Source organism: Photorhabdus machadonis (assembly GCF_052657765.1).
In genome coordinates, this window is sequence record NZ_CP199761.1 from 3,114,264 (window position 1) to 3,171,934 (window position 57,671).

Annotated in this window: 48 protein-coding genes, 1 tRNA gene and 3 pseudogenes (1 of these 52 only partly in view); 26 read left to right on the plus strand and 26 right to left on the minus strand. The window is 42.1% G+C overall.

Features of this window, described 5'->3' with window-relative positions:
- Positions 1 to 159: 159 nt before the first annotated feature.
- Positions 160 to 1,740: a phage tail protein gene (locus tag ACUN2T_RS14710; protein ID WP_445493737.1), complete on the minus strand. Its 1,581-nt coding sequence runs from the start codon at positions 1,738 to 1,740 to the stop codon at positions 160 to 162.
- A 1,218-nt stretch (positions 1,741 to 2,958) separates the two neighbouring features.
- Here ACUN2T_RS14710 and ACUN2T_RS14715 point away from each other — a divergent pair.
- From ACUN2T_RS14715 to ACUN2T_RS14730, 4 genes are all read left to right on the plus strand, one after another.
- Complete coding sequence (locus ACUN2T_RS14715; protein WP_445493738.1) at positions 2,959 to 3,657, plus strand: PAS domain-containing protein; 699 nt, start codon at positions 2,959 to 2,961, stop codon at positions 3,655 to 3,657.
- A 49-nt stretch (positions 3,658 to 3,706) separates the two neighbouring features.
- Entirely contained in the window at positions 3,707 to 4,387 is a 681-nt protein-coding gene (locus ACUN2T_RS14720; protein ID WP_445493739.1) for a helix-turn-helix transcriptional regulator, read from the plus strand.
- 30 nt (positions 4,388 to 4,417) lie between these two features.
- Positions 4,418 to 5,089: a LuxR C-terminal-related transcriptional regulator gene (locus ACUN2T_RS14725; RefSeq protein WP_445493740.1), complete on the plus strand. Its 672-nt coding sequence runs from the start codon at positions 4,418 to 4,420 to the stop codon at positions 5,087 to 5,089.
- Positions 5,090 to 5,236: 147 nt separating this feature from the next.
- The gene (locus ACUN2T_RS14730) at positions 5,237 to 5,932 is read left to right on the plus strand and encodes a helix-turn-helix transcriptional regulator (RefSeq protein WP_445493741.1); all 696 of its coding nucleotides are present in this window, start codon (positions 5,237 to 5,239) and stop codon (positions 5,930 to 5,932) included.
- Positions 5,933 to 6,158: 226 nt separating this feature from the next.
- Here the strand turns inward: ACUN2T_RS14730 and ACUN2T_RS14735 are convergent, their stop codons facing one another.
- From ACUN2T_RS14735 to fruB, 9 genes are all read right to left on the minus strand, one after another.
- Positions 6,159 to 7,268 carry an aminotransferase class V-fold PLP-dependent enzyme gene (locus ACUN2T_RS14735; protein WP_445493742.1) on the minus strand — a complete coding sequence of 370 codons (1,110 nt, stop codon included), beginning with the start codon at positions 7,266 to 7,268 and terminating at the stop codon, positions 6,159 to 6,161.
- Positions 7,269 to 7,332: 64 nt separating this feature from the next.
- On the minus strand, positions 7,333 to 8,688 hold the full coding sequence (locus ACUN2T_RS14740; protein ID WP_445493743.1) for a YhfT family protein: 1,356 nt from the start codon (positions 8,686 to 8,688) through the stop codon (positions 7,333 to 7,335).
- 10 nt (positions 8,689 to 8,698) lie between these two features.
- Positions 8,699 to 9,058: a DUF2620 domain-containing protein gene (locus ACUN2T_RS14745; protein WP_445493744.1), complete on the minus strand. Its 360-nt coding sequence runs from the start codon at positions 9,056 to 9,058 to the stop codon at positions 8,699 to 8,701.
- An 11-nt stretch (positions 9,059 to 9,069) separates the two neighbouring features.
- On the minus strand, positions 9,070 to 9,960 hold the full coding sequence (locus ACUN2T_RS14750) for a phosphotriesterase-related protein (RefSeq protein WP_445493745.1): 891 nt from the start codon (positions 9,958 to 9,960) through the stop codon (positions 9,070 to 9,072).
- A 29-nt stretch (positions 9,961 to 9,989) separates the two neighbouring features.
- Positions 9,990 to 11,171, minus strand: coding sequence for a YhfX family PLP-dependent enzyme (locus tag ACUN2T_RS14755; RefSeq protein ID WP_445493746.1), 1,182 nt, complete (start codon positions 11,169 to 11,171; stop codon positions 9,990 to 9,992).
- A gap of 120 nt (positions 11,172 to 11,291) precedes the next feature.
- Entirely contained in the window at positions 11,292 to 11,651 is a 360-nt protein-coding gene (locus ACUN2T_RS14760) for a PRD domain-containing protein (protein WP_445493747.1), read from the minus strand.
- A 24-nt stretch (positions 11,652 to 11,675) separates the two neighbouring features.
- On the minus strand, positions 11,676 to 12,581 hold the full coding sequence (gene yhfZ / locus ACUN2T_RS14765; protein ID WP_445493748.1) for a GntR family transcriptional regulator YhfZ: 906 nt from the start codon (positions 12,579 to 12,581) through the stop codon (positions 11,676 to 11,678).
- 147 nt (positions 12,582 to 12,728) lie between these two features.
- A complete protein-coding gene (fruA, locus tag ACUN2T_RS14770; protein WP_445493749.1) occupies positions 12,729 to 14,396 on the minus strand; it encodes a PTS fructose transporter subunit IIBC in 1,668 nt (555 codons plus the stop codon).
- The gene (gene fruB, locus ACUN2T_RS14775; protein ID WP_445493750.1) at positions 14,396 to 15,523 is read right to left on the minus strand and encodes a fused PTS fructose transporter subunit IIA/HPr protein; all 1,128 of its coding nucleotides are present in this window, start codon (positions 15,521 to 15,523) and stop codon (positions 14,396 to 14,398) included. Before fruB ends, fruA begins: the two co-directional genes overlap by 1 nt.
- Positions 15,524 to 16,667: 1,144 nt before the next feature.
- Between fruB and ACUN2T_RS14780 the strand changes: the two genes are divergently transcribed.
- The 12 genes and pseudogenes from ACUN2T_RS14780 (at position 16,668) to ACUN2T_RS14835 (ending at position 29,731) form a co-directional block, all read left to right on the plus strand.
- Positions 16,668 to 16,817, plus strand: a complete 150-nt coding sequence (locus ACUN2T_RS14780) for a hypothetical protein (RefSeq protein ID WP_445493751.1) — start codon at positions 16,668 to 16,670, stop codon at positions 16,815 to 16,817.
- Positions 16,818 to 16,841: 24 nt separating this feature from the next.
- Positions 16,842 to 18,722 (plus strand): lipase family protein, encoded by a 1,881-nt coding sequence (locus ACUN2T_RS14785; RefSeq protein WP_445493752.1) that lies wholly within the window; start codon positions 16,842 to 16,844, stop codon positions 18,720 to 18,722.
- Between the two features lie 2 nt (positions 18,723 to 18,724).
- Positions 18,725 to 19,468, plus strand: a complete 744-nt coding sequence (locus ACUN2T_RS14790; protein WP_445493753.1) for a hypothetical protein — start codon at positions 18,725 to 18,727, stop codon at positions 19,466 to 19,468.
- 40 nt (positions 19,469 to 19,508) lie between these two features.
- A pseudogene (locus tag ACUN2T_RS14795) lies at positions 19,509 to 19,865 on the plus strand (hypothetical protein); the annotation flags it as partial.
- Between the two features lie 107 nt (positions 19,866 to 19,972).
- Complete coding sequence (locus ACUN2T_RS14800; protein ID WP_445497818.1) at positions 19,973 to 21,238, plus strand: IS4 family transposase; 1,266 nt, start codon at positions 19,973 to 19,975, stop codon at positions 21,236 to 21,238.
- A 14-nt stretch (positions 21,239 to 21,252) separates the two neighbouring features.
- Positions 21,253 to 21,639 (plus strand): annotated as a pseudogene (locus tag ACUN2T_RS14805) (hypothetical protein); the annotation flags it as partial.
- A gap of 1,042 nt (positions 21,640 to 22,681) precedes the next feature.
- Positions 22,682 to 24,433 carry a type VI secretion system baseplate subunit TssF gene (locus ACUN2T_RS14810; protein WP_445493754.1) on the plus strand — a complete coding sequence of 584 codons (1,752 nt, stop codon included), beginning with the start codon at positions 22,682 to 22,684 and terminating at the stop codon, positions 24,431 to 24,433.
- A gap of 24 nt (positions 24,434 to 24,457) precedes the next feature.
- Positions 24,458 to 26,374: a lipase family protein gene (locus tag ACUN2T_RS14815; protein WP_445493755.1), complete on the plus strand. Its 1,917-nt coding sequence runs from the start codon at positions 24,458 to 24,460 to the stop codon at positions 26,372 to 26,374.
- Positions 26,371 to 27,129: a hypothetical protein gene (locus ACUN2T_RS14820; protein ID WP_445493756.1), complete on the plus strand. Its 759-nt coding sequence runs from the start codon at positions 26,371 to 26,373 to the stop codon at positions 27,127 to 27,129. Before ACUN2T_RS14815 ends, ACUN2T_RS14820 begins: the two co-directional genes overlap by 4 nt.
- Positions 27,130 to 27,190: 61 nt before the next feature.
- Positions 27,191 to 29,170 (plus strand): type VI secretion system Vgr family protein, encoded by a 1,980-nt coding sequence (locus ACUN2T_RS14825; RefSeq protein ID WP_445493757.1) that lies wholly within the window; start codon positions 27,191 to 27,193, stop codon positions 29,168 to 29,170.
- Positions 29,167 to 29,409, plus strand: a complete 243-nt coding sequence (locus ACUN2T_RS14830) for a hypothetical protein (RefSeq protein ID WP_445493758.1) — start codon at positions 29,167 to 29,169, stop codon at positions 29,407 to 29,409. The genes ACUN2T_RS14825 and ACUN2T_RS14830 overlap by 4 nt, the downstream gene beginning before the upstream one ends.
- Before the next feature lie 100 nt (positions 29,410 to 29,509).
- Complete coding sequence (locus ACUN2T_RS14835; protein ID WP_445493759.1) at positions 29,510 to 29,731, plus strand: hypothetical protein; 222 nt, start codon at positions 29,510 to 29,512, stop codon at positions 29,729 to 29,731.
- A gap of 99 nt (positions 29,732 to 29,830) precedes the next feature.
- Here the strand turns inward: ACUN2T_RS14835 and ACUN2T_RS14840 are convergent, their stop codons facing one another.
- Together ACUN2T_RS14840 and ACUN2T_RS14845 are read right to left on the minus strand one after the other, a co-directional pair.
- Positions 29,831 to 30,451, minus strand: a complete 621-nt coding sequence (locus ACUN2T_RS14840; protein WP_445493760.1) for a tyrosine-type DNA invertase — start codon at positions 30,449 to 30,451, stop codon at positions 29,831 to 29,833.
- Positions 30,451 to 30,645 (minus strand): hypothetical protein, encoded by a 195-nt coding sequence (locus ACUN2T_RS14845; RefSeq protein WP_445493761.1) that lies wholly within the window; start codon positions 30,643 to 30,645, stop codon positions 30,451 to 30,453. The genes ACUN2T_RS14840 and ACUN2T_RS14845 overlap by 1 nt, the downstream gene beginning before the upstream one ends.
- Before the next feature lie 1,072 nt (positions 30,646 to 31,717).
- Here ACUN2T_RS14845 and ACUN2T_RS14850 point away from each other — a divergent pair.
- From ACUN2T_RS14850 to ACUN2T_RS14870, 5 genes are all read left to right on the plus strand, one after another.
- Entirely contained in the window at positions 31,718 to 32,179 is a 462-nt protein-coding gene (locus ACUN2T_RS14850) for a PAS domain-containing protein (protein WP_445493762.1), read from the plus strand.
- A 20-nt stretch (positions 32,180 to 32,199) separates the two neighbouring features.
- Positions 32,200 to 32,871: a helix-turn-helix transcriptional regulator gene (locus tag ACUN2T_RS14855; RefSeq protein ID WP_445493763.1), complete on the plus strand. Its 672-nt coding sequence runs from the start codon at positions 32,200 to 32,202 to the stop codon at positions 32,869 to 32,871.
- Positions 32,872 to 33,080: 209 nt separating this feature from the next.
- Positions 33,081 to 33,251: a deaminase gene (locus tag ACUN2T_RS14860; protein WP_445493764.1), complete on the plus strand. Its 171-nt coding sequence runs from the start codon at positions 33,081 to 33,083 to the stop codon at positions 33,249 to 33,251.
- A 165-nt stretch (positions 33,252 to 33,416) separates the two neighbouring features.
- Positions 33,417 to 34,457 (plus strand): IS630-like element ISPlu16 family transposase, encoded by a 1,041-nt coding sequence (locus ACUN2T_RS14865; protein WP_445493697.1) that lies wholly within the window; start codon positions 33,417 to 33,419, stop codon positions 34,455 to 34,457.
- Entirely contained in the window at positions 34,454 to 35,116 is a 663-nt protein-coding gene (locus ACUN2T_RS14870) for a helix-turn-helix transcriptional regulator (RefSeq protein WP_445493765.1), read from the plus strand. Before ACUN2T_RS14865 ends, ACUN2T_RS14870 begins: the two co-directional genes overlap by 4 nt.
- 328 nt (positions 35,117 to 35,444) lie before the next feature.
- Here ACUN2T_RS14870 and ACUN2T_RS14875 read toward each other — a convergent pair whose 3' ends face one another.
- From ACUN2T_RS14875 to ACUN2T_RS14885, 3 genes are read right to left on the minus strand one after another with little or no spacing between them, the layout of a single operon-like run.
- Positions 35,445 to 36,701 carry a PTS ascorbate transporter subunit IIC gene (locus ACUN2T_RS14875; protein ID WP_445493766.1) on the minus strand — a complete coding sequence of 419 codons (1,257 nt, stop codon included), beginning with the start codon at positions 36,699 to 36,701 and terminating at the stop codon, positions 35,445 to 35,447.
- A gap of 12 nt (positions 36,702 to 36,713) precedes the next feature.
- Positions 36,714 to 37,001, minus strand: a complete 288-nt coding sequence (locus ACUN2T_RS14880; RefSeq protein ID WP_445493767.1) for a PTS sugar transporter subunit IIB — start codon at positions 36,999 to 37,001, stop codon at positions 36,714 to 36,716.
- A gap of 29 nt (positions 37,002 to 37,030) precedes the next feature.
- Positions 37,031 to 37,474 (minus strand): PTS sugar transporter subunit IIA, encoded by a 444-nt coding sequence (locus tag ACUN2T_RS14885; RefSeq protein WP_445493768.1) that lies wholly within the window; start codon positions 37,472 to 37,474, stop codon positions 37,031 to 37,033.
- Between the two features lie 247 nt (positions 37,475 to 37,721).
- Here ACUN2T_RS14885 and ACUN2T_RS14890 point away from each other — a divergent pair, with 247 nt between their 5' ends.
- A complete protein-coding gene (locus ACUN2T_RS14890; RefSeq protein ID WP_445493770.1) occupies positions 37,722 to 38,762 on the plus strand; it encodes a LacI family DNA-binding transcriptional regulator in 1,041 nt (346 codons plus the stop codon).
- Between the two features lie 50 nt (positions 38,763 to 38,812).
- On the opposite strand, the gene ACUN2T_RS14895 is transcribed toward ACUN2T_RS14890, so the two are convergent.
- The 5 genes and pseudogenes from ACUN2T_RS14895 to ACUN2T_RS14915 form a co-directional block, all read right to left on the minus strand.
- Complete coding sequence (locus tag ACUN2T_RS14895; RefSeq protein WP_445493772.1) at positions 38,813 to 39,280, minus strand: Rrf2 family transcriptional regulator; 468 nt, start codon at positions 39,278 to 39,280, stop codon at positions 38,813 to 38,815.
- 203 nt (positions 39,281 to 39,483) lie between these two features.
- Positions 39,484 to 39,879, minus strand: a complete 396-nt coding sequence (locus ACUN2T_RS14900; RefSeq protein WP_445493774.1) for a nuclear transport factor 2 family protein — start codon at positions 39,877 to 39,879, stop codon at positions 39,484 to 39,486.
- A gap of 179 nt (positions 39,880 to 40,058) precedes the next feature.
- Complete coding sequence (locus tag ACUN2T_RS14905; protein ID WP_445493776.1) at positions 40,059 to 41,114, minus strand: alkene reductase; 1,056 nt, start codon at positions 41,112 to 41,114, stop codon at positions 40,059 to 40,061.
- Between the two features lie 546 nt (positions 41,115 to 41,660).
- Positions 41,661 to 42,992 (minus strand): D-serine ammonia-lyase, encoded by a 1,332-nt coding sequence (locus ACUN2T_RS14910; protein ID WP_445493778.1) that lies wholly within the window; start codon positions 42,990 to 42,992, stop codon positions 41,661 to 41,663.
- 367 nt (positions 42,993 to 43,359) lie between these two features.
- A pseudogene (locus ACUN2T_RS14915) lies at positions 43,360 to 44,227 on the minus strand (GntT/GntP/DsdX family permease); the annotation flags it as partial.
- 249 nt (positions 44,228 to 44,476) lie between these two features.
- Between ACUN2T_RS14915 and dsdC the strand changes: the two are divergent.
- A complete protein-coding gene (dsdC, locus tag ACUN2T_RS14920; protein ID WP_445493779.1) occupies positions 44,477 to 45,415 on the plus strand; it encodes a DNA-binding transcriptional regulator DsdC in 939 nt (312 codons plus the stop codon).
- An 825-nt stretch (positions 45,416 to 46,240) separates the two neighbouring features.
- Complete coding sequence (locus tag ACUN2T_RS14925; RefSeq protein WP_445493781.1) at positions 46,241 to 46,780, plus strand: Ail/Lom family outer membrane beta-barrel protein; 540 nt, start codon at positions 46,241 to 46,243, stop codon at positions 46,778 to 46,780.
- Between the two features lie 215 nt (positions 46,781 to 46,995).
- On the opposite strand, the gene ACUN2T_RS14930 is transcribed toward ACUN2T_RS14925, so the two are convergent.
- From ACUN2T_RS14930 to ACUN2T_RS14940, 3 genes are all read right to left on the minus strand, one after another.
- Positions 46,996 to 47,403, minus strand: coding sequence for a hypothetical protein (locus tag ACUN2T_RS14930; protein ID WP_445493783.1), 408 nt, complete (start codon positions 47,401 to 47,403; stop codon positions 46,996 to 46,998).
- The gene (locus ACUN2T_RS14935; protein ID WP_445493785.1) at positions 47,396 to 48,082 is read right to left on the minus strand and encodes a hypothetical protein; all 687 of its coding nucleotides are present in this window, start codon (positions 48,080 to 48,082) and stop codon (positions 47,396 to 47,398) included. The genes ACUN2T_RS14930 and ACUN2T_RS14935 overlap by 8 nt, the downstream gene beginning before the upstream one ends.
- Before the next feature lie 517 nt (positions 48,083 to 48,599).
- A tRNA-Lys gene (locus ACUN2T_RS14940) sits at positions 48,600 to 48,675 on the minus strand.
- A gap of 249 nt (positions 48,676 to 48,924) precedes the next feature.
- Between ACUN2T_RS14940 and cycA the strand changes: the two genes are divergently transcribed.
- Positions 48,925 to 50,331, plus strand: a complete 1,407-nt coding sequence (gene cycA / locus ACUN2T_RS14945; protein ID WP_445493787.1) for a D-serine/D-alanine/glycine transporter — start codon at positions 48,925 to 48,927, stop codon at positions 50,329 to 50,331.
- Between the two features lie 238 nt (positions 50,332 to 50,569).
- On the opposite strand, the gene putP is transcribed toward cycA, so the two are convergent.
- Positions 50,570 to 52,054 (minus strand): sodium/proline symporter PutP, encoded by a 1,485-nt coding sequence (gene putP, locus ACUN2T_RS14950; RefSeq protein WP_445493789.1) that lies wholly within the window; start codon positions 52,052 to 52,054, stop codon positions 50,570 to 50,572.
- A gap of 486 nt (positions 52,055 to 52,540) precedes the next feature.
- Between putP and putA the strand changes: the two genes are divergently transcribed.
- The gene (putA, locus tag ACUN2T_RS14955; RefSeq protein WP_445493791.1) at positions 52,541 to 56,521 is read left to right on the plus strand and encodes a trifunctional transcriptional regulator/proline dehydrogenase/L-glutamate gamma-semialdehyde dehydrogenase; all 3,981 of its coding nucleotides are present in this window, start codon (positions 52,541 to 52,543) and stop codon (positions 56,519 to 56,521) included.
- 80 nt (positions 56,522 to 56,601) lie between these two features.
- Here the strand turns inward: putA and fliZ are convergent, their stop codons facing one another.
- Together fliZ and ACUN2T_RS14965 are read right to left on the minus strand one after the other, a co-directional pair.
- Complete coding sequence (gene fliZ, locus ACUN2T_RS14960; protein WP_445493793.1) at positions 56,602 to 57,114, minus strand: flagella biosynthesis regulatory protein FliZ; 513 nt, start codon at positions 57,112 to 57,114, stop codon at positions 56,602 to 56,604.
- Positions 57,115 to 57,166: 52 nt separating this feature from the next.
- On the minus strand, positions 57,167 to 57,671 hold the 3' portion of the coding sequence (locus ACUN2T_RS14965) for an RNA polymerase sigma factor FliA (RefSeq protein WP_445493795.1). Its footprint extends 218 nt past the window's final position; the window shows 505 of its 723 coding nt (coding positions 219-723); the start codon falls outside the window, past its right edge; it ends in the stop codon at positions 57,167 to 57,169.

A 57,671-nucleotide genomic window follows, 5' to 3' on the forward strand; every position in this document is an offset into this window, starting at 1 on the left:
TAATAGTTAACATCTAAATATCCAAATGTATATTTTTTGCCGATTTTAGTATCAAACTCCCTGTGATAAACAAGCTACTATAATTAGCATTTTAACATCAATTACCATTATACATAATGAATTGTAGTAATACAGGGCTACATAGCCCTGATTATATTATTATGGTTTTTCAGTTAGTTGCACACAAACATTTATTACTCTTCCGTCTGGAATATCGCACAGGTCACCATCATTGTAATAAACCGTTTCCCCTGTTGCAGTTACGCTTTTGACTCGCTTATTTTGAGCAAATTTCGGGGCATCTGTATTTTGACGATGGTAACATTCAATTGTTATATCACCGCTGGATGTGTCCATCGATTCATAAACCCAAATAAGATTTAACCCGTTGTTGTCTGCTGGAACGATAATACCGCTGTGAATTCCCCACACACTATCTTTAGCAAAACCGTTGCAACCGCTGATACGATATTTCCCTGTATCTACGCGTTTAATAGTGACGCCTTCAGCTTCGCTAGTTAGCTCATAAGTTCCGTCTGGATGAATATCTACAACTGCTGGGCTGGATACTCTAAGATTACCATTAGCATCGGGGCGTGCATTTTTATCTGTCCAAAGTCGGCTAACTTTTGTATCTCCGCCACCATCATTTCCGTGGATAAAGCTAATACCGGCATAATCATAATGTGAGACAAATCCCGCCCATATGTCATGCATTCTTGTTACATAGCCACCTGACCAGGGATATCCAACACCACCATGATTTCCACTAAACCTAAATGCATGACCGCCCTGCGACAATGATCTTATCCATGCTGTAAAATCACTTATATTTGCTTGAGTAACATACTTTGCCTGGATAAATTCAGATCCTTCAGATTTTGCATATGCCCCGATATCCGCCGCAGTCGGTTTATTTTTTGTTGTATAAATATCAGTCCAACCCTCCTCAAAGCCGTAACCATCACGGGCCGAACGATAAGCAATCCCTCTATTTTTGTACTGCACTCTCAACTGAAAAGCGGGACAACTCCCAACGCCATTATTGAAATGAGCAACATGCGAAGAATCTACTCCAGGATTCAACAAATCATATAATCCTGTATCTGCATTCCAAGGGACTTGATTATTAACAGAGTATTTTCCTGTTAATCCGAGCCTAAATGCTCCCACATCCCCGGCATTCAGAATGACATCCCCAGTCAACACCTTCCCGTTAATTTTTCTACTATTCGGTACAGCATTAGCCGCCTGATTTGCCGTCTCCAACAAACCGAGATTTTTCACAAACGCATTTTTATCAGGAATGTCGGCACCATTTTGGCTTTTTCCTAATCTGCTGTTAGCATTATTATTGACATCAGAAACAAATTTCTGAGTTGCTGCCAGTGAATGACTATCACCTGTTTTATCTGTGAGTTGAACTATGCCTTTTTGAGTTAATGAAGCATTTGGAACTGTCGTTGTAATTTTTTGTTCTAAAGCTCTGCTTAATTGTGTGATGAGTTTAACTATGTCCCCATCATCCAGAACATCATCGCCACAGTGTGTAGCGATAAAATTAGCCATTACAGATGATATCGTTGACGACTGACGTAATACCTTATTAAGTAAATGAGTGGTAATATTTTCTGGTGGAAAACCCGTCTTTAAAGATGGATTTTCTTCATATCTATCTTGACTCACTACATTAGCGTTATTACTAATAGAAAAAGCTTTAAAATCATTCTTGGGACTCATATACCTTCCTCAAATTAAATAATACTATTTTATAATAAACATATTGAATTATTGTGAAAATAATTCCCCGAAACTAACACCACTCACAGTCTAGTCCGAGGCAATAATAATGGAATATTCTTATAGATTAGAAGGTTAACTATTTTTATATAATTAGAACGAACAAATAACCAAACAATTTTCAACCGAAAATATATCCAAATCATTTATATTTACCATATTAACCTTCCTCCCTTTATTTTTCCCTGATTTTTTTCAAAAATATGCCATTGATTTATTAAAAAAATACCATCACATTCCATAAATATATATCTTAGATTCAAATATCGCATCTCGTATACTCTACTTAAATAGTATTATTTAATTGTTCGAATATTACTTCAATTAAATACTATTTAATTCGCATTATTCTGGTTCTGGAACAACACCTTTTCTTCCCGCATCGATAACAATTCAATATCGCTTCCACCGTTTATACCATGGCAATTTTTTATCCCGCGACTTATCCAGCACCAGATTGTTACAAATCTCTAAGTTGAACTTAAAATGCAACTTTATATCTCGTAGCTATACCATTTTAAGTAAGTTTTTTATCTCATTATTCTTCAAAAAATAAATTAAGTAGAACTTACCTAACCTTAATTTTATTTAAGAATAGTTATTCCAACAGCAAAGGAATTTAAACCTAATTTTCAGATTGAAAAGCTCATATAGTTGATCATGCTGACATTTCCTAAATATATTTCATCGAATTATGATATATCACATACCCTATTTAAGAAGCATTCTTTAATTGATCGCATATTGTTTCAATTAAGTACTATTTTATTCGTATTATTCTGCTCAATAGATAACATCTTCTCTTTCAGCCTATTATAAGTCCTCGTTATAAGAATAGCTCCCTCCACTTTCGATCCATGACAGAAAATTCTTGACACATGTCACCTAATTACTCATGACGAAAAAATAAAATTCATTAATTTGTTTGGTTAGTAATCATTCTAAAATGTTTTCATATAAAACAGTAATACTTGTTATATTTACTGATAATTAAAGTTACTATAGAAAATAATAAAATGTTTGATTAATAAATATATGTATTTTGACGCGCAAGTTATTATATTCTATTATGAGACCAAGGTATTTTAAGTATAATTAAGGTATAATTTGCAGGCAGACCTCGCAGATAACGGCTGAAATAATCATTCAGGAGTCAATATGCAACATATAAAAAACAAATCCAATAATATCACCCCACAATTAATTCATACGTGGGAAAGAAGCAGCGAACCTTGGGGAGCTAAAGATCTCCAATCAAGGTTTATCTATGCCAATTCCGCTTTTTATCAACTACTCAATCTACCAGAAGATTTCGATATTACCGGGCTTTCTACAGGTGAATTACCTTCTCCTGTTGCAGAATATGCAGAAGAGTTTTACCGTCAGGATCAGAAAGTTATTCAAACCATGCAACGAGTCACTTCATTGGAAACTCATCCATTTGAAGAACATAGGATTAAGCAAATCTATTTTTGCAATAAATATCCACTTTGTGATGAAGATGGCAATTGTATTGGTATTACTTTTCATATGTGCAAGACTGAAAACTTTTCTGTTGCCTATTATTATGAAAAAACATCTCCGTCGGCACTGCAATTCATACCACCGAATGACACGCTGACCCAGACTGAATGGGAAGTTCTCTTTCTGATCCTTCGCTCATTAGATGAAGAGAGTATCAGTGAGGAATTACTAATAAGTACAGAAGATGTGATTAATCATATTCAGTCAATTTGCCGAAAATTTGATTTGCCATTGCATGCAGAATTAAAAGATTTCTGCAAGGAAAACAAATTTGATCTTTATATTCCAGAAAGATTTGTCACTATTGGTAGCATAGAATTAGATCGACTATAAATTTAAATATTAATACCTTAATCCTAAATTTTAAAAGAGGAATGATAATATGAACAGTAAATTAACCATTTCATCCCAAATAATTAATACATTAGAGCAAAGTAATGATCCTTGGGGAATTAAAAATGAGAGTTCATGCTTTATTTATGCTAATCTAGCATTCAAAAATCTTCAAAATCTTTCAAATTCTTTTAGCTATGAAGGGCTTTTTGATGATGAAATTCCTTGGGATGGTGCAGAGTTTGCAAAAGAATTTATTACCCATGATAAGACTGTAATGACAAAAGAAGACAGAATATGTTCACTTGAAACACATGTATATGGAAAAGAGAAAATTCTTTCGTCTTATTTTTTTGAAAAATTACCTCTCTATCATGTAGACGGGACTTGTATGGGAATTATATTTCACGGTTGGCAAGCTCAGGACTATTCATTAACCCGTCTATATCATGGGAAACTCCCTTCATCTATTCTGTTCCAACCACCAACTGATTTATTTACTCAGCGGGAATGGGATGTTATTTTCCTTCTTTTACAAAAGTATACCAGTAAACAAATGGGCAAAATGTTGGATATCTCCTATCGCACTGTTGAAACTCATATCGCACGGATATATAAAAGAATTGGCGTTAATTCCAGTTATCAATTGGAAGAATATTGCCGGTTGAATGATTATGATCTCTATGTACCAGAAAGATTTGTGCATCCAGAAAGTAAAATGTTCCTTTAACCTCCAGATTAAAAAGGCTTTTTTATTAACATGAAGAAGAACTATGCAATATCACCGCAGATTATCAACACAATGGAAATGAGTAATGAACCGTGGGGAATAAAAGATAGTTCTTCAAATTTCATTTATGGTAATTCAGCGACAAAAAAATTTATTCACAATTTTAAAGAGTCATTTGATTATGAAGGGCTTTATGATCATGAACTGCCTTGGGATGGTGCTGAATTCGCAAAAGAGTTTATTATTCACGATAAAAATGTGATGACAAAAGGGCAAAGAGTATGTTCAATTGAAACTCATGTATTTGGGCAAGAACACACTCAGTCATCCTATTTTTGTGAAAAATTACCGCTTTATCATGACAATGGTCATTGTGTGGGCATTATGTATCATATGTGGAAAGCTAAAGAGTACTCATTGACCCACTTATGTGAATATTATGATAAACTACCATCATCCATTATACTCCAACCACCGACTGATCTTTTCACTCAACGCGAATGGGATATCATCTTTCTCTTTTTACAGAAGCATTCCAAAAGACAGATTGGAAAAATACTGAATATCGCCTATCGTACGATTGAAACGCATGTGACCAGAATATATCGCAAAATAGGCATTAACTCCAGTCGACAACTGGAAGAATACTGTCTAGCCAATAATTTCAATCACTATATCCCAGAAAAATTTCTATTGTCTTAGATTACGTATTACTTCCCGGTTTATATATACTACCTTTGTTCGTTATTTATTGATAAAATAGACAGCTCTGTGGGATTTTTTCCTTGTTTTTGATAAGTATTTATGTTCAATAATTTTAAAAAACAATAATTGCCTTAAAGGATATATATGAGTCAATCAGAATTTAAAAAAGTCCCCTTTATTACCCCTCAGTTAACACATATGTGGGACAAAGGTTCTGACCCTTGGTTTGTAAAAGATAAGGAATCTCGTTTTATTTATGCAAATAACGTATTTATTAAAGCCAATAAGTTACCTGAAAACTTTAATGTTATAGGGTACACTGATGAAGAATTACCTACACCAGTTAGTGGTTTCGCTCACCATTTTAAAGAACATGAGCGCAAAGTCTTAGCGTGTATGCAGCGAATATCATCTATTGGTACTTATCCTCAAGGTAGTGGTCAGCTACCTAAATCCTATTTTTGCGAAAAATATCCATTGATGAGTGAGGGTAATCAATGTATCGGAATCATTTCTCATGCCAAAGAAATAGATCATTTTACCATATCTCATTATATTAAGAATAACATACCAATATCTCTCTGCCCCAAGCCACCCAATAATTTATTGAAAGATAAAGAGTGGACAGTTATTTTTTTATTTTGCTGTGGCATTAGTAATAAAGATATAGCCACTGAAATGAATATCTCATGCCGTACTGTAGAAAAACATTTTGAAAATATTTATGAGAAATTTTCCGTTACATCGGTTTTAGAGTTAAGGTTACTTTGCAAAGAAAATGGTTATGACCTCTATATTCCACCAAGATATTCTGAGTCTATAGGTCATTTCTTATTATAAATAGTCGATTTTACTATTAGCTGTTTCTCCCTAACCTGTTGATCATTTTAGTAATAATAAGGAATACAATTAATGGCATCACAGATTTTTCTACTCCCTCAAGCAATAAGGCTTTTATGCTGAATTTTTTATACTCAAAACATATTGAAAACGTTTTGGATAATTGACGATATATACCGCCCATTGCGGCGGATGTTACCGTGTCCAGAATAATATTCTGTTTACTTTAGCCTCTTACTTGCAGCAAGGCGACGGCCTGCGCACAACTTTGACTCAGAATCCTCATTACCGTTTCCGCCCCACTTCGATTGGGATTTATCCTTATCATTCGTTTCTCTAATGTGGGATCAGACTGACGGAATGTACCGGACACCCGGTAAAACAAGGGTGGTATTTCAAATTTTGATTCAGCCCCTACCGGATAAGGCAATGCACCGAGTTGATGGGCAAAACAAAGCACCTGTTCTGCAATCTCTTCATAAAATTCCACCAGCAATACTTTCGATTGTGCATTTGCGATAACCGCCTGTTTTACCTGCGGTATAACGCCCTGATTAAGCCAGATAACCAGCGTTTCATTAACCTGAGCCTGTACCGCATGCATCACTGGTGCAAATACCAGCCCACGCAATACTTCTAACGCCTGAAATCCCTGTATCTGACTTCCGCCGGAGTACATGCTACGCCGGATACTGTCTGTTAGCGCTTGTTGGCCAGCCACAACACCGACACCTTGCGGACCGAACAGTTTAAAGCTGGAAAAAGTCGATAATGCCGCACCACATTCACAACCAATATGTTCCACTTTCATAGCCGCATAATTATCGTCAACCAGAACCGGTAGTGACGCCAAGTTCAGCAGTGATATGACAGCCGCCAGTTCATAAGAATCATCAATTTTCTGCCGCGTGTGCTGTACCAGTCCGGCCACTGGCCGATGTTGTAAAATCGCGGTCCGTATTTGCTCTGGTTGATTGAAATCAGCCCGAATAAGATGTAATCCCATCTGTTCAGTCATCATCGCTGTCGTGGGATATAACGGCGCATCATGAATCAGCAGGCTATCGCCCGCGTTAAGTAATGCCGCTAACCCACAACGTATTGCGCCAGTCCCCGCCCCTTGCACCAACACGGCAGCCTCGGCTGAAAAGAAATCAGCAATGACCCGTTCAACTCGTTGTGTCATTTGCGGCTGGTTCAATCCCGGCACCAACCCTAAATCTCCCGTGGTAAGAAAATCTGCGCCGGGAAAATGACGGCAGATAATATCAACCAAACGAAACTGTTTTTGCTGTGCCTGCGCCATATTCAGGCTATGCAATGGATAAGTGTTCAATATCTACTCCCCTGCTCTCCCCCTTTATTTTTGCATCGCAAAATAAAGGGGGAGGTTGATTCGATTAACTGATACCTATCAAATGGATAATGTTGGCTAAAACACCAACAATAATCGTTGCAATAGGTCCAATAGCCATTTCAACCAAAGGACGCTTAGATGTACGGTTGAGCAGGTAAATGCCCGCTACCACCATAAATCCCATGCCCGGCAGGATAGCGTTAGCCGCAATCATTCCCCCTACTAATAGCGCAACCTCCAGCATACGGGTAATCACAGTACGAATATGGTCGCCACAAGCTTTTACGCCGGGATATTTATCCAGCCAGATAGCAATTCTTGCCAATAGCTTGATTTCCATAAACATAATCACGCTGCCGGCAATGAAAGCAATCCACAGGTTATTCGTGACTAATCCAGCGACAAACACAAACTTCATACCAACGGGGCTATAAACCCCGGTGGCAATTGCCGTCATTCCCACTAGCGGAACAAAACTGATCGCTCTGGCAAGCGCAACCAACATGGCGTTAGCGCCTTCTCCCTGTGCCATCAGTTGCAGTGATACAGGACCTTCCGCCAATAAACTGAGTGACATTGAGGCCGCTACCGCCGTTAAACCCCCACTGAGCACCAGTAACCAGAGGTTGTTTTGAATACGTTGGATCCGCGTGGAAAACAGACCAACCAGCATCTCATTGGTGCCTTTAGCCGGAGCCGGCCCATCTCCTGCTTTGGGCGCACGCTCTTTCATGGCAAAGTAGAACATCACAATCATCGAAATCAGCAGCGCTATCCCGTTAGGATCCAGTTGTACCGGTTTATCCAAGGAACCGCCAAAACTCAGTGAACCGATTGCTTTGGTCGCAACATACCCCACCAATGTCGCAATCAGTACCCATATCCCTTTACCATATCCGTACTGATAGGCCACCACAATGGCAGGAAACAACGCGAAGCAGGCAACAATGGGATCGCCAACTTTGCTCAGGTTATTCATGAAATTAACCGGCAAATGGGCAAAGATATCGACAACAGATCGTAAACCTGTCATCAAGGCGACGGCATACAGCGCCCCCAAGACACCAGAAAGTATGAAACCTTTTTTATTGTTTGCGCACCAAGTACCAATGACGTCGGTTCCCAGCAACAGGCTATGCACCAGAATAATAGGTGCCGTCAGCGAGAACGGGATACCAAAACCGATAACCAGGCCAAAACTTAAAGCAAAACTGGTCGCAGCCAGGGTTTTACGATTCATCCGCCCTTCAAGATGTTCCGGGATTAACGGGCGCAACCCGTCATGAAACACCGCAATACCACGGTTAGCCATCATGGTAGATATTCCACCAATCACGGCTAACAAACCCGCTTTAAACGGATCAATTTCCATTAAACGTGTGAAAAACTCATATTCCATCTTCCTGTCCTCATGAAGAAAAAATAGCCCTGATAACCACCGGAATAACCACTTCTATATCCTGACCGGTAAAACCAAACGCAGTTTTTCCGGCGTTAACATGGGCAATAATTTCTTCATCAGGCAGGATTTTCCCCGGCATACTGATGGTGACGCATTGATCAATACCCACGATGGCAATCGCCATTGCCAAAGCGCCCCCACCGGTATTACAGGCACCCAGGTAATAATCCGCATTGCCGTTTTTGAGGGCCATAGCGGCATCAATGTCACCCATTAACGTAATGGATGAGATTTTATCCCCAGCCAGACAGCGTAAGGTTTCAGCAATTTTTTCTTTCTCAATTTGTCCTCCAATAACAAATCTCATATGTTTTTCCTTTATTTGAAAAATACAGCAGGGTTATCACGTAACATCAAATCAATTTCTATCTGCGTTAATCCGGCATTGCTTAACATCGGCACAAAGATGCTGATTAAATATTCAAATCCATTGCCACCATTGGCTTTCAAATGGGAACGGCGGGTAATATCCATCGATAACATGACGCGGTTAAGCAGGCCACGTTGGGCCAGCGTCTGTAACATGGCAATCCGTTTTTCATCCGGGTAGTAATCGTTTTTGCCAATCGTGTCGAACTGTATGTAAGCACCCTGTTCAATCATACGCAGTATGCTGTCCAGATTGTCTCTGAGATCACAATGACCAATAGCCACCCGTTCAGCATCTACGCCCTGCTTTTTCAGTAACGCCAATTGCTCAAGCCCCATCGTGCTTAATGAAGTATGGGTAGAGACAGGGCGCCCGGTTTCTAAATGCGCGATAGCTGCGGCGTGAAATATTTTCTCTTCATCAGGCGTAATCACCCCTTTGCTGGAACCAATTTCCCCAATGACCCCGGCTTTCAACGTGGTACCATCAATACCCTGCTCAATCTCAGCGATCATTTCATCCGCCAGTTGCCGGGCTGTGGTGTGTGCCACATGCTGAGGAAAAAAAGCAGACTGGTAATAACCGGTTGAGGCTATTACGTTAATACCGGAATCCCGCATCAAATCCAGCATAAACTGTGGGTTACGCCCCATGTAGCGATTGGTCATTTCTACAATGTTGCGTACCCCCAAGCTGACCAATGTTTTCATCTCATCACAAATCAGGTCGTATTGATCCAGCCGGCAGTCAAAGTTGTTTTTAAATGACGATAAATCAATATGCAGATGCTCATGCGCATAGGTATAGCCGGATCCATCAAACCTATCTTGCTTAATCATGATGAGGCTGCTGTCCAAACGTAATGAATCTATTCACAGGTCACTTCCCCATTAGCAACGATGCGATTTCCCTGGCTGTCATAAAGCCCTTCCAATACAGGATGCCCTGACTGGATGCCGCTGACCAAAGCCACATCACTGCGGGTGGCAAATATCTGAGTGCGAAAGCACAACACGACAGCACAGCCGACCGGAAATTCACCGCTAAGGGAAAAATGGTAATCAATACTGCTGTTATCCATCGGTAACAGGTGGGTGGAGATGATCTGGCCGTTTGGCACGAATATCAACGCGTTATGAGCTCGCCCACGACGATAATAACCACCTCCATAGCAATAGCTGTTGCCATTAAACCGATGGGATACTTCTGTCAGATACAGCATAGCAATACGTTCGGGCTGTTCTCCCTGAAAATTGGCAAGGATTGTTCCGGTTAGTGCGTGTCCGGGTTCTGTATGGGTAACACCATATTTTGCCAGTAACGGCAACGTACTACAGCTTGACGCTGACGGTGCATTTATTTGTGTTACCTCAACCCCTGCCCGCTGTAAAATCTCTTTTGCTTTTAATAAGGTAAATAAGTTTGACGCAGGCAGTGTCTGTTGTAGAGCCTCCTGCCACAACAAACAGGGAAAATGAGTTAATCCCATCAATTTTACGCCGGGCATTGCCATAATGCGTTGAACAACGGTGTTCAATTCCGACAAATGAAAACCCGCTTCCTGTCCAGGATATAAATGATCATGATCATCATAGATTTTCAGCATAATGCATTGCACATTTCCCTCATACTGTGCCAGACAGGAAATCTCCTCTGCTTTTTCCAAAGAAAATACCGTGATAACGTCCGGATGTTGCTGTATCACAGAGAGCATCATGTTTCGGGGGATCTGCACCAGATGACCGGCATGGATAACCGGGATCTTCCTGCTCATTAATATCCTGGCTTCTTTAAAATCCACCGCAGTGACACCCTGATAACCCAGTATTATCAGCTTATGTGCCAACCAAGGATTGCGCCCAACCTGTTTGGTCATCAGGTACAGCGCAATATCATGGTGCTCCGCCACCGCAAGCAACCGTTCGGCATTTTCCAAAACCTGATCGACGTCAATGACATAAGTATCAGGCAGTAAAGCTCCTTGCGCCCATAATGTATGAGCGGCCTCAATCAGTGCAGGATTTTGTTTTTTCAGTGCGTTAATAAACATGCTGTACCTCCTTGTACGCCTGACAGCGGTCAATGCCAAAGCAAGAAATAAATAAATGTTTAAATCATCATTTTTTTGAATATTTGATGGAAAAAAAATTCCTTCACCTCTGTTGCCGTGCTACTCCTGATCTTTTGCCGCCCAAAGGCTAAACAAGTTCGCCAGCAGATAACCCTCTTCACAGGGATGTAATTGCACGTCAAATGGTGCCAGCAGCGAAGCGTTAATCGCCCGCAAATGCGCAAAGGCATCAGATTGACGTACTTCCATCAGCAGCTCAGCATCCATTGAACCGATTTGTTCTCCCCGGCGCGAGCGCATCAACGCATTTGCCATATGTGTTATTACCATTTCTCCCAGCCCGTTCCTGACAGGAATTTCCCAATCATTCTCAAGCTGAGTCACAACTTGCAGCATGCCATCACAAATGTCCTGATCGATGACATTTCCCTGACAGAGCAGATTCAGTCGATTTTCCATTTCATTTATTCCGTCCATTTCAAACTAATAACTTGGATCTTGTTGGCCTGTCAGTACACGTTGTTGATGAGCCAACAACTCTGTTTTATTCACCGTAGTGCGTAAAAGTTGTTGAATCGGAATATCATCAACTCTGGTTAAAATCACCGCCTCAGAGGCTGGTATAAAGAACGGATTGCCACGGAGCGCTACCGCAATAAGCTCCCGGGAACTCAGTTCATCCTCTCTGCTAACGTTCCAGATCACTGCATCAATGTCGCCTTTCGCCACCTTGTCCAGGCTTTCGTGGTAAGAGATATCCACCAGCGTGATATCCTGCCCGGCAAAGTACACTTCTGTCATGATCTTCTGGTCGGCAGAATGATTATCCAACCCAACACGACGGATGTTATGTTCACCTCCCTTGCGATAAATCAGTTGGTGTGCACCAACATAGGTATGTGGGCCTAATTCAAGTACAGCGCACACATCACGCTGTTCCAGATAAGTTTGCGCCGCCAGATGAGAGACCACTGCCAAGTCATAAATGCCGTTACGCAGACATTCCACCCTGGCGTCTGAACCTCTCATGTGAGCGAAGTAAAACGGAATACCATCAAATTGCGCTTTCAGACCACTCGCCAACCCTTCGTACAATCGGGTATAAGGCAACGGCATCGCACAAACCACGTTACCGATATCGGCATGTGCTAACAGCGCCTTGTGATCCACACTAACCAAGTAACTACCGTTACGCCCCCGCCGATCCACACAAATTGCACCGGAATTCTCCAGTTTTTTTAATGAAAATTGTACCAATCCAACAGACAACGCATAGTCAGACGACAGCTCTTCAATGGTCCTCAAGCGCTTACCATTGCACTCACCTAGCAGATAACGCGCCAAACATGCCTGAGCGACCCCCTCTTTTTTAAGCAGATCACGACTCATAATTATTCTTCATTTTTTTGAATGTATTTATATCCGATTTAAGGAGACAAATAACAATCGGAAAATAGCAAAAATGCGAATGAGGTCACGATTAAATGAGTATTTTTTTACAATTGCCGAAAAATCCAGCTTTTCATTAAACTATTTTTACGCATTGGTGGTAGTCGGCTCCGAACGTTTCAGCACAGCATAAGCGGATCCTCCCAGCAGTGTACCGACAATAATGGACATCAAATAACCCAGTACTGGTGTGACAGCTCCTGGGATCAACAGCACAAACAAGCCACCGTGCGGTGCCATCAGTTGTGCGCTCACTGCCATTGAGATCGCCCCGGTCACCGCACCACCGACGATACAACATGGGAGCACGCGCATCGGATCACGAACAGCAAAAGGGATCGCCCCTTCGGAAATAAAGCACAATCCCAACACCAATGCGGCTTTACCGCTTTCCCGCTGAACGCTATCGAATTTCTTCCGGGCAATCAGTGTCGCCACACCCATTGCCAACGGTGGGACCATTCCCGCCGCCATAATGGCAGCCATTGGCGCGTAAGTTTGTGAACTGAGCAGACCGACACCAAACGCATAGGCAGCTTTGTTTACCGCTCCTCCCATATCAGCACACATCATCCCACCCAAAATGGCACCTAACAGGAGCGCGTTGGTTGTGCCCATATTTGAGAGCCAATGCGTTAGACCTGCCATGATGCCAGCGACCGGTTTACCAACAACGTAGATCATAATCAGACCGGTAATCAGGCTGGCGAACAGCGGAATGATCAAGATCGGTTTTAGCGCGGACATACTCTGCGGCAACTTCACTTTGGTGCTGATCAACTTCGCCGTGTAACCAGCAAGGAAACCGGCAATAATGCCGCCGATAAAGCCCGCATTCGTGCTGGCTGCCAACATGCCACCAATCAGTCCAGGCGTCAGACCGGGGCGATCAGCAATTGAGAAAGCGATATAACCTGCCAGCACAGGCACCATCAAGGCGAAAGCCGATCCGCCACCGATCTGCATCAGCGCCGCCGCCAATGTGCCCGGTTCTTTAAATGCGGTGATACCAAAGGCAAATGACAGTGCGATACACAGCCCACCCGCCACCACCATCGGCAGCATATAAGAGACGCCGGTTAACAGATGACGATAAATGCCCGTGCTCTCTTCCCCTTGCCCGGTTTTAGCATCTTGCTTTTTTGGCTCAAAAGGTTTGGCTTCGACCAGCGCTTTATCAAACTCTTGCACCGTTTTCTTCAACGCCAAGCTGGTTGAGGTACGGTACATCGGCTTTCCGGCAAATTTCGCCAGATCCACGTCAATATCCGCGACTATCAACACCAAATCCGCATCTGCCACCTCTTCCGGCGTAATAACATTACCCGCCCCCACTGAACCGCGGGTTTCCACTTTCACCCACCAGCCACGTTTTTTGGCTTCGGTTTCGATGGCTTCGGCTGCCATAAAGGTATGTGCCACTCCCGTAGGACAGGCGGTAACCGCAACAATACGTTTCGTGTCACAACTCAGGTCAGTTGCCGGTATCTGATAGGGCTTCGCGTCAGCTTTTGCCTGCTGAATAAACTTTTCCGGTGCATGCAATGCTTGTTCCGTGTTACCAAGGTAAACAAATTTGCCGTTCAGGGTATTATCGATGGGTATGGTATCGCCGGTCACAACCACTAAATCGGCTTCCGCCGGATTTTCTGTCAGTATCAGCCCATTTTCCGCCGCAACGGCACTGAGGACGGTTTTCACCAAATAACTGCCGGCCAGTCCTAACGAAGGATCAATGATAAGCAACGTTTTCATTACATCTCCCCCTCACCCAAACCGGAAGTCATCGCTTCACCAATGGCAGCTATCGCCTGTTGTGCATCATCACCGTTGGCAGTAACGTGAAGCCGATGACCTTTTTTAACGCCTAGCGCCATGATTTTCATCAGGCTGCGGCCATTTACCGGTCGATCGGTACTATCAAGGTTGATGATGGTAATTTCACTGGAGAATTGCCGGATAACGTTAACTAACACGGCCCCGGGACGAGCATGCAAACCGTGGTCGTTACGCACGACGAACTCTGCGCTAAATATTTCGCTCCGCTCCGGTGCGCCACTGGTCAGCAATGCCAGTACTGTCGGCGCATCAGCTTTCAACAAGTGTTCCGCTTTCCGTGCTAATAGTAAGTTGCTCAGGTGATGCAACACATTCAGCGGCTGATCGTCGGTAACCGCAACGGTCAACAACATCACCACTACCGGTTCGTTGTCCCGTGTGCATAACCGGCTGACGGCTACCGCGCTGGTTAAGTTACCGTCGGGGCTGTCGCTCAACCAAATACCTTGTCCGAGATCCAGCGGCTTACTGTTAATCACTTTACTGACAAAAGTAGTATCCACTGCACCCGCTTGCTGTAATCGCCCGGCATTCAGCGCCTGTAGTGTCATCAGATCACCGGCATTAATATCCAGCGAAATTAGGCTGGTATCGAATTTAAACTCGGCTTGCCGGCCTTCGCCCATTAGCAAGCTACGCAGCTCCTTCGCTGAATCAATCGCTTTTAACTGCCCGGCGATACGATCGTCGCTCAACAGGTGTGCTAACTGACGCAATAGTGACAAATGCTCATCGGAACATGCAGCGATACCAATGACCACATAACACATAGCGCCTTTATCCCATTCCACACCCTGTGGGAAGTGAAATACCTGTACGTCAGTTTTCAGCACCAAATCACGGGTATTAATCGTGCCATGCGGAATGGCGATACCGTTGCCAAGGTAGGTGGAAATTTGCTTTTCACGTTGCAACATACCGTCAACATAGGCATCACTGACATTGCCATTAGCGGCTAGCATGGCCGCCACCTGACGGATGGCATCCTCTTTACTGGTTGCAGTTGCACCAGTATGGATATTTTGCAGAACCAACTGGAACATAATTTTCCCCTCTCACTGAAGATAGAATCGTCTCAGTTATACTGAGAAAAAAACGTTAAAATCCACCGTGAAGGAAAGAGCGATAAAACTGAAACGTTTCAACCAGTGTGGGATACGATTGATTTTTATTCAATAGTTGCACTAAATAAGATTGTAATTTTTTGAGATTACGCACATTTTGCCCGCTATCGTTCTTTGAATATTTCCAGTTCAAGGAATTAGCAAACAGATGACCGCCAAGAATATCCCCTCAATTGCAAAGAACCTTCAAGAGAATACATAAAGTCACATCAGAAATAAGGAATCCATATGAACGACAGATGACCTGTTCTTCAAATCAACGGGGATGAACCCAATACCTATTACCAATTGAATTATTTTCTTGATTGTTAGCATCACCCGGCCGTCGTCTGTCAGGACATATTAAGACGCTTTTACACCTGACAGGAAGCCGGCCAACAACGGAATATAATCGATTGGGCAAGATAATAATTTCATTATCCTCGGTATTTAATGAAGAATGGGCCATTAATGAAAAAATTAAACAGATAACGTTATTAGTTATCATAATAGGTTGAGGTAAATGTATTTTTTTGATTAAAAATCAATGTATTATTCTGTCTCGATGATAATGGAGAGGAATTTAAGTGAATTAAGGCTATTTTATCTATCGTGGATTATTTTTCTGAGAAAATAGCATGTCACTATCTGTTTTCTAGTTTATTAGATTAAAGATAATTGAATCCGTACTGAGTTTGTAACATTTTCTTACAAATTTATAGTTTTGTAAATTTATGAAAAACTCTTGCTATCTGATGAAAGTTTAATAATTATTACTTTAAGTTCCATTATATGAATAGTATGAAAGGGATTTCAACCTCTGTTCCCTTTATTTAAAGGGATTAATCGATTGGGATACATTGCTGTCTTCCTGTCGTTCAATTTATTATTACTCACTGCATTGAGCTGTGCTTTCTGTCTGTGGTAATAGGATCCTTGCTACCTTATTTTGGGGGGGTGCTAAGATCAATTATTTCAATTCCTGGCGGGATATTTATGCTGAAAAATATCATACGACAAGGGCGTTCCGGTACGGGGCCACCAGCTGACCCTGAACCCGGCTTGTTTTGCCAATCAGGGGGAGATGTATCAGTTCTGCCTGGTGGTGACACGCCTGATGACGATTTTCATTAGCATGGGCGCTTTTCTGATGATGAAAGTGATTGATGGTCAGGCAGGCAAAGTCTTGTGGGATTTTCAACGGCCGATGTTCGGGCTGCGTGCCTATATTTAATAATAAGCAGAGGAAACAACACTGATGAGTAGATTAGATCCGCGTGAAACTCTTGATTGCAGGCGTTTGAAACACTGGGTGGAATTTCAGTTGGTGGATGAACAGGGAAAACCGCTCATCAATGTGCCTTATGGCTTGGTAAGCTGGGGATTACCGGATCATGTGCGCAAGGGGACGACAGATGGTTTCGGGGTACTCAGGGAAGAAAACCTGTCAGCTCATCCCGTGATAGTGTCTATCCATGCCCAATCGTTGGCCGATGAGATGGAACAGCGCCCGTTGCGGGAAATACGCGGTGAAGCGGCGTCGATGGTGAAGCCCAAAGCAGAGGCGGAAGGCCATCAATATCACTATGTGACTATCGGGCAGATTAGTGATGGGTTGCCAATGATTGAGGATTGGAATGACCCTAAAAAAATTCCACCCCCCTATCATTTTCCAAACCCGGAGCCAAGTGGCTACACGGTTCATCCACTAAATCAACGGTATGTATTAGAAATATGCCCATTTCGGGCCTGGGTCTTGCAGCTACATCATCAAAAAGAGTATTCCCTTGTTAATGCGTATAACCAGTGTTTGATGAGTGTGTTGGCTTATGCCGGTGGGGATGTCAATGTAGTAGGCTCTGTGAAACATTTTTTTAACCGGCAGATGGTGGATGTTTCGACATTGCCCTATAAAGTTGAGGAATTATCGGCAACACCTGTGGTTTACGATGTGCCGTTTAGTGAACGTTATACTAAAGTGGAGTTCATTGATTCAGCAAATGTTGATGGTGTAGGAGGTAATACCCAGTTGTTTTATGTGGCCAGCCAATGTGATGTAGTTGTTAGCTGGAAGGGCACGGCCAGTATGACGGATGCCATGACAGACGCAACGTATCAGCCTTTGGGGTTAGCCTGTGATGATAAAGCCCTGTGCAGCGGATTTATCCATAGTGGCAAAGTGCATAAAGGCTTCTGGGAGGCATTCAATTTAGCTGAAAAGTTAACAGTCCCCGGAGATAAAATCAAAACAGTATTCGATGATATTCTGGATTTAGCCGCAAGCAGAAGGTTGTTTGTTTGCGGCCACAGTCTGGGAGGGGCACTGGCATTACTGCATAGTGCACAACTGAAAGAATTTGATCCTTGTCTTTACAGCTACGGGATGCCCAGAGTGCTAACATGCAGTGCAGTGAGGGAATTATCAGCCATCACCCATTACCGTCATGTTAATGAAGATGATCCGGTTCCTGCAGTGCCCCCGGAAAAAAATCTGGATAACTGGCTTTATCGTTGTTGGGGGCCACTAGGCTATCTATTCAGTCCGATTGAATTACTGGATTTTACCGACAGCGGTGAAGTTTATCTGCATCACGGAAAAATAGTGCACTTTTGTAAAATCAATCTGGTCATTGAATGGCTGGAAGAACGTAACCCCAGTAACCATGTACGGCTCAGAACCACCTTACCCACCAAAACAAAACTGTATTTAGTTCCATCATTAAACCGTGAAACAGAGAATAATCTGAAGGATGCCGGGGACATTCAGAAAAAATTTTTTCAGCAGATCAGTGAGGCTGATAAAGCCAAATGGTTTCCATTGAATGAAAACCCGACCTTAAAAGATGCGCTGGGTTTCCCTGATCACAGTTCACTGAAATATGCTCGTTATATTGGCGCACGGCTTGCCGAACTGGTTGCACCGGAGAAATACCATTTTTTCCGGGATCAGGAACAATTATTTGAAAAAACGCTAAATGAAAGGACCGATATTGTTCAAGGTATTCGGCAACGCGATGCATTATTTTTACAGATGGATCATCAGTTGCAGCAAGCATTGATTTGCACTCAACAGGATAAACAAGGTCCGTTGGCCTTATTACGCTATACGGATAACGCGATAGAAATTGAGGAAAACTGACCATGATAAATATAAAAAAATACTTACTGATATTGTCGGTAATATTAATATCAGGCTGCTCTAACCCGTATACGCCACTTTCACCGCCGAAAGATAATCAGTGGATCATGGTAGAAGGCGTCGCACCGAAGTACATGAAACCATATGTTTCCGCTGTATATATATCAAGAAAATGCCTTAAATCTCAGTGGCATGCTGATATGTCACTTTATGAAGTGCCGACCTATCACGGATTACGTCTGGATGTGAAGGCCGATCCGCAAACGGGTCACTTTCAGGCGAAATTACCTTTCAATGGCGGAGGCTGGTGTAAATGGAAAATTGACCGGGCCTTTGTGACGGTAGGTTATACGGATGTTAGTCATCTGGCCAAAGACGCCACTATGTATAAAGGAGGAGAAGGAACAGGTTTAACTGCCTTTATCAACGATGCAGTCCAGACAAATCTTAGTGAAACCGCAGCATTAAATATCATAGATTACAGTCCGGTTATTTACCCTGTTTTGAAGATGGTTGAGAAGCGCCCGAAAAGAATATTCCCACGAGGTGAATTAGGTATGCGCCCCTTTCGATTAACGTTGGTTCCAGGAGCAGAATGGAAAATCACCTTTAAGCCTAAATTGGATGAAACCAAAATGCCGAAAATCATTATTCCCGGTCGTAACAAAGGACCCAATCGAGTTGAATATCCTGATGGCAGAGTTGATTTAAACAGAGATTCCATTGATTACTGGAAAATAAAGTAATTTCACCTTCTTAGGGTTTGGGAATGAAGGAAAACCTACCATGATAAATATCAAGCAATGCTTATTAGTGTTGTTAATCACATTAATATCAGGCTGTGCTGACCCAAATGAGCCACTTTCTCCCCCGAAAGAGAATCAGTGGATCTCGGTAGAAGGAGTCGCGCCGAAATACACAAAACCGCATGTGTCTGCTGTGTATATATCAAAAAATTGCCTAAGATATCAATGGCATGCTGATATGTCCCTTTATAAGGTGCCGACCTATCACGGATTACGTCTGGATGTGAAGGCCGATCCGCAAACGGGTCACTTTCAGGCGAAATTACCTTTCAATGGCGGAGGCTGGTGTAAATGGAAAATTGACCGGGCCTTTGTATCGGTGAGTTATACCGATGTTCATATACAGGCTCTTAAGCAGTAACTGTATATTTTAGATAGAAAAAAGGCTTCATTTATGATCTGATAATCGTCGCCAAACTAATACCAAAACCACGGATGAAGCCTGTGACGATTATCGCTATAAAACACCAATTAATGCAATTCTTCAGTGACGTTTCTTTGCAAAAAATGGCGCTTCGCTGCGGGTTTATTCAGCGCGTGAGAAATATCGAGCCTCATACGCTTATTCTCAGTCTTATCACAGCGCTCAGTTCGGGGAAAGTGACGTCTATAGCTCAGCTACACCAAAAATTTAATGGCCTGTGCCCCGATGAAAAACAACACGTTAGCTACCGTCCTTTTTATAATCAGCTACGGAAAGCGGCTTTTGTTGAATTTGTCAAAATATTGGTCAGGTTTGCCATGGCACAATGGGCTGAAAAGCACCTCGTCCTGCCCAAAAAACTCGCCAAATTTCAAAATGTTATTTTACAGGATGGCAGTTCATTTAAAGTCCATTCGGCACTGGCTGATGTTTTTCCTTGTCGATTTCAGGCAACCGCAGCGGCAGTGGAATGTCACATGACCTTGTCATTATTAACCCAGTCTCCCGTGAAAATGGCTGTTACTGCAGATACCGCCTCTGAGCGGACTCACCTGCCTATTCCGGCAACATTGCATGACCAATTATTATTAGCGGATGCCGGTTATGTCGATTTTGAGTATTTTGAACAACTCTCACGCTCAGGCGGTTCGTTTATTGTGCGGGGCGGTAAATCGCTTAATCCCCAAATAATCAGGGCACGCAATGGTCAGGGAAAAATCTTATCGAAGCTGTCCGATAAGCCCCTGAAATCCGTGACACGCAGAACGAATCGTTCTGAGGTGTTGGAGCTGATTTGTCGGCGTAATGGCTATGAGTTTCGCCTGATCCGCCGTTGGTTTGCTGAAGAAAAACGTTTCTGTCTCTGGCTGACTAACTTATCAGTCGAGGAATTTACAGCCAATGACATCATGGATATTTATCGTTGCCGCTGGCAAATAGAACTGTTGTTTAAAGAACTCAAATCACACACGAACTGGCACCGGTTTACGACACGAAAAGAAACGTTGGTCACGGGGCTTATCTGGCTGAGCTTATTAGCGTTGTTGCTCAGACGCTCGCTGGCAAGGCGATTATTCCCAGCGGTTTCACTGCTTAAAGCGGCCCAAAATACGGAGATCTGGTTAAAACCCATAATAGAAAATCTCCTCCAAAGGGCATGGTCGGAAACGTGTTTTTGGCTGGAAAAAGCCAAAGCCTATTTATCCCAGAATGCATTCAAAACACCGCAAAGAAAGTCGTCTAAAAACAAAACATTGGATGCGTGTTTTGAACGACTTAATTCTTAAGATCCTGTATATGTACCGATGTTAGTCATCTGATGAAAGATGTTGTTATATATGAAGGAGGTGGAGGAACAGGTCTAACCGCCTTTATCAACGATGCAATTCAAACAAATCTTAGCGAAACGGCAGCATCGAATACCATTAATTACAGTCCTATTATTTACCCTGTTTTGAAGAGGGTTGAGAAACGTCCGAACAGAATATTCTTACAGGGTGAATTGAGAATGCGCCCCTTTCGATTAACGTTGGTTCCAGGAGAGGAATGGAAAATTACCTTTAAACCTAAGTTAGATGAAACCAAAATGCCGAAAATCACCGTGACTAAAGAAAAGGAGTGGGTTGAATATCCAAATGGACACATTGAAACCAATACCCAAGAAGTCGGTTACCGATATATAAAGTAATCTCATCAGGAAAACTGACCATGATAAATATGAAATGCAATAGTAAGGAACTCTCAGTATGAAAATAGTAAAAGTCATGCTGTCATTATTATTGCTGTCCTCTATTTACTGGTCGATGGGCGATACCTTTTTTAACTGGCTTCTCCCCTTTTCATCTGCTGGAAAGGGTTGGTGTAAATGGAAAAAATCCATATGAACAATGGATGACATATTCTCCGAATCAACGGAGATGAACCATAAATGAAGTGATAATTTGATTGACTTCAAATACTGTTCCTCGTGTCCACGGGGATGAGAATTCATTGGCATTTATTTTGGCTTCTCCCTTCATCCATGACCTTACCCCCGGTATTTAATGAAGAATGAGTTATTAGTGAAACACGTAAACAGATAGCGTTATTAGTTATAATAACAAATTGGGGTAAATATACTTTTTTATTAAAAATCAATGTATTATTCTGTCGCAATGATAATTAGACGGGATTTAAATTACAGCCTCATCGTAGATTCTTTTTCTGAAAAAGTAATATGTTACTATCTGTCTTATAGTTTATTAGATTGAAGATAATCGAGTGTATACTGAATCCGTCGTATTTTCTTACAGTTTGTTACCATTTCTTACAAATTTATAGTTTTGTAAATTTATGAAAAACACTTGCTATCTGATGAAAGTTCAATAATTATTACTTTAAGTTCCATCATATGAACAATATGAAAGGAATTTTAACCTCTGTTCCCTTTATTCAAAGGGATTAATCGATTGGAATACATTGCTGTCTTCCTGTTGTTCAATTTGTTATTACTCACTGCATTGAGCTGTGCTTTCTGTCTGTGGTAATAGGATTTTTACTACCTTATTTTTAGGGTGGTGAGGTCAATTATTTCAATTCCTGACGGGGATCAAACCATTGCGGAAGACACTTCGGCTGCAATTGGGACCCATAAACAGAGGCCGCGCTGGAGGGCATGAAAACCTCGCGTGGCGCCACGTTGATCGCGTCACAGTCACTTTTTCAGGTAAAAATCTCATAGGACAGATGTAATGAATAAAAGAGAATCACTGCTCCTGCAAGAGCTCAACTATATGCGACAATTGGCGCAGGAAGCCGCAAAGGAAAACCCTCACCTAGCCCATCTTTTATCTGAAGGGGCGAGAGATCCGGACATTGAGCGGTTGATACTGGGCTACGCACTGCTCTCTTCCCGTCTTCGCCACAAAATTGAGGATGATTTTCCTGAAATCACGCTGGAAATACTGGATCGTATCTGGCCGCAAGCAATACGCCCGTTACCGCCAACCAGTATCGTTCAATTTTCACCAACGGGAAAAGACCACCTGGTCGGGACGACATTGCCCGCCGGTACAACGGTTTTTGCCGGCGAAGGCGAACAGGAAATACGTTTTGAAACCTGTTGTCCTCTGCGTATCGAACCGCTGACGGTTATTGATCGGCAATTGAGCGCTACCGCCGAGTACAGTGAAATAACGTTAACCCTGCGCTGTTCGGATAATGCCCTGGAATGGCGAAGCCAGCCGCTGCATTTTTTTCTCGGCAGTGATCGTTTACAGGCGGCGAAATTAGCTTTGTGGCTTGATGTTCATCTCTGTGATATCCAGTTACGGACGCAGGATAAAACTATCACGCTTGATGGCGGTTACCCGGTGCCGGCCTTGTGGGGGACAGAGCGGCGGGTTGACATTCTTCCGGCCAAGAAAACCCTGCCGTTTTCCATTCTGCAACTGATGATGGAATATTACTATATGCCTCATGTGCATGATTTTGTGACGATTAATATCAAGAATGAACGTCCGTTGGTGAGGTTGAATGATGACCGGACATTCGCGCTGATTTTGCGGTTTAAAGGCAATCTGGAACTGACTGATATTGCCCAAACCTTTTTGTTGGATTGCGTGCCGGTCAGACAACTGGAGCAGATGACTAGCGCCGCCATCCCGATAAACAACGGCATCAGCCGTTATGAAATCCCATTAAAACCGACACAACATCTGTTCAGTCTCGATAACGTTTACGCATCGACTGAGCCGAAGCTGGAACGCGGGCAACCCTACCGCTATCTGCCCATTAAAAAAATTACCCTGTCCGCCCATTTTATGCCGGATGCCGAGTATCTTTATTTTTATCAGTTGAATACGGAAGGCGATATTTTGCAGCAAATCCGACAACAGCTGCGTTTCTTTGACTGCCATGGTAAAACAGCGAATAACCTGCCGTCGCAGTCCATTTTTTGTCAGTTTACCGGCTATCAGTCACAGGCAGCTGAACTGGGCATCGGCGATATCAATCTGGTAGGAGAAGACGCCTCCGGGCTGACAGTCAGTAATATCACCCCGGTTTCCGCCTGTTATCCACCAATGGAGGAGGAAGACAGATCAGCCTGGCCGTTGTTTTCCTGCTTCTCCGGCTCGCCCTGGATAATGTTTCAAACGCAGTCGTTAAAAGCGCTTCTGAAGATATTTGATTTTTCTCCTGATCGGTCATTAAGCCGGCGCATTCAGGAACATATTAACGGTATCGTCCGGCTGGATAACATTCCGATAGATCGCCTCGACAAAGGGGTTCCTATACGGGGTCACCAGCTTATCCTGACGCTGAACCCGGCTTGTTTTGCCAATCAGGGGGAGATGTATCAGTTCTGCCTGGTGGTGACACGCCTGATGACGGTTTTCATTAGTATGGGCGCTTTTTTGATAATGAAAGTGATTGATGGTCAGGCAGGCAAAGTCTTGTGGGATTTTCAACGGCCGATGTTCGGGCTGCGTGCCTATATTTAATAATAAGCAGAGGAAACAACACTGATGAGTAGATTAGATCTGCGTGAAACTCTTGATTGCAGGCGTTTGAAACACTGGGTGGAATTTCAGTTGGTGGATGAACAGGGAAAACCGCTCATCAATGTGCCTTATGGCTTGGTAAGCTGGGGATTACCGGATCATGTGCGCAAGGGGACGACAGATGGTTTCGGGGTACTCAGGGAAGAAAACCTGTCAGCTCATCCCGTGATAGTGTCTATCCATGCCCAATCGTTGGCCGATGAGATGGAACAGCGCCCGTTGCGGGAAATACGCGGTGAAGCGGCATCAGTGGTGAAGCCCAAAGCAGAGGCGGAAGGCTACCAATATCACTATGTGACTATCGGGCAGATTAGTGATGGGTTACCGGTGATTGAGGATTGGAATGACCCTAAAAAAATTCCACCGCCCTATCATTTCCCAGACCCAGAGCCAAGTGGCTACACGGTTCATCCATTAAACCAACGGTATGTCTTGGAAATCTGTCCGTTTCGGGCCTGGGTTTTGCAGCTACATCATCAAAAGGAGTATTCCCTTGTTAATGCGTATAACCAGTGTTTGATGAGTGTGTTGGCTTATGCCGGTGGGGATGTTGATACTGAAGGCTCTGTGACTCACTTTTTTAATCGGCAGATGGTGGATGTTTCAACGTTACCCTATAAAGTTGAGGAATTATCGGCAACACCTGTGGTTTACGATGTGCCGTTCAGTGAACGTTATTCCCGGGTAGAGTTTATTGATTCAAAAACGGCAGATAAACAGGGTGATACCCGATTGTTTTACATAGCTAGCAACAGTGATGTTCTTGTCAGCTGGCGGGGTACCATTAGTCTGGAGAATTACCTGACCGATATCACCTTTCAGCCGTTAAGTTTGAGCTGCGACGATGAGAAAGCCCTGTGCAGCGGGTTTATTCACAGCGGTAAAGTGCACAAAGGGTTTTGGGAGGCTTTCAGTTTGGTTGGGAAGCTAAAAGTCCCCGGTGATAAAAATATAATAGTATTCAGTGATATTCTGGATTCCGCTAAAGGAAAAAAGCTATTTATCTGTGGTCACAGCTTGGGAGGGGCACTGGCATTACTGCACAGTGCACAATTGAAAAAACACAATCCCTGTCTTTATAGCTACGGGATGCCACGAACACTAACCCGCAGCGCGGTACAGGAATTATCTTCCATTATCCATTATCGTCATGTGAATGAAGATGACCCGGTTCCTTCTGTGCCATTTGAGAAAGATATGGATAATGGATTTTTTAATTACTGGACACCGGCGGGGTATGACTGGGAAATTGTGAAACTCGTGTCACCGTCACCCATTGTTAAAGCCATTAAACAAGCGACAGCCAGTAAAGAAATTTATCTGCATCATGGCAAAGTGGTTCATTTTTTAAAAGCCAGTGCCTGCCCGGAATGGCTGATTGTTGCCAGTAATGCATCATTGATAACCAGATTAAGTGCAGAGGACATATTAAGTAATACGACAAAACTGTATTTAATTCCTGAGCTGGATAAAGAAACAGAACACTCTTTCGAGCAGGCAGGTGAACAGCAAAACGCCCTGTTTAACCAGCTCACCCCGCAAGAAAAGGATAAACTGTTTGCTGAAAATAAAAATCCTGAGTTAAAAGACAAATTAAGTATTCTTAATCACTTCTCATCTGAATATGCCGGTTATATTAATGCACGTCTTAAAGAGCTATGCGAACCGGATAAAATGACAGTTTATCAGGACAGTCAGCGTCAATTTAAGGAGAAAATGGATGCTTATAAGAGACTGATCCCAGAGGCTATTTACTACCGTAATCTCTGTTTTCTGGAAATGGACAAACAGTTAATAACATCATTGGCCGTTAGTCAGCAAACAGAGAAGGGAAAACTGGCTTTACAGCATTATTGCGATAGTAAGGAACTCCCAGTATGAAAATATTAAAGGTCTCGTTATTATTGTTATTGCTGTCTTTTATTTACTGGTCGATGGGCGATGCCTTTTTTAACTGGCTTTTTCCCTTTTCATCTGCTGAAAAGGAGCCGTGGATAACCGTGGAAGGTGTTGTGCCGAAATATACCGAGCCGTATGTGTCAGCAGAATATATCTCAAAAGATTGCCTTGAATATCAGTTGCATGCCGATATGTCGCCTTATCAGGTACCGACCTATAATGTATTGCACCTGGATGTAAAAGCCGATCCACAAACCGGTTATTTTCAGGCGAAATTACCTTTCAATGGTGGAGGGTGGTGCAAATGGAAAATCAATCTGGCATTTGTGTCCGTGGATTATACCGATGTTAGCCACCTGGTGAAAGATGCTATACCCTATGGAGGAACGGGTCTAACCGCCTTTATCAACGATGCAGCGCGAACATATTATCCTGAAGCCTCTGAGACTCGTGCATTGAATACGATAGACTTTAGCCCGGTTATTTACCCTGTGTTGAAACTAGTTGAAGGGCGGCCAAAAAGAATTTCCTTACAGGGAATGGTACATTTGTTTCCTTTTCGGCTGAAATTAACTCCAGGAGCAGAATGGAAAATTACCTTTAAGCCTAAATTGGATGAAACCAAAATGCCGAAAATCATTATTCCCGGTCGTAACAAAGGACCCAATCGAGTTGAATATCCTGATGGCAGAGTTGATTTAAACAGAGATTCCATTGATTACTGGAAAATAAAATAACATCACCAAAGCCATATTACTGATCTACCTAAACAACTAACACCAGAAATAAGGAGTCCCTATGAACGATGGATTACATTTTCTCTGTCAGGTTACCGATTTGCCGGAAAAAACTTTTGCGGTAGCGGAGTTCTCTTTACAGGAGGAATTATCTGAACTGTTTACCCTCTCTTTAACTCTGGTCAGTAAACGGGCCGATATTGATCTGGAGTCGCTGCTATTACAATCGGTAAAATTCCAGGTGGTTTTCAACGACGTTGAACAACGTCAGGTCAGCGGCATTATCGCACAGGCTGTATTGGGTGATACCCATACTCACCGCACGATTTATTATCTCACCGTCCGGCCTGCGCTCTGGCGGATGAACCTGAATCAGGACAGCCGGATTTATCATCGGCAAAGCGTACCGGAAATTCTTAAAAGCTTGCTGAAAAAACACCATATTCTGGCCGATTCCCAGTTGGATGAGTTTCATTACACGCGCGAGTATGTGACGCAAAAGCGTGAGTCCGATTATGACTTTTTTGCCCGGTTAGTCGCCGAGGAAGGGCTGAATTTCTGGTTTGAAGACGACAAACTGTTTTTCAGTGACAGCCATTTAGGCATGACGGCCAATTTACCGCTGGTTTACAATCCGCAGGTACAAGTCGCCACTGAAATGAATGTGGTTAATCAGGTGCGTCTGGGTGTCTCCATGACCCCGCAACGGGTGATCTATAAGGACCGAAATCCGCAAAACCCCTCTTATTTCCTGACACACCGGGCCAATGTCGATCCGCGTGTTGAGGGGCAAGAAACCCTGTTTTCAATCTTTGAAAGCTACGGCCGTTTTCAGAAAGACGCGGAGGCGAAACCGTTTGTCCAGCGCCGTCAGCAGGCCGTTCAGAATAAACGTCAGGCGGGCAGTGGGCAAAGCAACTGTTTTAAGCTGATGCCCGGTAAAATCTTTGACCTCAACGAGCATCCGATTGATGCCATGAACACCCGCTGGCAAATCGTGACCATTCATCATTACGGCAAATGTCCGCAGGCCCTGCAAGAAACCAGTGGCGGATCAGGAACTTATCTGCATAACGAATTCAGTTTTATTTCCGGCTATAAGGACTGGCGAGCGCTCTATCGTTATAAGCCATTGGCGGATGGTGATGAAGTCGCTACTGTGGTGGGCCCGAAAGGGGAAGAGATTTATGTCAACAAAGACGGTTGTATTCGCGTCCATTTTCACTGGGATCGCTATGATAAGGCCGATGAAAACGCGTCTTGTTGGGTACGGTTTGCGCAAGGCTGGAATGGCAGCGGTTACGGTTTTATGGCGGTTCCCCGTATCGGTCAGGAGGTGATTGTCTCCTATCTGAACGGCGATATTGATCGGCCGATTGTCACCGGCTGCACTTACAACGGCTTAAATCGGCCACCACTGGATTTACCCGCCGAAAAAACCCGCACCACGTTTAAAACCCGGACCCACAAAGGTGACGGTTTTAATGAATTGCGGTTTGAAGATGCCAAAGATCAGGAAGAGATTTACCTGCACGGGCAGAAAGATCTGACCGCCCATATTCAGCATGATGCTTACTGGCATATTAAACACGACCATAAACAGCGGATCGATAATAACCGGTACAGTGAAATCAGTGCCGATGACCACCGGAAAATCGCCGGCTCCGGTAAATACAGTACCGATGGGGATGTATCGCACCGTATCACCGTCAGTCAGTATTTACAGACCGGGGAGGCACTGGTCACTGAAAGCGGTCAGGAAACGCACCTGAAAAGTGGCGGTAAAATCGTGCTGGAAGCGGCGTCAGAAATCACCTTGAAAATCGGCGGCCATTTTATCCGGTTAACTCCCGGCGGTATTCTGACTTCCCCAAATTTATTAGTCGGACAAGGCGTTGCCGGTACCGGACGTGGCTTGTCCCTGCAACTGCCAGAAGGGGTAGAACCGCTGCCAGAGGTGAAATCTCCAGTCAAACCGATTTGTGCCTTACAAGCCCAGAGGGATGTTAATTTAACTATCAATAATCAGGAGGATGAATGAATACTTCCATAAACTGGCAACAATGGCTGAGCACGCCTGATAAGCCGCCTGTTTTCTTTATGCTCAATTCACTAGCAGAACCTAACCCCGTCGGTCACTTTTACAAAAATAACTGGGTAGAACAGGCTTTTCCACTATACAGCGGTACACCAATGGATCACCTGCTGGCGCAAAGCCCCTGGCTGGTTCGACCCAGGTCCGGTTATCTGTCAGTCATCGGTCATCTACTCCCGTCCTGAAAATTGTGGTCACAGTGGCAGTGAACAGCCCTTCGTTCTGGGTAGTCATTTACTGCATGCCTGGCATCATTCCGATTACGCCCTGCAAGGGATGGCATCTGTGATTGGTGATAATTTATGGGAAAACCACGGTAAGCTGGCAATAAAGCTGGATAAGCCACAAGGGCAATTACAGGAACAGATTATTCATTGGCTGAAAACACATTTAGAAAACGGCGATGACATCAGTAACCTGACCTGTGCGGATTATTTGCAGACGTTCAATGAGCAATATCCGACCACTGATTACCAATATATAAAGTCATCTCATCAGGAAAACTGACCATGATAAACATGAAAAAATATTCGCCAGTATTGTCGGTAATATTAATTAACCTTGTTTTTATGTATGCGCCTTAACAGGCGCATACATCAGAGCCACTTATTCAACTGAACAGGCAGAAGCCCTTGGGACATAATCGAAATGTAATTCCCGATGCCGGTTTCTTTTTATACTCCAAACGCCGTGAAAGCGCTCTGCATTACTGGCGGTATACCGCACTGTGTGGCGAATATTACTGTGTCCAAGATAATCTTGTATCAGCCGGGTATCCACCCCCCTGTCTGCAAGAGCAAAACCGCAGGCATGCCGCAACATATGCGGGTGCGAACCTATAGAAATATTAGCCCGTTGCCCTAACTGGCTAATGATTTGATAAATACGCTGGCGGGTCAACGGGTTCCCGTAACGTGACAAAAATAACCAATCGCTATCTGCACCCTGAAAAGTTTTACGTACTTTAAGCCACGCCTTGATCGCCCGAATTTCATAGCCTAAGAGAGGATGATTTGTACAAAATCCACTTTTCAAACGACGGATGTACAAACTTCCATCTTCCAAATCCAGATCGGATAACCGTAGATACCTAGCTTCACTAACACGTAAGCCATGAACAAAACTCATATATACCAGACAATAGTCGCGCTCCGGATTAGAGCTCTCTTTTGCCACTTCCAGCATACTTTCCACTTCGTGTTGCGTCAGATGTTTTCGTTGACCCATTATGGTCTATCCCAAATATTCTTTGCCTTAACGCATTGAACACACTGCGTTATCTGTAACTGATTAAGACCCGGAACCAACCCTAAATCCCCCATAGTAACTAAATCTGCACCAGGATGGCGGCAGATGACTGAACGAAATTGCTTTTGCTGTGCCTGATCCATGTTCAAGCGGTGTAATAGATAGGTTTTCAATGTCTGCTCTCCGTAACCCTCCCCCTATTCTTATCATCACACAATAAAAAGAAAAATAGTGATTCAATTAACCGTCCCTCATCAAATGAGTCATTCTGGCTTAAAATATCAACAAAAATCACTGTGATAGGCTCAACAACCATTTTAACAAAAGGACCTGTCAGCCAGATTGATTTTTAATTCAAATCACAAGGAAGGATGTTGATGTGGTAATACTTGTCAGCTGTCGATAACGTTCCATCTCTCTATTTTTCTACCGGAGAAATCCTGCGGGCAACAAAATGACTGGCTGGTCACACTAACACATGTTTCTTTGTACAAAACGATGCAGTACACCGCCCAGATACGAAGTTCGATTTTTCAAATCGTCGTCCAATTTTACCCATGTCACCATAATAATGCCCTTCACTGCTAAGTGGGAGCTTTCAACACCCAGACATTATGACTCATTATTACCCTTTTCAGCTAATTATTTGCGCAAAAATATGATCTGCGAGTATACTCACACGGTTAAGATGACATGTTATTTTTCCACTTATTTATTATTTAAAACAATAAGATAGATGTCATTTTATCTTCCCGTTCTGCTATATTTAATCTGTCTCAAATAATATCCATGACAAGGAATAGGTTAATGAAAAGAATTATTAATGGGTTGCAGAACCCCGTTAAATCTTCATACGGCCCAGTGTTGATTTCAGCAAACCAAACAATTGATCTTCCGATCCGCCATCTCAGTAATTGCGCAACCTGACATTCGTTTTTTCCTTAAAACCACACTCGATAAACAAGAAAAATAGGAATACAGACAAAGGATGCTAAGTTTTAGATTAAAAATACATAAAAATATTTAAATAATTTCAATAGAAAACAATATCAATGTCTATATTAACCATATAGAGATATTTATACATTAAATAATAAATTATTTAATTAACACATACAGGTAAAAATAAAAAATATTATTTTTTGACGAACTAACTGTTGCAATATGTTATATAATCAGGTTATTTTAAGTAGAATCAATAAAAACTCTTCAGATAATTACTTAAATGATAATTAAGGAGTTGCTATGTCAAATATAAGAAACAAGCCAAATAATATCACTCCGCAATTAATTTATATGTGGGATAGGAGTAATGAGCCTTGGGGGGCTAAAGATTGCCAGTCAAAATTTATCTATGCCAATCCTGCCTTTTACCAACGACTCACCTTGCCTGAAAATTTTGATATTACCGGGCTTGCAACAGATGAATTATCCTCGCCTATTGCAGAATATGAAGAAGAATATTACCGTCAAGATCAAAAAGTTATTCAAACTATGCAAAGAGTGACTTCAATGGAGACTCATCTATTTGGCGAAAATAAAACTAAGCAAACCTATATTTGTGACAAATATCCGCTTTGCGATGATCATGGTCGTTGTATCGGTATCACTTTTCATATGTACAAAACGCAAAATTTTCCTATTTCTTATTCTTGTGAAAAAACCTCTCCGGTAGCACTGGAATTCACACCACCTAATGATTTTTAGAATATTATATAAAAATAAATATGACTAGAAAAAATTCGACTATTTCGTCACAAATAATAAACACCTTGGAAACCAGCAACGAACCGTGGGGAATAAAAGATAAATTTTCCTGTTTTCTCTATGGTAATGATGCATTAATTAAACTTCAAAATATAGATACTACTTATGATTATGAAGGTAAATATGATAGTGACATTCCCTGGAAAGGCAGTGAATTTTCTGAATATTTTATCAAACATGACTCGAAAGTAATAACAAATGAAGAGAGTGTTTTATCATTAGAAACACATGTATTTGGACGAGATAAAATTTCATCATCTTATTTACAAGAAAAATTTCCATTCTATGATGATGAAAATAAATGTATCGGTATCCTTTTCCATGCCTGGAAAACTCAGGATAACTCACTCACTCGGCTATTCCATAGCAAACTACCCGCTTCTATTATGTTTCAATCACCGACTTGCCTCCTTACTGAGCGAGAATGGGAGGTAGTCTTCCTTTTTCTGCAAAAATACAGCAAGAAGAAAATCAGCCAATTACTTAATATTGCTGATAAAACCATAGATGAATACATAAGAAAGATTTATAATAAATTTAAAGTTAGTTCAGATTCACAACTGGAGGAATATTGCCGGCTAAATAGTTTTGATCTCTATGCACCAAAAAGGTTTTTATTGTCTTACTTATAAATGTCGTCTATTTATTCAAATTTTTATAAGGTAATAATGTTATAAAGGTCAAATATGAGTCAATCAGGATGTAAAAAAGTCCCTTTTATTACTCCTCAGTTAAATAACCTTTCATAATAGTGCTACAGTTTGTCCGCTTGATTGACATTTGAATAATTGAAGCTTGATACTCGGTAGACGTAACAAACATCGTTTAGAATGTCCTCACCATGCTTTTCGCTGAAAGCCCGAACCTGGTAGCACAGACCCGAGATCCGACCGCACACGCGGAAATCCTGGCCGTACGGGAAGCGTGCAAGAAGCTCGGGACCGAGCACCTGACCGACTGCGATATTTACATTCTCACCTGCCCCTGCCCTATGTGCCTAGGCTCGCTCTGAGTCTGTGAAAACAGATTCTCTCTTTCTTTGTCCGTTGCTATTTTTAAACAAAACTCAGGCTATTAAATAACTTTTCAAAATAATAGATCACTTGGAGGGAACTCAGTCCGATTTTTGCGATCTGATCAATTGCGAAAAATCCCAAACCCCAACACGGACTGAGTGATGCCTATCATAGCACCTATACCTCAAGATGAATGCCAGAAAATGAGAAAACTTATCCATAAAACCCGTGATAAGAACTATTCCCGTCGATTAACGGCGTTATTGATGCTCAATGAAGGATTGACAGTGACTTATGTCGCCAAGACCCTTCATGCCGCACGCTCTTCCGTCAATCGTTGGGTTCAGTGGTTTACATTATATGGGCTGGAAGGACTCGAAAGTTTACCCGTTGGCCGACCTGTTGTCTGGGATCTCTCCCCGCTCTATAACCTCTTACTTTTCTTATTACAGCAATCCCCCCAAAAGTTAGGCTATCTCCGCTCTCGCTGGAGCCTTGAACTCATGACTCATACCCTCAATGAATTACTCAACCTCTCTCTGACGCAAAATGTCCTTTATCGTTACTTTGCTCAGGTGGGGATTGTCTGGCGTAGAGCGGCACCCACAGTGAAACAACCTGATCCCGAATACGATGAGAAAATGGCAAAGATCGCGGAAGCCAAAGCGAACATTTCAGAAAAACATCCCGTTTTTTATGAAGATGAGGTGGATATTGATTTAAACCCGAAAATCGGCGCGGACTGGTGCTTCAAAGGACAACAAAAACGGGTTATCACCCCGGGAAAAAACGAAAAACATTACCTTGCGGGCTGCCTTAATGCCCAAACAGAGCAAATCACCTATGTTAAAGGAGTAAAAAAGAATTCTGATTTATTTATCAAAATGTTAGATGAACTGAATCATCAATATCCCCATGCGGAAACCCTCACATTAATCTTAGATAACTACTGTATTCATAAAAGTCAGAAGGTAAAGGACTGGCTGGCACGACATCCAAAATTTACCCTGTTGTTTTTACCGGTCTATTCACCGTGGCTAAATAAAATAGAACGGTTATGGCAATCGCTCCATGAGACAATAACGCGAAATCATTGTTGTCAATTTATGTGGCAGTTACTGAATTATGTTGATGCCTTTTTGGCATCGTTTTCATCACAGCAAAAGCCAGGAAGACAAAAAATGGGTGTAGCACAATTATGAAATCTTATTTAACTAATATGTGGGATAAAAGCTCAGAACCGTGGTTTGTAAAAGATAAGGAATTCCGCTTTATTTATGCAAATGCAATGTTTATTAAAGTCAATAATTTACCTGAAAACTTTAATGTTATCGGATATACCGATAAGAAATTACTAACACCAGTTAATAAATTTACTCACCTTTTTGAGGAACATGATCGTAAGGTCTTACAATATATGCAGCGAATATCATCTCTTACCACTTATTCTCCAAACAAAAACGAACGATTTATATCCTATTTTTGTAATAAATACCCATTAATGGATGAAAATAATCAATGTATTGGTGTCATTTCTCACGCCAGAGAAATACATAACTTTGCCGTGTCTCATTATATGGAGAATGATATTCCTATATCGATTAGATTTCAGCCACCAAATGCTATCTTGAAAGAGAAAGAATGGGTAATAATTTTTTTATTCTGCCGTGGCGTCAGCAATAGATATATTGCTGACGAAATGCAAATTTCATATCGCACTGTGGAAAAACATTTCGAAAATATCTACCAGAAACTATTAGTTAACTCAGCAATTGAATTAAGAACACTTTGCAAAGAGAATAGTTATGACCTTTATATCCCCCCTAAATACCTTCAATCTATAGGCCATATTTTGCTATAAATAATCACAATTTCATTATTATGTATTTTTCTTTGACTTGTTTAATTAATCTACATTTGGTTTGAATCCCCCCCTAATCTGATATATGGAAAACAATTTGATAAATCAAAATAAAGGACTTAATACGAGGCTAAATCATCATTTTTCTGAATGTTTATTCCCTCGTTTCTTTGGTTAAAGGCTTTTAGAAAATTAAGAAACCACGAGATCAGCATGAGCATTGATTGAAGCTTATTATGGTCGAATGGTTTACATTAATATTTTGATAACAGAGATCGAGACAGGGCATCTATAACCCTGTTTCAACCCTAAACTCCAGATATTCCAATCAACGAACAATAATGCCCAGCAGAACGCCCAATGCACCAAAGTCAGCGTCACTGAATGTCGTATTGGCAATACCGATATCCCCCAGAACGGGTAACAGGAATACAGGCAGAAAAGTTATCAGCAAGCCCTGAGCAAAAGCACCGAGAATAGCGCCTCTGCGGCCACCTGTCGCATTACCGAAAACCCCAGCCGCCGCGCCAACAAAGAAATGTGGCACAACACCGGGAATTATTACCGTCATGCTCAATGCATACAATATAAACATACCGATGACACCGGCAATAAAACTGCTCAGGAAACCGACTAATACCGCATTAGGCGCGTAAGGGAATACAACCGGACAATCCAACGCGGGTTTAGCATTCGGAACTAATTTGTCAGAAATGCCTTTAAACGCGGGGACAATTTCTGCAATCACCATTCTCACACCTTGCAGTATGATATATACACCTGCGGCAAAGGTAATGGATTGCATTAGCGAGAACATAAACCCATTTTTTCCACCACTGACTCCTCTCACAAAATCACTGCCGGCAAACAAGCACGTGATCATGAAAATAATTGCCATCGTGAAAGAGATGGCAACCGGTGTATCACGCAGGAACAGCAAACTTTTCGGTACATTCATCTCTTCCGTTGAGTGCTCTTTGTTGCCCAGTTTGCTGCCAATAAAACCGGACAAAACATAGGAGAGCGTAGAAAAATGCCCAATGGCAACGTCGTCAGAACCAGTCACTTTCTTCATATACGGATGGGCGATCGCCGGGAAGAAAACCATAGCAACCCCAACAACCACCGAACCAATAACCACCAGCATAGTTCCGTTGATCCCCGCAGTTGCCAGAATGACCGCGACCATCATGGACATAAACAACGTATGATGCCCTGTCAGGAAGATAAATTTCCACGGCGTAAAACGGGCAATCAAGATATTGATCACCATAGCAAAGAACATAATCATTGCCATTTCTTTACCAAAACTTTTCTGCGCAATGGAAACAATCGCTTCGTTGTTTGGTACTACCCCTTGAATACCAAAAGCATGTTGGAAAATTGCAGCAAAGTCCCCCAATGAAGAGACGATTAATCCGGCCCCAGCCCCCAAAATCACAAAACCCATAATGGTTTTTATGGTGCCTTTGATACATTCAGTCACCGGCTTTTTTTGCGCGACCAAACCAATAAGCGCAATAAATCCCACTAAAATCGCAGGCTCTGACAGTACATCACTCATCAGAAAATGGAAGAATTCCATGACAGCCTCCGGTTACAACGCTCCAAGTTCAGCTAACGCTACAGACAAACGCGCTTCCATCGCAGCTTTATCTACCATATTGTCCAGCGCAACAATTTTGCCATCGACTGCCTGAGCAACCAGTTGTTCTGCAATATCTTTAGTACCAACAAAAATATCGCTTTGAGTTGCTTTTGCTGAGCCCAGATCAACATGATCAACACTGGCATCGATCCCCATCTCTTTCAGGATATTTTTAATGCTCATTTCCATCATCAGGCTGGTACCTAACCCATTTCCACAAACGACTGTGATTTTCATACGGTTTTCCCATAGCAAAAAAATACAAATTAATATTTGTTAATAACGGCAAGAATCTCTTCTTTACTTTTAGCGCCTACCAGCAGCGCCGTATCTTGTTGATTATCAAACAGCGCAGCAAGTTGAGAAATCACGTCGATATGGCTATTGCTGTCAGTCGCGGCTAAGACAATCAATAGCTTGACCGGATCATTTTCTTCAGAACCAAATTCAACACCGTTGCTAATAACGGTTAATGATAAAGACAATTTATTGACCCCCTCCTCAGGCCTGGCATGTGGCATAGCAATTCCCGGTCCGACAACGTAATAGGGCCCAATGGCCTCATGAGAGCAGTAAATAGCATCAATATAACGGAGTGAAATTGAATGGTTTTCCACCAGCGGCTGGCAAGCGATAGCAATAGCTTCGCGCCAATCTTTAGCGTCAGGGATCACTTGGATAACATCACTTGTGAGTAAAGTTTTTAGCATCAGCTTCTCCTGGTTGAAATTGTGTTCCGTCTTCTATACCCCTGTTCTCTATCCAGAGATATTAGTCACAAATGGTAGCGCTATCTATCATCGTAATTCATTATTGTGATAGCGCTATCATTGTTATCTGATCAATTTACCAAAATACGAAAAACACATCATGGTTTTTTCCCACGACTTGCCTGAGATAAGGTAGAATCCCACCGTCAAATTCATAGCCGTTAATCAAAAAAACAGAAAAATATTGATGGAAAAGACACGAAAACGCCGTAATACAGGGCGAGTAACATTACAAGATGTTGCTAAGTATGCCGGTGTCGGTTCAATGACGGTCTCTCGCGCATTGAGAACACCAGAAATGGTATCGGATAAATTACGAGAAAAAATTGAGCAGGCCATACAGAAATTGGGATATATCCCAAATGGCGCTGCCGGTGTACTTGCCTCTGGTCAAAGCAATATTATCGCGGTTCTTGTTCCGTCTCTGACAGATAGAGCCAGCGCCACATTTATACAGTCCCTACAACAGGTGCTGAATAAACACGCTTTCCAAGTTTTACTCGGATGTCATGAATACAACCGCAATAAGGAAGCCGAAATTATCATGACATTGCTGCAAAGCAACGCAGCCGCATTGGTTATCTTCGGTTCTCAACTGGCAGATAAAACCTATGACAATATTTCGCATATCAATATCCCGATTATCAATGTCGCGGGATCTCATCAACAACAGACAACGATCAATATAGAAACGGATTTCTCCGCAGCGGCTTATACCCTGACTGAGCATATGCTGAATAAAGGCCGAAAGCATATTGGCTATATTGGCGCACAAATGGATAATCGTTTGCAAAATCAGCAAATTAATGGCTGGAATAAAGCCATGCTACATCATTATCAGAACGCAGACCAAAATATCACTACGCCAAATGCCGCCAGTATGCAATTTGGTTGTCAGGCAATCGCCGAAATGTTATTACGTCAACCTGAATTGGAAGGCGTGATTTGCAGCCATGAAGTGATTGCTCTGGGAGTCATGTTTGAATGCCAGCGTCGTCTGCTTAAAATACCGGCTGATTTGGCCGTTGCCTGCCTGGAAGGATCGGATAACTGTGATCACACACAACCAACACTGACATCAATCCGCATTGATTACCCCAGAATAGGAAAAGACACAGGAAAATGGCTGGTAGAACTGCTCAATAAACAGGATGAAGATGAGGCAGAATATCAAAATAATCAATATCACCTGTTTTCGTATAAATTTGAGCCAAGACAAAGTGCTTGATGGAGCTGAAAATCCCAGTAAAGTGCCACAAGAGCCTATACAAGCGCTAATTATTCAGTCTGCTGACACCTTAGATCATGTGGCTTAAAAGGAAAACCCGCACAGTCTTCAACCCGATTTACGATGTCAGCAATTGTCGTTTCAGCTAGGGTCGCTTCCAACACACAGGTAATACGCGAGAACTCATCTTCTAAAACCGGAGTGATATTGTGCCCGATATAACATTTGGGATTGGGTTTGGAGCGGTGCAACGTGAAATATAATGGATCTTCAACTGTACGATAAATATCCAGTAATGAGATTTGCTCCGGTGGACGGGCCAGTAACGCTCCCCCTCCCTGACCCATTTGCGAATAGGTCAACCCAGCTTCTGTAAGAGCGCCCAAAAGCCGGCGAACAACAGTTGGGTTAGTATTCACACTTTTTGCGATATCTTCGGAGCGCACAGCTTGACCATGATGAAGTGCAATATCAGTGAGAATATGAATAGCCACGGCAAAACGGGTAGATGTCGGCACTGGAGGATCCTGTCTATCTTAAGGATGTCATTGAGAATAGCAAAAAATGAGAAAAAAGTTATATGATATGTAACTAATTTCGTCACATAATAAATAGTGAAATTCAGAATGTCAATCTGTCTGATTAACATTCCTACTCTTTCCGCTCTATCACCACATATCATCATTTGGTTTAGCTAATGTGACGAGCTTGATGTACCGGGTTAGATACGATCTGTATGGGCACGTTCAATCTGGAGAGTATCAGCAACCTGCTGTAATTTAATTAACCGCCCATCCCGCACTGTCCATATATGAACGAAACGAGAAATAAATCGTTTACCTTTCTTTACCCGCCCCAAATAATTACCCAATACAATGACATGATCACCTGACTCGAAATATTCAGAGCCATCTGCAACGAATTCATCAGTATCATTAAAAAGTGGCACAAAAAAATTATTCAATATATCTTCAATTCCTTCATAAACGCCACTATATCGGGAACCTTCGGTAATATCCCAAACAACGTCACTCCCCATGATCTGGCGAAGAATATCGATATCACCCATAGAATCGTAAAAACGGCGAACAATAGATATATTTAATGAATCTGACATTGATACTTCTCCTTCAAATTACCCCACGTTGAAATAGGATCGACTCGGGTAAAACGAGCCGACCTGATATTCTGGGATGTTCAGTAAAAACGTTATAGAACTTTTAATTCACATCCCTGGAAAATAACCCGAACATCTTTCATCTTAGGCTATCCATTACGGGTAAGATATTCCCTTACCTAGGTAAGCACAGGATAATCGATGTAACCTACGGGCCCAGGAACCATAAAGGTTTCCGGTTGTTGTTCGTTAAATGGTGATTCAACTAAAAGCCGGTGAGGTAAGTCTGGGTTAGAGATGAACAAGTGACCGAAAGCCACTGCATCAGCCCTGCCGTCAGCAAGCGCTTGCGCGGCACTCTCTTTTGTCAGTTCCTCATTGGCAATATAAGTTGACCCAAAAGCTTCTTTTATCATCTTACCCAAATCACCGTCAACAACAGGATCACGCGAGAAAATGAAAGCAATACCACGTTCACCCAGTTCACGCGCGACGTATCCAAAAGTCACCGCAGGATTAGAATCCTCCATGGAGTAATAACCGCCACGGGGTGATAAATGTACGCCAACACGAGATGCTCCCCAGACTGAAATGCAAGCATCCGTCACTTCAAGCAACAACCGAGCCCGGTTTTCTACTGAACCTCCGTACTGATCTGTACGCAGATTGGCATTATCTTGCAAAAATTGATCGAGCAAATAGCCATTGGCACCATGTATTTCCACGCCGTCAAATCCTGCCACTTTCGCATTTTCCGCTCCACGTCTGAACATCTCAACAATGCCGGGAATTTCATCAGATTCCAGAGCCCGCGGAACCGCAAAGGGACGTTTTGGGCGTAATAAGCTGACATGACCATCAACTGCAATCGCGCTTGGAGCCACTGGCCGTTCCCCATTAAGGAAAATGGGATCCGATACCCGCCCCACATGCCAAAGCTGTATGAAAATACGCCCACCGGCAGCATGTACCGCATCCGTAACTAACCGCCATCCGGCAACTTGTTCGTCTGACCAAATGCCAGGAGTATCAGCGTAACCCACACCCTGTGGCGTTACTGAAGTTGCTTCACTGATAATCAAACCAGCAGATACGCGCTGAACATAGTATTCCGCCATCAGAGCATTGGGAATACGTCCTCCTCCCACTGCACGGCTACGTGTCAGAGGAGCCATAATGATACGATTCGGCAAGTCGAGATCACCAATGCGAATTGGGTCAAAAAGTGTAGGCATATTTTTTCTCTCATATGGACTAAATAAATGCACTTCGTTGCAAATCATCAATAGGTACATAACCAGGTAATACCACCAGCAAACAACATCGGTCAGGAAATGTATTCATTCTCAAACCTTTAGCAACAGGGGATCCGCTGGTGTGAATTAATGTAACTTACACAGTTACATTAAACAAGAGGGATCTGATGTCAAATGTCAGGATATCTGCCAGATGATAAGGCTATGACACAACAATTACTTTGTTTGAGAATGGCTTGCCTGATGCCGGCAGGCTGTTGATTGATATGTAATAAAATTGTTACGAGGAGGATGCATATATGAATTTATTAGACGATTTACAAAAAATATTGATATATTCCCGCCAAATGTGGGCGGGAATATAACTGGAAAAGCATGAAGGAGATGACTTTTCAGAGAAGGAAACCAAATCAAAACGTTTTTCAGCAATAGCCTAGAAATACAGATAAAAAGACCCGATTTTGAACAAGTTCACCAATGAACCACACTCATAATACCAATCGGGTACTTTTAAAGTAGTTACGATTAGATTTTGGCTGCATCCAGGTATTTTGTCATTTCATCATCAGGCACCATACCACCGCCAGTTGCCCAGACCAGATGTGTAGCCTGTTTCATCTTATCCACCGGAAGGTTCTTACTATTCAGGTAATCAAGGTTTCCGCTAACACGGGCAGGACCTGCCATCCCAACTAACGCCGAAGGCTCTAGCCGGATACCTTCATCACGATTAAGTAAGCCCAACAGGTTATACATTTCCTGATCATGAACGGTATAAAAACCATCCAGCAAGCGTTCCATAGCACGCCCAACAAAACCGGAAGCCCTTCCGACCGCAAGACCATCAGCAGCCGTAATATTGTCGATACCAATATCCTGTACACAAATATTGTCATGCAGACCGGTATATACACCCAACAACATACAGGGAGAATGGGTAGGCTCAGCAAAAATACAGTGCACATGATCACCAAAAGCCAACTTCAATCCAAACGCAACACCGCCAGGACCACCACCAACGCCACACGGCAAGTAAACGAATAATGGATGATCTCCATCAACGACCATATTCATTCGCTCAAGCTGCGCTTTTACCCGCTCACCTACTACAGAATACCCCAGAAATAACGTTTGGGAGTTTTCATCGTCGATAAAGAAACAATTGGGATTAGATTCCGCTTCTTTGCGGCCCTGGGCCACGGCCACCCCATAATCTTGTTCATATTCCACGACATTAACCCCATGTGAACGTAGCTTTTGCTTCTTCCATTCACGGGCATCGGCAGACATGTGCACACTGACATTAAAACCCAGCTTCACACTGATAATACCTATGGATAACCCCAAATTACCGGTGGAGCCTACAGCAATGCTGTATTGGTTAAAAAACTGCCTGAACTCTTCTGAAAACAGTTTGCTGTAATCATCGTCTTCAGAAAGCAAACCAGCCTGTAATGCTAATTTTTCCGCGTGAGTTAATACTTCATAAATTCCACCACGGGCTTTAATCGAGCCAGAAATGGGCAAATGGCTATCTTTTTTGAGTAAAACTTTTCCCGCAATATCCACACCATAATATTGCTCCAGTGTTTTCTGCATCGCAGGAATAGCGACTATCTCTGATTCAATAATGCCATGTGTGGCTTCTGTTTCTGGGAAAGCTTTACATAAATAAGGTGCAAAACGATTCAGACGTGCTTCAGCATCCCCGACGTCATTTGCATTCAAACCCACGAAGGGTAATCCCTCTTTAAAAGTGGGGTTACAAGGGTTAAACCAAAATATTTCCTCCAATTCCATTAAATTTCTTACTAACGGATATTCATTTAGTAATTGTTGAATCTTAGTATTTTTCATTTATGTGTTAACCCAAGATTGGTGTTTCCCTGGTATATAAAAAAACAACTCTTACTTTTTTAATTATTAGAATTATCATTATATTCAATGTGTTATGTTTACTACGATTTTCTACAAAACAACAGCACATCACAGTTTATCTACTTTTTATCTTCCCCTTATTTTGATTACTACGTTACTGTTTATTTTTTATTATTTTAGCTATAAAGCTGCCTATTTTATAGGCTTCCCTGGTACTGACACATTCGCACTTCTTATTCTTATTTTTTAAGACTGAGCTATTATGCCTTCTAATGACACAATGGCAGAAAGAAGAAATGTCCCAGCCAACGCAACAATAGATACAATAAATGTTGCGGTTGTTGTATAGCCTACTTGCTTTCAGCATACCATTGAATGCTCCGCCTGCACCAATAATCAATAAGATATTAGCAATAGAGGCGAAACAATCTTCCGTTTTCGTCAACAGTGTACTCAATTCCCATATTTTTCCTGGTGCCCAAAGTATAATAGGCACCAAACGTGGTAATAAACATGGCTATAATAGGGTTGCCGAGAGATTCCAACACTGTATAAAACGTGGTGCCTTTTTCCATATTTAATTCGGCAGCCGGTTTAATCAGCATTAACCCAATTGGCAATAACACAGGAAATAATGTCATGCCTAAAGAGGGTAAAACCTTTTCCTTGTGAACTTTAATTTGAGAAAATTCAGCCGGAACCGATTTAAAAGGCAGACCGCTACCGAGAAATTTCTGAAATAATGAGCTACTCATCAAAGCAGAAAACAGAGCAACTATCAGCCCATAAACAATGACTGAATCAATATCCGCACCCAGTTTATTCGTCATAAATAATGCAGACAGGTGTAGAGGAACAATACAATGAACCGCCATCAATGCCACACACAATGGGATCGCTAATTTCAACAGTGACGTGTTGGTTTTCCTGACAACAGAAAACACCCGTGGGATTAACAAGACCACCCCCACTTCAACAAACAGCGTAATACCACAAACCAAACCAATCACCGCTGCTAAAAAACCCAGCGTACCACCAACCCCCCTCTCAATGGCACTTACCATCTCAACAGGGTTCATTCCCATCAATGCACCGACATAAAAACTTGCCAACAATAGCGCCAAAAAAGGGTGAATTTTTAATTTAATTATCGTAAATACAATTAACACAATACTTGTGAGTAACGTACCTATCACCCAAGGTTGTGAATTCACTCAATCATTCCCCACAGTTAGCCTCTGCTCGTTACATGCATTTTCACTATTGAATATGAATATTCAATTTTTGACAAATGATTAATACATAGTCATGCATGAGCCAGATTGAGCCAATTCAGTGATACAGATCAAATTTTTTACTTTATTTGAGATTTAAATCACTAAAACTATCTGAAACATGCCGCCTTAATGATACGGTTGCATTATTTCGTATTCCGTCGTCGATGAAACAGAAACATTATAAATATGTACACAGATGATAATTTCATGGTTGTAAATAAGCTACTCAATGGAAACCAGTTATCAAAACTGCATACGTTTGAGATAGCGGCCCGTCACTGCTCTTTTGCTCTGGCTGCTGATGAGCTAGCTATCAGTGCCAGTGCAGTCAGCCATCGAATCAGTTCACTGGAACAAGAACTGGGGTTTAAACTTTTCCAACGTTTTCACAGAAAGATTGAATTAACTTGTGAAGGAAAGCGTTTATTTTGGACAATTAAATCAACTCTGGAGCATTTGAATCAGGAAATTCTGGAAATAAAAAATCAAGAGTTATCGGGTAGTCTGACTATTTACTCCCGCCCTACTTTTACTCAATGCTGGTTAGTTCCCAAATTGGCTGATTTTAATCAGCTATATCCGTCCATTAATTTGAATATTCTGGTCGGTAACGAAAATGTGAATTTCCGCGGCTATGGTATCGATCTTGCCATTTACTTTGATGATATTATGTCCAATGAGCTATCACATCAATATCTGATGAGTGAATATATTACCCCGGTCTGTAGTCCGCAATATGCAGAAAAATATAACCTGATGGGAAATATCGACAATCTGCAATACTGTACACTACTGCATGATAAACAAGCATGGAGTTACGATTCTGATACCAAAGAGTGGGACACCTGGACAGAACACATTGATATTACACTGGACCCATCACAAAAGTGTATAGTCTTCGATCGCTCTGACTTAGCTGCCGTCGCGGCAATGCACCACGCAGGTATTGCAATGGGAAGAAAAAATATGATCTGGGAAAAAATTGAAAACAACGAATTAGTCGCTCCCTTTCCCAACACCGAAGTGCTATGTAAACAGTATTACTATACCTGTACCCTACCCCAACAACAGAATGAGAAAGTTAATGCATTTATTCAATGGTTGAAATCAACCATAAACGAATAAAAATATAGTCAACCGTTAATAGATACATCAACCCATTCTGTTTTAAGTAGCAATTACTTATCACCACTGAATTTCACAACGCATTCCAAGCGCATAATGATAAAGGCTGAACTCCCCCTTCTGCAAAGTCCAGCCTTATCAAGGTAAACTTAATCTCTGGTGATGATAATTAAAGCAGTCAGAGACTTGTCGTTCATGTTTCTAATTTATTAGAAAAACATAATAGGCATACCATTCGATTAAATAATTCCGTCCTATGTTATGACCACAGATCAAATGAAACAGATATATTTATACCCGTTATCTTTCAAGTTGCCTCTTTGTTGGCTGCACTCGCTCACCCCGGTCACATAGTTAGCTAACTCAGTAAAGCTTATTCATTTTTATCTTACTTACGTCTGACAACCACTCTTATCGAATTATATAGAAATAAATAAAATTATTTTTCTGCTAATAGTAATACAACTCATATTTAATTTCATTTGTTATTATTGGAATAAAGCACATAAATTAGTGTTTTTCTGAATATAGAGATAGGGAGTCTTTAGTATAGATAAGTTATTGGCAAGAAAAGAAGCAAGAATTTAATTGATAAATATTAAAACAGCAAACAAATTATTTATGATAATTAAAGTCATCCTTCTCTACTGCTATCCACCAAGAGAAAGTAATAATAATAGTTAGTTAATCGCGTATAAAATATAAATTTCATTAAAAAATATATACTAATAGTCTAAATTATGATATTTATTATAGCCGTTGGTAAGAAAGTCATTCAAATAGTTATAAATTAGTTTACTTGGAAATTATATGGAGTGTAATTAAATGCAAAAACTTTTACTAAGCTGTGGCGCTATTTTTTCTGTATTTGCAATAACTTTACCTGCTCAAGCTGAACAACATACAGCTTCTATCGGGTATGCCTATGTGAAACCACAAGACGTTAAAGCGCTAAATGGCGCGACTCTGAGTTACCGATATGAATTGGATGATCAATGGGGAGTGTTATCATCATTTACCTTTGCTAAAGGAGATGAAAAGGAAACAGCAGAACGCCAAAAGATTGATACTAAGTATTATTCTTTGATGACTGGCCCAACTTATAGAATTAACGATTATATTAGTTTATACAGTCAGGTAGGATTATCCAGAATGAACCTGAAATGGTCCGATAGCGATAATAATACAAATGGAAAATCAGAAGAAAATGCCTTAGGTTGGGGAGCCGGATTTATTGTAAACCCAACAATGAATACATCAATTACAGCCGGTTATGAAGGCAGCCGCTTTGATATCAAAGATGGTATAGATAAATATAAAATTTCCACCAATGGCTTTAATATAAGCGTCGGCTATCGTTTCTAATTTAAGCAATAAATGGTTATGGTTGGATGCAAAAAGGCGAGAAAAAAATAGTCAAAATAACAGGAAGCCGAACTCCCTGAATATATTGTATTCAAATTTTTCACCACAATGCTACCTGATATAGCGGACTCGCTGATGTCTAGAATTAACGACCATTTTCAGGTGTTAAAAACTGCATCTTGAAGTTTCTTGGGTATAAGAGAAGATAATGCCTTTTAGTTCTTCTCAACTAAAAACAAAATGGTACGTTCAGTATCATTTTGTTTTATACTTATAATGGTATTATCTTTACGCCAGCGTTCATCTTTCCAATACTTATCATAGTATTTTATAAATCCCATGTTTTCAGTGTGTTTTATTAATTCTGCCAGACGACTCAATTTTACATTTGAAAATATAATTTCGTTAGTCATGGTGTTGTTACCATCAGGGGAGTCATAGTATATGATATAATCATTTGAAATTAAAGGTAAACTCTTAATCTCATCAAAGGTAAATGCGTAATAATAAATAAAATTTCTTTTTGTATATGATAAGTTAACATTCGCTAATGATGCAAAAAAAAGAATAACACCAATCGCTAAAATAAATATAACTATACATATACGTATGAAACTACTCAACCGCAATCCCAGCATATTCTTTACCTATATTAACCCAGCTTGCATCTTCAATAAGCATTACGTCTTGACCAGTTTTTATATCTCTCATAGGAGTTATTGTATTTAAAAAACTAGGCAAGGGAATATTATAAGGAATTGTATTATTTGGATACTTTTCAGGGTCAGGAAATAATAATGGTTTAAAAGATTTATTTTTATATTTTCCTATAGCTCCGTAGTAGTCCCATCGTTTATATGCTTTTTCTTTACTTACTACCCCTACTTGAGGTAAATAATTAATACCATTGATAGCCTGATAAAAACCAAATAAGTTAGAAATCAAATCTTCACCACTATAACCACTATCTGAAATTAAAGTAAAAGGAAAGGAATCCTGATATGATTCAAATGAATGAGTTGTATACATCATAATAGTAAGAGCAACTCTTTTTTTATCATGTAAAGATAAACCTCTTCTAACTCTCCATCTTGTTTTTATAGATGTTCCCAGGCTACGCCCTCTGCCCATATATTGGACATATCTAACGATAAAATGCGATTTATTAGTAGTTTCATCCCCCATGGCAAGAGAGAGCATCAACTTTCTTACATCATCACCATTAGCATGCCCTAAATCTAACCATCCTAATTTTTCTGTATAGACCAATCGTCCATTTTCTATATCAGATCTTTTAGTCATTATAACTCCTGTTATTTAATTAAGTGCGCTATAAAATTTTAAAAGAAACCAGATACAGCTATTTTACTCTCATTCTAAACAAAAAATTCATGTAGATATAATTACTTAATAAACCAGTAAATATCAACCTGTCTTCTTTATAAACACAATTATAATCTTAGATCAAAAATATTTAAATAGCAGTGTCGTATATTTTCATTTTTAACATATCATCAACAAAAACATTATCACATTTACTTCACGCAAAGTAATGTTAACTATAAACTATAACGGCGATTTAATTATTTAAAATTAATAATATCCGATAGGTTTGGAAAATAAGAAAAAACATAATGAGAGGGGTTATTTTGTAATTGTTTGTGATATTTTACGGATGGTTTTTCATAACAAAATAGAGTTCTTCAACGATGAAACTCAACAACCACCGACTAAAGTCGGTGGTTGTTGAAAGGGTATCCTATAGGTATCCTTGAAAAAGAAAAGGACTCACAATATTAGCGTAAGTCCTTGTTAAATCTGGTGGGTCGTGGGAGGCTCGAACTCCCGACCAATTGATTAAGAGTCAACTGCTCTGCCGACTGAGCTAACAACCCAATGCGAACAATTATTCTCCTATACAAAGCTGCCGTCAATATCTTATGACTCTTTTTTGCTAAACGAATAATTCATATTCAATCCCAAGAGTACAAATAAGTTAAATTGTAACCAATTTGTTTTTAACGTGAAATCAGGCTGTTATTATTATAGTAATCTGTGTCACAATATTTTTCGCAAACATCATCACATATAAGGCCACTTAAAGAGCCTTAACAATTTACCTAAGAAATATTGGACACTATTCTATGGCAGAAAAAATACAAACGACACTTTCCGCTAAAACCGGGGAAACGCAACTACAGCGCAATCTGAGCAACCGACATATACAACTTATTGCTATCGGTGGCGCCATTGGCACAGGTCTGTTTATGGGATCAGGGAAAACCATCTCTCTTGCCGGGCCATCGATCATATTCGTTTATATGATTATCGGCTTCATGCTGTTTTTCGTTATGCGCGCAATGGGTGAACTCCTGCTCTCGAACCTGAAATATAAATCATTCAGTGATTTTTCCGCAGATTTATTAGGGCCTTGGGCGGGTTTTTTTGTCGGCTGGACTTACTGGTTCTGTTGGGTCATTACCGGTATCGCCGATGTCGTCGCCATCACCTCATATATCAGCTATTGGCAACCTGATTTTCCACAATGGATCACTTCCCTGCTCTGCGTTTCCCTACTACTGGCCCTGAATCTGGCAACAGTGAAATTATTCGGCGAAATGGAATTCTGGTTCGCCATGATAAAAATAGTTGCCATTGTCGCACTAATTGTGACAGGCGCTGTTTTGATTGGTATGCATTTTCAATCCCCTACGGGTCATACCGCCTCACTGACCAATATATGGAATGATGGTGGGTTATTTCCAACAGGGTTAAGTGGATTTTTTGCCGGGTTCCAGATAGCAATATTCGCCTTTGTAGGAATTGAATTAGTGGGTACTGCTGCCGCAGAAACTAAAGATCCAATGAAATCACTTCCCAGAGCAATTAATGCTATCCCGATTCGTATTATCACCTTCTACGTGCTGGCACTGATAATTATCATGTCAGTCACACCGTGGCGTTCAATCATTGCAGACAAAAGCCCTTTTGTTGAGCTGTTCGTTCTGATTGGTTTACCCGCTGCCGCCAGTATCGTGAACTTCGTAGTATTAACTTCTGCCGCATCTTCAGCAAACAGTGGTGTCTTCTCCACCAGTCGTATGCTGTTTGGACTGGCAAAAGAAGGTGATGCACCACAGCAATTCAGCCGCCTTTCTCGCCGTTCCGTGCCCGCGTCAGGATTAATTTTCACCTGTTTATGTTTATCCTGTGGTGTGGTGCTGATTTATTTAATTCCTGATGTGATGCATGTATTTACATTGGTGACAACCGTTTCAGCCATTCTGTTTATGTTTGTCTGGAGTATGATCCTGTGTTCATATCTGGTTTACCGGAAACGTCGCCCTGCATTACATAAAGCTTCAATATATAAAATGCCGCTGGGGATTATTATGCCGTGGGTCTGTCTGGCATTTTTTGCATTTGTTCTGATATTGCTCACATTACGAGATGATACTCGCCAAGCATTAATCATCACACCCGTTTGGTTTCTAGTATTAATTATTGGTTTTCACATTGTAAAAAAACGTAGAACACGTTTGTACAGCTAACTTATGTAAATTTCTACTCTCTATATGACCTGTTGGAACAATACACCACAGGTCATTTTTATTGCGTCAATCTAACAAACTACCACTACACTTAATTCCATTCGCATTCCCCTAATGAAAATGAATTAAGAATCGCTCGCTATCCGGGCGAATATGTGGCAATAAAGATTGCTAAAAAACTTAAAGCTTAAATTAAGGTGAAGGCATTTTGCCTTCACAATCTCGAATTTTACTTTAATCACTTAGTGTTGTATTGCGCTTCAGCATCAATAAAACGCTGTTGTGCTTCTCTGCTTGGCGCTTTACCCAACAAGCTGACAACAACTATCGCAATAGAAGCAAAGATAAAACCAGGGATAATTTCATACAACGCAAACCACTGGTACTTCATCCACACCAATACGGTTATTGCACCCACCAACATACCCGCCAGTGCGCCATTGCGTGTCATACGCTTCCAGACAACAGAGATCAGTACCACCGGACCGAACGCCGCGCCGAATCCGGCCCAGGCATTACTTACCAGTGCCAGCACTTTATTATCAGGATTAGTTGCTATTACCATAGCGACGGCAGCCACCAATAGCACCATGAAACGTCCCACCCATACCAGCTCTTTCTGGCTAGCAGATTTGCGAATAAAGGGCTTATAAAGATCCTCAGTCAATGCACTTGCACATACTAACAACTGGCAACTCAGAGTACTCATCACCGCAGCCAGAATCGCCGACAATAAAATGCCCGCTATCCACGGATTAAACAGAACAACAGCCAGTTCCATAAAGATACGCTCACGATTGGCATTGACCGGACTAGCCAGGTCAGGATGCATTTCAAAATAAGCAATACCAAAGAAACCGACAGAAATCGTTCCTACCAGACATAACACCATCCAGGTCATACTGATGCGACGAGCTTTACGGACAGTATGATGGGAATCTGCTGCCATAAAACGCGCTAAAATATGTGGCTGACCAAAATAACCTAATCCCCAACCCAATAGTGAAATAATCGCGATAAAGTTCAATCCCTTAAACATATCCAGATAAGCAGGGTTTTTCGCTGCTACCAAAGCAATAGAAGTATCAAGGCCGCCGATAGAGAAAATAACGATAATCGGGGTCAGGATAAGAGCAAAGATCATTAACGAAGCCTGGACAGTATCCGTCCAGCTGACGGCCAGGAAGCCACCGAGGAATGTATAGGCAATCGTTGCCATAGCACCAAGCCACATGGCTTTCTGATAACTGATACCGAAAGTACTTTCAAATAACAATCCTCCGGCAACAGCGCCAGAAGCACAATAAATAGTAAAGAAGATCAGGATAACCAGTGCGGAAATAATGCGCAGGATCTTACTGCTATCTTCAAAACGACTGGTGAAATAATCAGGTAGCGTCAGCGCATTGTTATTGACTTCTGTCTGGATCCTTAGCCTGCCCGCAACCAGTTTCCAGTTTAGGTAAGCACCTAAAGAAAGGCCAATCGCTATCCAGCTTTCTGAAACCCCCGCGAAATAAACTACGCCAGGCAAGCCCATTAATAGCCAGCCACTCATATCCGAAGCACCGGCAGACAAAGCCGTTACCATGCTACCTAATCGCCTCCCTCCCAAAATATAGTCATCAAAATTTTTGGTTGAGCGATAAGCCAAAAAGCCTATCAACAACATTCCAGAAATGTAGACAATAAAGGTGATTAGCATTGGTGTATTTACTGTCATGCAGGTTCTCCATAGTGTTATCTGTGTTTTGCAAAGCCGCAGTTCTCCTGGGGACACAGAGTTTTCCCTGTCAGGTTCAGGAACGTTGCACCTGATTGCACCTAAAGATGGTTTATAATTTTAAATTGAAATAATTATTTTTGTAACAAATGAGAAAGTCACAATGAATCCTAGATTAGCACTAGGTAATTTAACAACTAATTAACGCCATTTTTTATAAGAAACGTTTGCTGCATCACATTTATTTGATTTAAAGGTTATACTTTTTAACCATTTCATGGTTATCCCCCTAGCATTAGCCATAAAATGCCAAACCAATATATATCAATTAGATAAAGTCACAAAAATAAATATCCCCTCTTAATTATAATAACTGGATTAATTTCACAAAAATCAAACAAGCAATACGCATAAGGTTGCACAAAGTTGCAACATGTCAGATATTATCATGTAACTTAGATAAACCTTACCTATTAAGGAGCGAGGATGGGTAGTACAACAATGGGCGTAAAGCTTGATGAGGCAACTCGTGATCGCATTAAAGCCGCTGCACTGCGGATTGACCGCACTCCACATTGGCTGATTAAACAAGCTATTTTCAATTACCTTGAACGTCTTGAAAATGATGAGCAGATCACTGAGCTATCTACCAGCCAGGATCTTAAGGAAGAGAAGATAATCGCAGAGGAAACTGTCATAGACTCTGCTCATCAGCCTTTCCTCGACTTCGCAGAACATATCCTGCCTCAATCAGTAAAACGTTCCGCAATCACTGCGGGCTATCGCCTGCCGGAAACACAGGCAGTGCCAATGCTGCTGCAACAGGCGCAATTACCAGAAGATCAGGCACAAGCAACACATAAACTGGCCTACAGCATTGCAGAAAAATTGCGTAACCAGAAAAACAGCGTTGGGCGTTCTGGTTTGGTTCAAGGGTTGTTGCAGGAATTTTCACTGTCATCTCAGGAAGGTGTTGCCCTGATGTGCCTTGCGGAAGCCCTGCTTCGTATTCCAGATAAAGCCACCCGTGATGCGCTGATCCGCGATAAAATCAGTAATGGCAACTGGCATTCCCATCTGGGCCAGAGTTCATCCACATTTGTCAACGCAGCAACATGGGGCCTGCTGTTCACCGGTAAACTGGTTTCTACCCACAACGAAGCCAAGCTCTCCAATTCACTGAATCGCATTATCAGTAAAAGCGGTGAACCATTAGTCCGTAAAGGCGTAGATATGGCGATGCGCCTGATGGGTGAACAGTTTGTAACAGGTGAAACTATCGCTCAGGCATTGGCAAGCGCACGTAAGCTGGAAGAAAAAGGGTTCCGCTATTCCTATGACATGCTGGGTGAAGCCGCTTTAACTGAAAAAGATGCTCAGGATTATATGGTTTCCTACCAGCAAGCGATTCATGCTATCGGTAAGGCATCCAATGGCCGCGGTATTTATGAAGGACCAGGGATTTCCATCAAGCTTTCTGCCCTGCACCCGCGTTATAGCCGTGCTCAATATGAACGCGTCATGAGCGAGCTGTATCCACGCCTGCTTTCCCTGACATTACAAGCCCGCCAATATGATATTGGCATCAATATTGATGCAGAAGAAGCAGATCGTCTGGAAATCTCCCTCGACTTGCTGGAAAAACTCTGTTTTGAACCACAATTGGCTGGCTGGAATGGCATTGGTTTCGTTATTCAAGCCTATCAAAAACGCTGTCCATTTGTTATCGACGCGATAGTTGATTTAGCACAGCGCAGCCGTCGTCGTCTCATGGTGCGACTGGTAAAAGGCGCTTATTGGGATAGTGAAATTAAACGTGCGCAAATAGATGGGCTGGAAGGCTATCCGGTTTACACCCGCAAAGTTTATACCGACGTTTCCTATCTGGCTTGTGCCCGCAAACTCCTGTCAGTACCAAACCTGATCTATCCTCAGTTCGCTACCCATAACGCTCATACTTTATCTGCTGTTTATCAGATGGCCGGTCAAAACTATTACCCTGGTCAATATGAGTTTCAATGCCTGCATGGCATGGGAGAACCACTGTATGAACAAGTGGTCGGGAAAATTGCTGATGGAAAATTAAACCGCCCATGCCGTATTTACGCACCGGTAGGCACTCACGAAACACTATTGGCCTATCTGGTCCGTCGTCTGCTGGAGAATGGTGCTAATACCTCTTTCGTCAACCGTATCGCCGATACCACATTGCCACTGGACGAACTTGTTGCTGATCCGGTGAAAAAAGTTCAAAAGATAGCCGAAATCGAAGGGCAAATTGGTCTTCCACATCCGAAAATCCCTCTTCCTCACGACCTGTATGGTAAAGATCGCGCAAACTCAGCTGGTCTGGATCTTTCCAACGAACATCGGCTGGCTTCCCTTTCCAGTGCGCTACTGAGCTCTTCTACTGAAGAACGGTACAGTGAACCACTGCTGGGTGGCAATTATTGCCATCAAGGTGAGCTACCTGCTGCCAAGCCTGTCATTAACCCTGCCGCACCACTGGATATCGTCGGCCATGTTCGTGAAACAACGGAACAAGAAGTCGCGCATGCTCTGGATGCCGCAACAGAAGCTGGAGCAATCTGGTTTGCGACTCCCCCCTCAGAGCGTGCAGCAATTCTGGTTCGCGCTGCTGAATTGATGGAAAGCCAGATGCAACCGCTGTTGGGCATTCTGGTCCGGGAAGCCGGCAAAACCTTTAATAATGCGATCGCTGAGGTACGCGAAGCAGTAGATTTCCTCCATTACTATGCAGGACAGGTCCGCCATGATTTCGCTAATGATACCCACCGCCCACTGGGGCCCGTTGTGTGTATCAGCCCGTGGAACTTCCCATTAGCCATTTTTACCGGGCAAATAGCGGCTGCGTTGGCTGCCGGTAACAGTGTGTTGGCAAAACCGGCGGAGCAGACCCCATTAATTGCAGCGACTGCGGTCAAAATATTGCATCAGGCAGGCGTTCCCCACGATGTACTGCAATTATTACCTGGCCGGGGTGAAACCATTGGTTCGCTTCTGGTTGGTGACGAAAGAGTACGTGGTGTGATGTTTACTGGCTCCACGGAAGTGGCTGGCCTGTTACAACGTAATATTGCCGGACGGCTTGACGCACAAGGGCGTCCAACCCCGCTCATTGCAGAAACCGGTGGCCTGAACGCAATGATTATCGACTCTTCGGCGCTCACAGAGCAAGTTGTTACTGATGTGGTCGCCTCTGCTTTTGACAGCGCAGGTCAACGCTGTTCAGCCTTGCGCATCCTCTGTATTCAAGATGATGTAGCAGAACGTACCATCACCATGTTGAAAGGCGCAATGTCTGAATGCCGGATGGGCAATCCTGAACGCCTGTCTACCGATATCGGCCCGGTCATTGACGCTGAAGCCAAAGCCGGTATTGATCGTCATATTCAAGCAATGCGCACCAAAGGACGCGCGATTTATCAAGCAGCACAAGACAATGTGACTGACAGTAAAGAGTGGGAGCAAGGTACTTTCGTTAAACCGACACTGATTGAGCTGGAAAGTTTTGATGAATTGAAACAAGAGATCTTCGGCCCGATTCTGCATGTTGTCCGTTTTAAACGCAATGAGCTGGATAAGTTGCTGGATCAGATTAACAATTCCAACTACGGCCTGACGCTGGGTGTACATACCCGTATTGATGAAACAATTGTACAAGTCACCTCTAAGGCGAAAGTGGGTAACCTGTATGTTAACCGTAATATGGTAGGCGCGGTTGTTGGTGTGCAGCCGTTCGGTGGTGAAGGCTTATCCGGTACAGGCCCAAAAGCGGGTGGTCCGCTCTATCTGTATCGCTTGCTCTCTTGCCGCCCTCAGAATGCCATTAATCAGACGTTGGAACGTCAGGATGTTGAGTATCCACTGGATGCCCATGCCCGCTCAGTGCTGATGGCACCATTTGATGCCCTGGCAGAATGGGTTACCACTCAGCACAATGAAGAACTAAATCAGTTGGTGCAACAGTACAAATTGCTGGCACAAGGTGGCACAACCCGCCTGTTACCCGGGCCAACTGGTGAACGCAATACCTACACCCTGTTACCTCGTGGTCAGGTACTGTGTTTAGCGGATAATCAGCAAGATACATTGATCCAACTGGTAGCAACATTGTCTGTTGGCTGTCAGTTACTGTGGCAAAATGATGAAATCCATCAACAGCTGTTCCGTCAATTACCGGACAGTGCCCGTAAAGCAATCACTCTGATCCGGGACTGGCAAAATGAAGATACGGAATTTGAAGCGGTTATTTACCACGGCGATTCTGATCAACTCCGTCAGGTTTGTGAACACGTCGCCCAACGTAAAGGAGCCATCATCTCCGTACAAGGTTTTGCTCGTGGAGAAACTAACCTGCTGTTAGAACGTCTGCTGCATGAACGTTCACTGAGCATTAACACTGCGGCAGCAGGAGGCAATGCCAGTCTGATGACTATTGGTTAATGCCAGATAAAGCAAAGGGGAACACACTGAAAATGTGTTCCCCTGAAATTGAACATCTCTTTGCTGTTTATATTTCCAGCTTAGTGGCCGCCCTGCTGCCAGCTCAAATACTGCTCATACTTCCGCAAGGCAATGTTGTAGTTACTGAATGCTGACTGTGATAGTTTCTCACTCAGTTGTTCCTGAATTTTCTCTGTTGTGAACTCTTTTGCAGGGTAATTGCTTGAAGTGAGCAATTCATCCAAACGTCGTAAACGAACCACATACTCACGAATAGTGCTATGACTCATTTCAGTTTGTTCAAACAGGTACTGTTTGAAAGACATGATGTCAAAATAATCTGTCTCGCTATTGCAATAAATCTCACTGCAAAAACGGCATAACGCGACAAATTTATCTTGCAGCTCATCCCAAGCCTTGTCATCAATCAACTCCGTCATTTCGGAGATAGACTCTTTGTTGATCACTTGGCCATTAAAAACCAAGGAGATGCGGTCAAGAGCTTTGTGACAATGCAAACAATGAGTTTGACTATGTTTGTAGTCTTTAATGTAACGGCTGAGCGGCCGTTTCTTTTGTGTTGTAACAGACATAAGAGATAAAGCCCTGTGTGTAGTCTTAAACAAAAAACAAATAAGCAAAAAGTTACTTTTCCGGATTTAAGCGTGCCCGCAAGCGTTTAATCGCCTGGCTGTGTAACTGACTTATACGGGACTCCCCGACTTCAAGTACTGCGCCAATCTCTTTCAGATTAAGTTCTTCCTGATAATATAGCGTCAGAACCATTTTTTCTCGCTCAGGTAACGAATCAATAGCATCAATTACCCGCTGACGAACGTCACTTTCCAGCAATTGTTGTAAGGGATTGGTTTCATGCCCTTCTTCAACAACAGGCTCACAGCTTTCACCGTGCATTTCATGCCATTCGTCATACGAAAACAACTGACTGTTATTCGTATCTAACAGTATCTGCCGATATTCTACCAGATCAATCTTTAATTCTTTAGCAACTTCCTGCTCACTGGCTGGACGGCCCAAGTCTTGCTCAAGTTTACGGATGGTTTGCGTCACTTCACGCGCATTACGTCGCACGCTACGCGGAGCCCAATCGCGACTCCTTAACTCATCCAACATTGCACCTCTGATGCGC

Excerpts from the sequence above, each read along its gene's own strand:
- ACUN2T_RS14710 (WP_445493737.1), bottom strand. The coding sequence starts at position 1,740 with ATGAGTCCCAAGAATGATTTTAAAGCTTTTTCTATTAGTAATAACGCT.
- ACUN2T_RS14715 (WP_445493738.1), top strand. The coding sequence starts at position 2,959 with ATGCAACATATAAAAAACAAATCCAATAATATCACCCCACAATTAATT.
- ACUN2T_RS14720 (WP_445493739.1), top strand. The coding sequence starts at position 3,707 with ATGAACAGTAAATTAACCATTTCATCCCAAATAATTAATACATTAGAG.
- ACUN2T_RS14725 (WP_445493740.1), top strand. The coding sequence starts at position 4,418 with ATGAAGAAGAACTATGCAATATCACCGCAGATTATCAACACAATGGAA.
- ACUN2T_RS14730 (WP_445493741.1), top strand. The coding sequence starts at position 5,237 with ATGAGTCAATCAGAATTTAAAAAAGTCCCCTTTATTACCCCTCAGTTA.
- ACUN2T_RS14740 (WP_445493743.1), bottom strand. The coding sequence starts at position 8,688 with ATGGAATATGAGTTTTTCACACGTTTAATGGAAATTGATCCGTTTAAA.
- ACUN2T_RS14745 (WP_445493744.1), bottom strand. The coding sequence starts at position 9,058 with ATGAGATTTGTTATTGGAGGACAAATTGAGAAAGAAAAAATTGCTGAA.
- ACUN2T_RS14750 (WP_445493745.1), bottom strand. The coding sequence starts at position 9,960 with ATGATTAAGCAAGATAGGTTTGATGGATCCGGCTATACCTATGCGCAT.
- ACUN2T_RS14755 (WP_445493746.1), bottom strand. The coding sequence starts at position 11,171 with ATGTTTATTAACGCACTGAAAAAACAAAATCCTGCACTGATTGAGGCC.
- ACUN2T_RS14760 (WP_445493747.1), bottom strand. The coding sequence starts at position 11,651 with ATGGAAAATCGACTGAATCTGCTCTGTCAGGGAAATGTCATCGATCAG.
- yhfZ (WP_445493748.1), bottom strand. The coding sequence starts at position 12,581 with ATGAGTCGTGATCTGCTTAAAAAAGAGGGGGTCGCTCAGGCATGTTTG.
- fruA (WP_445493749.1), bottom strand. The coding sequence starts at position 14,396 with ATGAAAACGTTGCTTATCATTGATCCTTCGTTAGGACTGGCCGGCAGT.
- fruB (WP_445493750.1), bottom strand. The coding sequence starts at position 15,523 with ATGTTCCAGTTGGTTCTGCAAAATATCCATACTGGTGCAACTGCAACC.
- ACUN2T_RS14780 (WP_445493751.1), top strand. The coding sequence starts at position 16,668 with ATGTATCAGTTCTGCCTGGTGGTGACACGCCTGATGACGATTTTCATT.
- ACUN2T_RS14785 (WP_445493752.1), top strand. The coding sequence starts at position 16,842 with ATGAGTAGATTAGATCCGCGTGAAACTCTTGATTGCAGGCGTTTGAAA.
- ACUN2T_RS14790 (WP_445493753.1), top strand. The coding sequence starts at position 18,725 with ATGATAAATATAAAAAAATACTTACTGATATTGTCGGTAATATTAATA.
- ACUN2T_RS14810 (WP_445493754.1), top strand. The coding sequence starts at position 22,682 with ATGAATAAAAGAGAATCACTGCTCCTGCAAGAGCTCAACTATATGCGA.
- ACUN2T_RS14815 (WP_445493755.1), top strand. The coding sequence starts at position 24,458 with ATGAGTAGATTAGATCTGCGTGAAACTCTTGATTGCAGGCGTTTGAAA.
- ACUN2T_RS14820 (WP_445493756.1), top strand. The coding sequence starts at position 26,371 with ATGAAAATATTAAAGGTCTCGTTATTATTGTTATTGCTGTCTTTTATT.
- ACUN2T_RS14825 (WP_445493757.1), top strand. The coding sequence starts at position 27,191 with ATGAACGATGGATTACATTTTCTCTGTCAGGTTACCGATTTGCCGGAA.
- ACUN2T_RS14830 (WP_445493758.1), top strand. The coding sequence starts at position 29,167 with ATGAATACTTCCATAAACTGGCAACAATGGCTGAGCACGCCTGATAAG.
- ACUN2T_RS14840 (WP_445493760.1), bottom strand. The coding sequence starts at position 30,451 with ATGGGTCAACGAAAACATCTGACGCAACACGAAGTGGAAAGTATGCTG.
- ACUN2T_RS14850 (WP_445493762.1), top strand. The coding sequence starts at position 31,718 with ATGTCAAATATAAGAAACAAGCCAAATAATATCACTCCGCAATTAATT.
- ACUN2T_RS14855 (WP_445493763.1), top strand. The coding sequence starts at position 32,200 with ATGACTAGAAAAAATTCGACTATTTCGTCACAAATAATAAACACCTTG.
- ACUN2T_RS14860 (WP_445493764.1), top strand. The coding sequence starts at position 33,081 with ATGCTTTTCGCTGAAAGCCCGAACCTGGTAGCACAGACCCGAGATCCG.
- ACUN2T_RS14865 (WP_445493697.1), top strand. The coding sequence starts at position 33,417 with ATGCCTATCATAGCACCTATACCTCAAGATGAATGCCAGAAAATGAGA.
- ACUN2T_RS14870 (WP_445493765.1), top strand. The coding sequence starts at position 34,454 with ATGAAATCTTATTTAACTAATATGTGGGATAAAAGCTCAGAACCGTGG.
- ACUN2T_RS14875 (WP_445493766.1), bottom strand. The coding sequence starts at position 36,701 with ATGGAATTCTTCCATTTTCTGATGAGTGATGTACTGTCAGAGCCTGCG.
- ACUN2T_RS14880 (WP_445493767.1), bottom strand. The coding sequence starts at position 37,001 with ATGAAAATCACAGTCGTTTGTGGAAATGGGTTAGGTACCAGCCTGATG.
- ACUN2T_RS14885 (WP_445493768.1), bottom strand. The coding sequence starts at position 37,474 with ATGCTAAAAACTTTACTCACAAGTGATGTTATCCAAGTGATCCCTGAC.
- ACUN2T_RS14890 (WP_445493770.1), top strand. The coding sequence starts at position 37,722 with ATGGAAAAGACACGAAAACGCCGTAATACAGGGCGAGTAACATTACAA.
- ACUN2T_RS14900 (WP_445493774.1), bottom strand. The coding sequence starts at position 39,879 with ATGTCAGATTCATTAAATATATCTATTGTTCGCCGTTTTTACGATTCT.
- ACUN2T_RS14905 (WP_445493776.1), bottom strand. The coding sequence starts at position 41,114 with ATGCCTACACTTTTTGACCCAATTCGCATTGGTGATCTCGACTTGCCG.
- ACUN2T_RS14910 (WP_445493778.1), bottom strand. The coding sequence starts at position 42,992 with ATGAAAAATACTAAGATTCAACAATTACTAAATGAATATCCGTTAGTA.
- dsdC (WP_445493779.1), top strand. The coding sequence starts at position 44,477 with ATGTACACAGATGATAATTTCATGGTTGTAAATAAGCTACTCAATGGA.
- ACUN2T_RS14925 (WP_445493781.1), top strand. The coding sequence starts at position 46,241 with ATGCAAAAACTTTTACTAAGCTGTGGCGCTATTTTTTCTGTATTTGCA.
- ACUN2T_RS14935 (WP_445493785.1), bottom strand. The coding sequence starts at position 48,082 with ATGACTAAAAGATCTGATATAGAAAATGGACGATTGGTCTATACAGAA.
- cycA (WP_445493787.1), top strand. The coding sequence starts at position 48,925 with ATGGCAGAAAAAATACAAACGACACTTTCCGCTAAAACCGGGGAAACG.
- putP (WP_445493789.1), bottom strand. The coding sequence starts at position 52,054 with ATGACAGTAAATACACCAATGCTAATCACCTTTATTGTCTACATTTCT.
- putA (WP_445493791.1), top strand. The coding sequence starts at position 52,541 with ATGGGTAGTACAACAATGGGCGTAAAGCTTGATGAGGCAACTCGTGAT.
- fliZ (WP_445493793.1), bottom strand. The coding sequence starts at position 57,114 with ATGTCTGTTACAACACAAAAGAAACGGCCGCTCAGCCGTTACATTAAA.